The 57671-nt window shown below is 32.9% G+C and carries 57 protein-coding genes (2 of these 57 running past the window's edge); 28 read left to right on the top strand and 29 right to left on the bottom strand.

Annotated elements, in window-relative coordinates:
* Nucleotides 1–369, top strand: partial view of a glutaminyl-peptide cyclotransferase gene (locus EZM65_RS00615; RefSeq protein WP_136666580.1) — the end only. The gene continues 699 nt to the left of window position 1, outside the view; the window shows 369 of its 1068 coding nt (coding positions 700–1068); its start codon lies beyond the left edge, outside the window; its stop codon occupies nucleotides 367–369.
* Between the two features lie 74 nt (nucleotides 370–443).
* Nucleotides 444–1160, top strand: coding sequence for a carboxypeptidase-like regulatory domain-containing protein (locus EZM65_RS00620; RefSeq protein WP_136666581.1), 717 nt, complete (start codon nucleotides 444–446; stop codon nucleotides 1158–1160).
* Between the two features lie 44 nt (nucleotides 1161–1204).
* On the opposite strand, the gene EZM65_RS00625 is transcribed toward EZM65_RS00620, so the two are convergent.
* The 6 genes from EZM65_RS00625 to EZM65_RS00650 form a co-directional block, all read right to left on the bottom strand.
* Nucleotides 1205–1780 carry a hypothetical protein gene (locus EZM65_RS00625; RefSeq protein ID WP_136666582.1) on the bottom strand — a complete coding sequence of 192 codons (576 nt, stop codon included), beginning with the start codon at nucleotides 1778–1780 and terminating at the stop codon, nucleotides 1205–1207.
* Nucleotides 1781–1862: 82 nt separating this feature from the next.
* A complete protein-coding gene (locus tag EZM65_RS00630; RefSeq protein ID WP_136666583.1) occupies nucleotides 1863–2231 on the bottom strand; it encodes a methylglyoxal synthase in 369 nt (122 codons plus the stop codon).
* A 1-nt stretch (nucleotide 2232) separates the two neighbouring features.
* Nucleotides 2233–3084, bottom strand: coding sequence for an N-acetylglucosamine kinase (locus tag EZM65_RS00635; protein WP_136666584.1), 852 nt, complete (start codon nucleotides 3082–3084; stop codon nucleotides 2233–2235).
* 118 nt (nucleotides 3085–3202) lie between these two features.
* On the bottom strand, nucleotides 3203–4210 hold the full coding sequence (gene gap, locus EZM65_RS00640) for a type I glyceraldehyde-3-phosphate dehydrogenase (protein WP_136666585.1): 1008 nt from the start codon (nucleotides 4208–4210) through the stop codon (nucleotides 3203–3205).
* A gap of 105 nt (nucleotides 4211–4315) precedes the next feature.
* Complete coding sequence (gene pfkA, locus EZM65_RS00645) at nucleotides 4316–5302, bottom strand: 6-phosphofructokinase (protein ID WP_136666586.1); 987 nt, start codon at nucleotides 5300–5302, stop codon at nucleotides 4316–4318.
* Between the two features lie 126 nt (nucleotides 5303–5428).
* A complete protein-coding gene (locus EZM65_RS00650; RefSeq protein WP_248574799.1) occupies nucleotides 5429–9973 on the bottom strand; it encodes a translocation/assembly module TamB domain-containing protein in 4545 nt (1514 codons plus the stop codon).
* A 105-nt stretch (nucleotides 9974–10078) separates the two neighbouring features.
* Here EZM65_RS00650 and tsaD point away from each other — a divergent pair, with 105 nt between their 5' ends.
* From tsaD to EZM65_RS00695, 9 genes are all read left to right on the top strand, one after another.
* Entirely contained in the window at nucleotides 10079–11101 is a 1023-nt protein-coding gene (gene tsaD / locus EZM65_RS00655; RefSeq protein ID WP_136666587.1) for a tRNA (adenosine(37)-N6)-threonylcarbamoyltransferase complex transferase subunit TsaD, read from the top strand.
* Between the two features lies 1 nt (nucleotide 11102).
* On the top strand, nucleotides 11103–11807 hold the full coding sequence (locus tag EZM65_RS00660) for a 16S rRNA (uracil(1498)-N(3))-methyltransferase (protein WP_136666588.1): 705 nt from the start codon (nucleotides 11103–11105) through the stop codon (nucleotides 11805–11807).
* 3 nt (nucleotides 11808–11810) lie between these two features.
* Nucleotides 11811–12452, top strand: coding sequence for a DUF4159 domain-containing protein (locus EZM65_RS00665; protein ID WP_136666589.1), 642 nt, complete (start codon nucleotides 11811–11813; stop codon nucleotides 12450–12452).
* A 3-nt stretch (nucleotides 12453–12455) separates the two neighbouring features.
* Nucleotides 12456–12959 (top strand): TrmH family RNA methyltransferase, encoded by a 504-nt coding sequence (locus EZM65_RS00670; protein WP_136666590.1) that lies wholly within the window; start codon nucleotides 12456–12458, stop codon nucleotides 12957–12959.
* Nucleotides 12960–13191: 232 nt separating this feature from the next.
* Nucleotides 13192–14142 (top strand): zinc metalloprotease, encoded by a 951-nt coding sequence (locus EZM65_RS00675; RefSeq protein ID WP_136666591.1) that lies wholly within the window; start codon nucleotides 13192–13194, stop codon nucleotides 14140–14142.
* A 177-nt stretch (nucleotides 14143–14319) separates the two neighbouring features.
* A complete protein-coding gene (locus tag EZM65_RS00680) occupies nucleotides 14320–14862 on the top strand; it encodes a helix-turn-helix domain-containing protein (protein WP_136666592.1) in 543 nt (180 codons plus the stop codon).
* Between the two features lie 86 nt (nucleotides 14863–14948).
* Nucleotides 14949–15863 (top strand): hypothetical protein, encoded by a 915-nt coding sequence (locus EZM65_RS00685; protein ID WP_136666593.1) that lies wholly within the window; start codon nucleotides 14949–14951, stop codon nucleotides 15861–15863.
* Nucleotides 15864–15924: 61 nt separating this feature from the next.
* Nucleotides 15925–16380, top strand: a complete 456-nt coding sequence (locus EZM65_RS00690) for a nuclear transport factor 2 family protein (protein ID WP_136666594.1) — start codon at nucleotides 15925–15927, stop codon at nucleotides 16378–16380.
* Between the two features lie 202 nt (nucleotides 16381–16582).
* Nucleotides 16583–16843 carry a hypothetical protein gene (locus tag EZM65_RS00695; RefSeq protein ID WP_136666595.1) on the top strand — a complete coding sequence of 87 codons (261 nt, stop codon included), beginning with the start codon at nucleotides 16583–16585 and terminating at the stop codon, nucleotides 16841–16843.
* A 52-nt stretch (nucleotides 16844–16895) separates the two neighbouring features.
* On the opposite strand, the gene sucD is transcribed toward EZM65_RS00695, so the two are convergent.
* The 9 genes from sucD to EZM65_RS00740 all read right to left on the bottom strand — a co-directional run bounded on the left by sucD (nucleotide 16896) and on the right by EZM65_RS00740 (nucleotide 26342).
* Nucleotides 16896–17768, bottom strand: a complete 873-nt coding sequence (gene sucD / locus EZM65_RS00700; RefSeq protein ID WP_136666596.1) for a succinate--CoA ligase subunit alpha — start codon at nucleotides 17766–17768, stop codon at nucleotides 16896–16898.
* A 106-nt stretch (nucleotides 17769–17874) separates the two neighbouring features.
* Nucleotides 17875–18237 (bottom strand): nuclear transport factor 2 family protein, encoded by a 363-nt coding sequence (locus EZM65_RS00705; protein ID WP_136666597.1) that lies wholly within the window; start codon nucleotides 18235–18237, stop codon nucleotides 17875–17877.
* Nucleotides 18227–19168 carry a UDP-3-O-(3-hydroxymyristoyl)glucosamine N-acyltransferase gene (locus EZM65_RS00710; RefSeq protein ID WP_136666598.1) on the bottom strand — a complete coding sequence of 314 codons (942 nt, stop codon included), beginning with the start codon at nucleotides 19166–19168 and terminating at the stop codon, nucleotides 18227–18229. Before EZM65_RS00710 ends, EZM65_RS00705 begins: the two co-directional genes overlap by 11 nt.
* Nucleotides 19168–19734 carry an elongation factor P gene (gene efp, locus EZM65_RS00715; protein ID WP_136666599.1) on the bottom strand — a complete coding sequence of 189 codons (567 nt, stop codon included), beginning with the start codon at nucleotides 19732–19734 and terminating at the stop codon, nucleotides 19168–19170. The genes EZM65_RS00710 and efp overlap by 1 nt, the downstream gene beginning before the upstream one ends.
* A gap of 22 nt (nucleotides 19735–19756) precedes the next feature.
* The gene (gene lpxA / locus EZM65_RS00720; RefSeq protein ID WP_136666600.1) at nucleotides 19757–20542 is read right to left on the bottom strand and encodes an acyl-ACP--UDP-N-acetylglucosamine O-acyltransferase; all 786 of its coding nucleotides are present in this window, start codon (nucleotides 20540–20542) and stop codon (nucleotides 19757–19759) included.
* Nucleotides 20543–20549: 7 nt separating this feature from the next.
* Complete coding sequence (locus tag EZM65_RS00725; protein ID WP_136666601.1) at nucleotides 20550–21938, bottom strand: bifunctional UDP-3-O-[3-hydroxymyristoyl] N-acetylglucosamine deacetylase/3-hydroxyacyl-ACP dehydratase; 1389 nt, start codon at nucleotides 21936–21938, stop codon at nucleotides 20550–20552.
* A gap of 2 nt (nucleotides 21939–21940) precedes the next feature.
* On the bottom strand, nucleotides 21941–22960 hold the full coding sequence (gene lpxD, locus EZM65_RS00730; protein WP_136666602.1) for a UDP-3-O-(3-hydroxymyristoyl)glucosamine N-acyltransferase: 1020 nt from the start codon (nucleotides 22958–22960) through the stop codon (nucleotides 21941–21943).
* Nucleotides 22961–22993: 33 nt separating this feature from the next.
* The gene (locus EZM65_RS00735) at nucleotides 22994–24229 is read right to left on the bottom strand and encodes an HD domain-containing protein (protein ID WP_136666603.1); all 1236 of its coding nucleotides are present in this window, start codon (nucleotides 24227–24229) and stop codon (nucleotides 22994–22996) included.
* Between the two features lie 67 nt (nucleotides 24230–24296).
* On the bottom strand, nucleotides 24297–26342 hold the full coding sequence (locus EZM65_RS00740; RefSeq protein WP_136666604.1) for a M13 family metallopeptidase: 2046 nt from the start codon (nucleotides 26340–26342) through the stop codon (nucleotides 24297–24299).
* A 158-nt stretch (nucleotides 26343–26500) separates the two neighbouring features.
* Between EZM65_RS00740 and EZM65_RS00745 the strand changes: the two genes are divergently transcribed.
* The 5 genes from EZM65_RS00745 (at nucleotide 26501) to EZM65_RS00765 (ending at nucleotide 30810) form a co-directional block, all read left to right on the top strand.
* Nucleotides 26501–28045 carry a bifunctional response regulator/alkaline phosphatase family protein gene (locus tag EZM65_RS00745; protein WP_136666605.1) on the top strand — a complete coding sequence of 515 codons (1545 nt, stop codon included), beginning with the start codon at nucleotides 26501–26503 and terminating at the stop codon, nucleotides 28043–28045.
* Nucleotides 28046–28146: 101 nt separating this feature from the next.
* The gene (locus tag EZM65_RS00750) at nucleotides 28147–28647 is read left to right on the top strand and encodes a hypothetical protein (protein ID WP_136666606.1); all 501 of its coding nucleotides are present in this window, start codon (nucleotides 28147–28149) and stop codon (nucleotides 28645–28647) included.
* A complete protein-coding gene (gene tsaE, locus EZM65_RS00755) occupies nucleotides 28644–29051 on the top strand; it encodes a tRNA (adenosine(37)-N6)-threonylcarbamoyltransferase complex ATPase subunit type 1 TsaE (protein WP_136666607.1) in 408 nt (135 codons plus the stop codon). Before EZM65_RS00750 ends, tsaE begins: the two co-directional genes overlap by 4 nt.
* A gap of 136 nt (nucleotides 29052–29187) precedes the next feature.
* Entirely contained in the window at nucleotides 29188–30381 is a 1194-nt protein-coding gene (locus EZM65_RS00760) for an alanine dehydrogenase (protein WP_136667145.1), read from the top strand.
* Nucleotides 30382–30417: 36 nt separating this feature from the next.
* On the top strand, nucleotides 30418–30810 hold the full coding sequence (locus tag EZM65_RS00765; RefSeq protein ID WP_136666608.1) for a DUF4258 domain-containing protein: 393 nt from the start codon (nucleotides 30418–30420) through the stop codon (nucleotides 30808–30810).
* A 12-nt stretch (nucleotides 30811–30822) separates the two neighbouring features.
* On the opposite strand, the gene EZM65_RS00770 is transcribed toward EZM65_RS00765, so the two are convergent.
* The 3 genes from EZM65_RS00770 to EZM65_RS00780 form a co-directional block, all read right to left on the bottom strand.
* Nucleotides 30823–31335 (bottom strand): DinB family protein, encoded by a 513-nt coding sequence (locus tag EZM65_RS00770; RefSeq protein WP_136666609.1) that lies wholly within the window; start codon nucleotides 31333–31335, stop codon nucleotides 30823–30825.
* 68 nt (nucleotides 31336–31403) lie between these two features.
* Nucleotides 31404–31883, bottom strand: a complete 480-nt coding sequence (locus EZM65_RS00775; protein ID WP_136666610.1) for an Lrp/AsnC family transcriptional regulator — start codon at nucleotides 31881–31883, stop codon at nucleotides 31404–31406.
* Between the two features lie 81 nt (nucleotides 31884–31964).
* On the bottom strand, nucleotides 31965–33122 hold the full coding sequence (locus EZM65_RS00780; RefSeq protein ID WP_136666611.1) for a M14 metallopeptidase family protein: 1158 nt from the start codon (nucleotides 33120–33122) through the stop codon (nucleotides 31965–31967).
* 301 nt (nucleotides 33123–33423) lie between these two features.
* Between EZM65_RS00780 and EZM65_RS00785 the strand changes: the two genes are divergently transcribed.
* Nucleotides 33424–33885 carry a helix-turn-helix transcriptional regulator gene (locus tag EZM65_RS00785; protein WP_136666612.1) on the top strand — a complete coding sequence of 154 codons (462 nt, stop codon included), beginning with the start codon at nucleotides 33424–33426 and terminating at the stop codon, nucleotides 33883–33885.
* On the opposite strand, the gene EZM65_RS00790 is transcribed toward EZM65_RS00785, so the two are convergent.
* Nucleotides 33882–34349, bottom strand: a complete 468-nt coding sequence (locus EZM65_RS00790) for a GNAT family N-acetyltransferase (protein WP_136666613.1) — start codon at nucleotides 34347–34349, stop codon at nucleotides 33882–33884. The genes EZM65_RS00785 and EZM65_RS00790 overlap by 4 nt on opposite strands.
* A gap of 3 nt (nucleotides 34350–34352) precedes the next feature.
* Nucleotides 34353–34907, bottom strand: a complete 555-nt coding sequence (locus EZM65_RS00795) for a 1-acyl-sn-glycerol-3-phosphate acyltransferase (RefSeq protein ID WP_136666614.1) — start codon at nucleotides 34905–34907, stop codon at nucleotides 34353–34355.
* A gap of 53 nt (nucleotides 34908–34960) precedes the next feature.
* Here EZM65_RS00795 and EZM65_RS00800 point away from each other — a divergent pair, with 53 nt between their 5' ends.
* Genes EZM65_RS00800 through EZM65_RS00810 form a run of 3 tightly spaced genes read left to right on the top strand, consistent with a single transcriptional unit; the run spans nucleotide 34961 to nucleotide 36889 of the window.
* Nucleotides 34961–35623: a spermidine synthase gene (locus tag EZM65_RS00800; protein ID WP_136666615.1), complete on the top strand. Its 663-nt coding sequence runs from the start codon at nucleotides 34961–34963 to the stop codon at nucleotides 35621–35623.
* Nucleotides 35620–36330: a potassium channel family protein gene (locus EZM65_RS00805; protein WP_136666616.1), complete on the top strand. Its 711-nt coding sequence runs from the start codon at nucleotides 35620–35622 to the stop codon at nucleotides 36328–36330. The genes EZM65_RS00800 and EZM65_RS00805 overlap by 4 nt, the downstream gene beginning before the upstream one ends.
* A gap of 40 nt (nucleotides 36331–36370) precedes the next feature.
* Nucleotides 36371–36889: a hypothetical protein gene (locus EZM65_RS00810; RefSeq protein ID WP_136666617.1), complete on the top strand. Its 519-nt coding sequence runs from the start codon at nucleotides 36371–36373 to the stop codon at nucleotides 36887–36889.
* A 35-nt stretch (nucleotides 36890–36924) separates the two neighbouring features.
* On the opposite strand, the gene kdsB is transcribed toward EZM65_RS00810, so the two are convergent.
* The 3 genes from kdsB to EZM65_RS00825 all read right to left on the bottom strand — a co-directional run bounded on the left by kdsB (nucleotide 36925) and on the right by EZM65_RS00825 (nucleotide 39744).
* On the bottom strand, nucleotides 36925–37650 hold the full coding sequence (gene kdsB / locus EZM65_RS00815; protein ID WP_136666618.1) for a 3-deoxy-manno-octulosonate cytidylyltransferase: 726 nt from the start codon (nucleotides 37648–37650) through the stop codon (nucleotides 36925–36927).
* 106 nt (nucleotides 37651–37756) lie between these two features.
* Nucleotides 37757–38314 (bottom strand): DUF4126 domain-containing protein, encoded by a 558-nt coding sequence (locus EZM65_RS00820; protein WP_136666619.1) that lies wholly within the window; start codon nucleotides 38312–38314, stop codon nucleotides 37757–37759.
* Nucleotides 38315–38319: 5 nt separating this feature from the next.
* The gene (locus EZM65_RS00825) at nucleotides 38320–39744 is read right to left on the bottom strand and encodes an ATP-dependent RecD-like DNA helicase (RefSeq protein WP_136666620.1); all 1425 of its coding nucleotides are present in this window, start codon (nucleotides 39742–39744) and stop codon (nucleotides 38320–38322) included.
* 131 nt (nucleotides 39745–39875) lie between these two features.
* Here EZM65_RS00825 and EZM65_RS00830 point away from each other — a divergent pair, with 131 nt between their 5' ends.
* Both EZM65_RS00830 and rsmD read left to right on the top strand, forming a co-directional pair.
* Complete coding sequence (locus EZM65_RS00830) at nucleotides 39876–40700, top strand: DUF3822 family protein (RefSeq protein WP_136666621.1); 825 nt, start codon at nucleotides 39876–39878, stop codon at nucleotides 40698–40700.
* Nucleotides 40691–41299 carry a 16S rRNA (guanine(966)-N(2))-methyltransferase RsmD gene (rsmD, locus tag EZM65_RS00835; protein WP_136666622.1) on the top strand — a complete coding sequence of 203 codons (609 nt, stop codon included), beginning with the start codon at nucleotides 40691–40693 and terminating at the stop codon, nucleotides 41297–41299. The genes EZM65_RS00830 and rsmD overlap by 10 nt, the downstream gene beginning before the upstream one ends.
* Nucleotides 41300–41344: 45 nt before the next feature.
* On the opposite strand, the gene EZM65_RS00840 is transcribed toward rsmD, so the two are convergent.
* The 3 genes from EZM65_RS00840 to EZM65_RS00850 form a co-directional block, all read right to left on the bottom strand.
* Nucleotides 41345–41965 carry an L-threonylcarbamoyladenylate synthase gene (locus tag EZM65_RS00840; protein ID WP_136666623.1) on the bottom strand — a complete coding sequence of 207 codons (621 nt, stop codon included), beginning with the start codon at nucleotides 41963–41965 and terminating at the stop codon, nucleotides 41345–41347.
* An 82-nt stretch (nucleotides 41966–42047) separates the two neighbouring features.
* Nucleotides 42048–43166 (bottom strand): hypothetical protein, encoded by a 1119-nt coding sequence (locus EZM65_RS00845; RefSeq protein ID WP_136666624.1) that lies wholly within the window; start codon nucleotides 43164–43166, stop codon nucleotides 42048–42050.
* Nucleotides 43167–43298: 132 nt separating this feature from the next.
* On the bottom strand, nucleotides 43299–45635 hold the full coding sequence (locus EZM65_RS00850) for an ATP-dependent helicase (RefSeq protein ID WP_371682983.1): 2337 nt from the start codon (nucleotides 45633–45635) through the stop codon (nucleotides 43299–43301).
* A gap of 113 nt (nucleotides 45636–45748) precedes the next feature.
* Here EZM65_RS00850 and EZM65_RS00855 point away from each other — a divergent pair, with 113 nt between their 5' ends.
* Nucleotides 45749–47143 carry an APC family permease gene (locus EZM65_RS00855; RefSeq protein WP_136666625.1) on the top strand — a complete coding sequence of 465 codons (1395 nt, stop codon included), beginning with the start codon at nucleotides 45749–45751 and terminating at the stop codon, nucleotides 47141–47143.
* Between the two features lie 35 nt (nucleotides 47144–47178).
* Entirely contained in the window at nucleotides 47179–47700 is a 522-nt protein-coding gene (locus EZM65_RS00860) for a hypothetical protein (RefSeq protein WP_136666626.1), read from the top strand.
* A gap of 42 nt (nucleotides 47701–47742) precedes the next feature.
* Here EZM65_RS00860 and EZM65_RS00865 read toward each other — a convergent pair whose 3' ends face one another.
* Nucleotides 47743–49818 carry a M1 family metallopeptidase gene (locus tag EZM65_RS00865; protein WP_136666627.1) on the bottom strand — a complete coding sequence of 692 codons (2076 nt, stop codon included), beginning with the start codon at nucleotides 49816–49818 and terminating at the stop codon, nucleotides 47743–47745.
* 72 nt (nucleotides 49819–49890) lie between these two features.
* Here EZM65_RS00865 and EZM65_RS00870 point away from each other — a divergent pair, with 72 nt between their 5' ends.
* Genes EZM65_RS00870 through recG form a run of 4 tightly spaced genes read left to right on the top strand, consistent with a single transcriptional unit; the run spans nucleotide 49891 to nucleotide 53967 of the window.
* A complete protein-coding gene (locus tag EZM65_RS00870) occupies nucleotides 49891–50628 on the top strand; it encodes a diphthine--ammonia ligase (protein ID WP_136666628.1) in 738 nt (245 codons plus the stop codon).
* 8 nt (nucleotides 50629–50636) lie between these two features.
* Nucleotides 50637–51143: a hypothetical protein gene (locus EZM65_RS00875; protein WP_136666630.1), complete on the top strand. Its 507-nt coding sequence runs from the start codon at nucleotides 50637–50639 to the stop codon at nucleotides 51141–51143.
* A gap of 3 nt (nucleotides 51144–51146) precedes the next feature.
* Entirely contained in the window at nucleotides 51147–51848 is a 702-nt protein-coding gene (locus tag EZM65_RS00880; RefSeq protein ID WP_136666631.1) for an aspartyl/asparaginyl beta-hydroxylase domain-containing protein, read from the top strand.
* A gap of 10 nt (nucleotides 51849–51858) precedes the next feature.
* Nucleotides 51859–53967 (top strand): ATP-dependent DNA helicase RecG, encoded by a 2109-nt coding sequence (recG, locus tag EZM65_RS00885; protein WP_136666632.1) that lies wholly within the window; start codon nucleotides 51859–51861, stop codon nucleotides 53965–53967.
* Between the two features lie 105 nt (nucleotides 53968–54072).
* Here recG and EZM65_RS00890 read toward each other — a convergent pair whose 3' ends face one another.
* Entirely contained in the window at nucleotides 54073–56199 is a 2127-nt protein-coding gene (locus EZM65_RS00890; protein ID WP_136666633.1) for a prolyl oligopeptidase family serine peptidase, read from the bottom strand.
* A 49-nt stretch (nucleotides 56200–56248) separates the two neighbouring features.
* Nucleotides 56249–57671: the 3' portion of a TonB-dependent receptor domain-containing protein gene (locus EZM65_RS00895; protein ID WP_136666634.1), read on the bottom strand. 785 nt of this gene lie beyond the right edge of the window; the window shows 1423 of its 2208 coding nt (coding positions 786–2208); the start codon falls outside the window, past its right edge — the gene reads right to left on this strand; the stop codon is at nucleotides 56249–56251.

Consider the following 57671-nt stretch of genomic DNA (forward strand, 5'->3'; position numbering starts at 1 on the left):
AATGACGGAAAAAATATTTACATGACTGACAGTTCAGAAAAAATCAGCATTATAAATCCTGAGAATTTCTCGGAAGTTGATCACATAAACGTTTATACCAATAGTACTAAAGTACCGGCAGTAAATGAATTGGAATGGGTTGACGGAAAAATTTACGGTAATATTTATCAAAAAGACGCAATTGCGGTAATAAATCCAAAAACAGGTGCTGTTGAAGCGGTTATTAATTTAAGTGATTTAAAAACAAAAATAACCCAGCATCCAGATGTTGATGTCCTTAACGGAATTGCTTACAATCCTGCAACCAAAACATTTTTTGTGACTGGTAAAAACTGGGATAAAATGTTTGAGATAAAAATTAGTCAATAATTTTATCACCTTCCAACCTTTTATAAAAAAATGGTCTCTATGTATATAAAGACCATTTTTTATTTATATAAGTTATGAAAAAACTACAATTATCGATACCGGAATCTTGTCACGAAAACTGGAATAAAATGACTCCTGTAGAAAAAGGAAGATTTTGTGATGCCTGCCAAAAGAAAGTTCATGATTTTACAAAATCTACCGACAAAGAAATCATTAAAGCTTATGAAAGTGGCCAAAAACTTTGCGGACGATTTTTAAATACTCAACTGGATAGAGAATTAGTTATTCCTAAAGAGAAAAAATCAATTTGGTTAGCTACGGTATTTTTTGGTATAATTTCATTAACAAATAATAAAATGTTATCTCAGGAAAAACCAAAAACGGCACAAACAGATGTAAAGGAAGAAATACAGGGAGAAATAGTATATATTCCTCACAATAATGAACAAAAAGAAATTTCTGGTATTGTTAAAGATACATTTGGAAAAACACTTCCGGGTGTTTATATAATTATAAATGATTCAATTTTTAGAACCAAGACTGATTTAGGTGGAAAATTTTTAATAAAAGTAAAACAAGGAGATCAATTACTTTTTGATTATGGTGGATTTGAAACTCAAAACCTGAAAATTTTAAATTTTAAAAATTTAGAAATTATACTTAAAAAAGAGAATCTAAATTGTGAAACAAAAGAGTTTACTTTAGGAGGAGCTGTTGCAACTGGTGTTAAAATAAAAAAAAGAAATTTCCTTGGAAGAACTTTCCAAAAAATAGGAAACTGGTTTAGATAAAAAAGCGAAGTTAAAACTTCGCTTTTTTATCTAAATTGAACTGATTATTTTCTTACCGGTTCGTATTTTAAAGATTTTTCATTGTAGCTATACTTAGTTGATACTGCTTTATTGCTTAAAGTAAAATCACCGTTGTCTAATAACTTAAACTCAAAACCTTCATTGCGTTTTTTGTAAACGGTTTGAGAGGCTGTTTTTAAACGGTCTAAAAACTCAGTTTCCGTAACATCAACTGCTTTATGGGTGTTTCCTACCAACAATGTTTTTGTAGAAGGATTCCAGATTTGATTTTCGGTTACAGCAGCCACTTCTTTCTTAACATTTGTGTCTGTTTTTTGTGTTTCATTCCAGGTTACACAATAAAATGTATTTGTTTTGATTTTAACAGGCGTTATTTTAACATTAGCCGGAATAAAACCAGCTCTGTTTTTTGTCAACAACATGCTGTCTTTTACAACAACCAGATATAAATCTTTCTTTTTGTTAAAAACAACCGAAGCATCACCTGATTTTGCTAATGCCGCCGACACAGTTTTTACAGGTTTAACCTTTTTCTTTTTCTTTTGACCGTAAGAAAGACTGACAGTCAGAATCATTAATAGCAATGCAATTTTTTTCATAATTATGGTAGTTATTTGGGATGACAATATATTAAAAATATCATTTAAAAAACAAAAACCGCGCCATAAAGCGCGATTTAATTTATTCTGCAATTGCATTAAGCAAAAGCTGTGCAGTTGCTTCATTTGTTGCTAACGGTATATTGTGTACGTCGCATATTCTAATCAGCATGTTGATATCCGGTTCATGAGGATGACTGCTCATAGGATCTTTAAAAAATAAGACCATTTTGCACTTTCCTTCGGCAACTCGGGCTGCTATTTGAGCATCTCCGCCAAGTGGCCCGCTAAGCATTTTTTTTACTTTAATTCCAGCACCTTCTGCTTTGCTTCCGGTAGTTCCGGTTGCAATGATTTTGATATTTTCTTTATGTAAAATATCCATATTTTTATTTAAAAACTGAACCATATCAGCCTTTTTGCCATCATGGGCTATTATTGCAATTTCCATTTTATTTATTCAATATATGATATTCAATTAAGCCATCAATTGGACGGCGCAATACATTTCCCAGCTGAATATCGTGCTTATCCAAAACACTTTTTAATTCATCTTTCAAATAGAAAGCGATTGATCCTATGAAATGTACCGGAACTTCTTTATAATTGTCAAATTGCTTGATATAGTTTTCCACAAATGCCTCCATTTCCTCAAAAATATACTGACGGCAAAATTCGGTGTCTTTGTGTTTGATTAAGAACTTTGCAAATGTAGCCAGATAAGCATTTGGATTAGGTTCTTTGTATAAATTATGCTTAACAGGATCAGGCTGTACATTATACGTTGTTTCGAATTCTTGTGCCAATTCTTTTGGCATTTTATTGAAATAATAGCCCCTTAATAAATGTCTTCCAAAACGATTTCCTGAACAATCATCCATTGCGATATATCCTAGGGACTGTACTTTTTGATGCAACACCTGTCCGTCAAAATAACTGCAGTTTGACCCTGTTCCTAAAATACTGACGATTGCTTTTTCTCCTTTAGGCGTTGTGGCATACACTGCGGCGTAAGTATCTTCGTGAACGGTTACTTTTGCATTTTTAAAATATTCCTGAAACACTTCAGTTAAAAAGTTTTTCATTCTATCGGTGCCACAACCTGCTCCATAAAAAAACAAATGTGATACTTGTTCTTTATTGTGGGAAATATCAAATCGGTCTTCCAACCTGATTATAATTTCGTCTTTTGATAAAACTTCTGGGTTTAATCCTAATGATTGTGTGGTGAACAATACTTTTCCGGCATCGTCTATGGAAATCCAATCGGCTTTTGTAGAACCGCTATCTACTAGTAATTTCATTTAGATTTTTAGATTTTTAGATTTTTAGATTTTAGACGATAATCATAAAACCTAAAAAGGATTTTTAACATAAAAAAAATCCCGCTAATGTAAATTAACGGGATGCTAAATATAGCAATTATTTTAAACCTGATACGTGAACAGCTAAATCAATTAATTTACTTGAATAACCGTATTCGTTATCGTACCAGGATACTAATTTGAAGAATGTTGAGTTTAATCCGATACCTGCTTTAGCATCTACAATAGAAGTACGTGAATCGCCTAAAAAGTCCTGAGAAACCACATCATCTTCTGTAAATCCTAAAATTCCTTTCATTGAAGTTTCAGAAGCATTTTTAAGAACCGACATGATTTCGTCGTAAGTAGTTTCTTTAGCCAGTTTTACTGTCAGATCCACTACAGAAACGTCTGCTGTAGGCACACGCATTGACATACCTGTAAGTTTTCCGTTTAAATCCGGGATTACTTTCCCTACAGCTTTTGCCGCACCGGTTTGAGATGGAATAATATTGATTAATGCTGAACGGCCACCACGGAAATCTTTTCTTGAAGGCCCATCAACCGTTAATTGAGTAGCTGTTGTAGCATGGATAGTTGTCATTAATCCTTCTACAATTCCGAAATTATCATTAATAACTTTAGCTAAAGGTGCTAAACAGTTTGTTGTACATGATGCGTTAGATACAATTTTATCATTTGCTGTTGCTTTTTCATGGTTAACTCCCATAACAAACATAGGCGCATCTGCAGAAGGTGCTGAAATTACAACTTTCTTAGCTCCTCCGTCTAAATGTGCTTGTGCAGTTTCTAATGTTGTAAAAATACCTGTACATTCTGCTACAACATCAACATCTACTGATGCGTCGTCCCATTTGATTAATTTAGGATCTCTCTCGGCAGTAACACGAATGTATTTATCGTTTATATATAATTTTCCTTCTTTTACTTCTACTTTTCCATTAAAACGACCATGAACTGAATCATATTTTAATAAATATGCTAAATGCTCAACGTCTAATAAATCGTTGATAGCAACTACTTCTACATTATTTCTGTTAAATGTTTCTCTAAAAACAATACGGCCAATACGACCAAAACCATTAATTCCTAATCTTACTTTCATATTCATTTTTTCTTTAGGCTTTAAGCTTTAGGCTTTAAGCTGTTATTTTAATTTGGGATTTTATTCTAAACCTGGCTTACAGCTTATTGCTTAAAGCCTAATGCGTTACGTAGACATTATATCTGATACCCGTAGTAATTCTTCGTCTATTTTTGAGCTTCCTTTTATAGCTTGTTCTAAAGGAGTCAATGATACTTTATCCTGGTACAAACCTACCATGAAGTTAGATTTACCTTCCAATAATGACTCAACTGCTCTGACTCCTAAACGTGATGCCAACACTCTATCAAAACATGAAGGTGAACCGCCGCGCTGCATGTGTCCTAAAACAGAAACACGTACATCATATTCTGGCAAATTTTCTTCTACATATTCTTTGAGTTCGAATACGTTTTTGCCTATTTTATCTCCTTCAGAAACTACTACAATACTTGATGATTTACCCGAAGCTTTGCTTTTTTGCAATGATTCCAAAAGGCGTTCCAGACCTAAGTCTTCTTCAGGAATAAGGATTTCCTCTGCTCCTGCACCAATACCTGCGTTCAGGGCAATATGTCCGGCATCACGTCCCATTACCTCCACAAAAAACAAGCGGTTGTGTGAACTGGCGGTGTCACGGATTTTATCAATAGCTTCTACAACAGTATTCAAAGCGGTATCGTAACCTAAAGTATGGCTGGTGCCGAAGATGTCATTGTCAATAGTTCCCGGGATTCCCATTACCGGATATCCAAATTCATTATTGAATATTTCAGCTCCGGTAAATGTACCGTCACCGCCAATAACTACTAAGGCATCAATACCAGCACTTACAAGATTTTCATGGGCCTTTTTACGTCCTTCCGGAGTTCTGAAATCCATTGAACGTGCCGACTTTAAAATTGTTCCTCCTTTGTTTACTATATTGTTTACGGAGCGAGGTCCCATTTCTTTAAAATCACCTTCAATCATTCCCTGATAACCCCTGTAGATTCCTATACATTCCACATTATGATAAGCACATGTACGGACAACTGACCGAATGGCTGCATTCATTCCAGGGGAATCACCACCTGAGGTTAAAACCCCTATTTTTTTAATGTTTACTGACATTACAATATGTTTGATATCGTAAAGTTAGCAAAGAAAATTAGTAATAAATCAGTTAAATGTTAAAAAACCGAGGTTACGAAAATTTTCAAACGTTTTCGTTAATAAGTTTTTAAAAAATGAAGTAAATTAGTTTAAATCAGGGACTTTTTCTTCTTCCTCTTTTGGTTTTTCAGAAGATTTTTTCTGGCGTTGTTCCGTAAACTGGATGAACTCAGGAGATAAATCGGAGTCAGGAGTGTGATCATCTTTTTTATCTTGCTGATTTTGCTTTTTGGCTTTTTTTGAATTAAATACTTTATACATTAATTCTTTAAAAGTATTAAAATCAACTTCATAAGAAACCCCTATTCCTTGTGTATAACCTATACCACCTTCTCCTAAATAATTAATATCATTTTCACGGTTAAATACACGGGCTTTCAAAGTACCGTCTTCATTTAAACGAAGTTGCACTTCCACATCTCCAACCACTACTGATTCATTTAAACCTCCAACAGGCACCCCTAATTTTCCATTGACAGTAATTTTATCATTAATTTGAGTTGATAAAGTAAAGCCTACCCTCCCCCCCGTTACATTTTGAGGATTGGTTCTATCACTTTGCACATAATTTAATCCAATCTTAAATCGGTCATCATTTGCAAAAATATCTTCAAACAAACTATTAGCTCTTTCCAACAAGTTACCGGTAATGGCATTTTCAGCCACACCTTTATCTGATAAGAAACTTCCAGAAGAAAGCAAATAAATTGCCTGTGTTTGTCGAGTATCAGCGTCACTCAGTTTATAATCCAATTCTGAACGGAGTACAGAACTCACTGTTGGAAAATTAATAGAAATATCAGGTGTTGGATTTGTTAACTTATCTGTCAGTTTAATCACTACTTCTGTAGGTATTTTTTTATTAAAGTTTGGATTATCCAACAATACAGAAGGATTTGCTTCAGTTTTATAGATTGCTTCCATATTCAAGGTTGCATTAAGCGGGTCTCCATCCCATGAGATATACCCTCCTTTTTTTACATTGAATTTTTTATCAATTATACCTCCGTATTTGAAATTATAAACACCTTCGTAAACCTGAAAGTCTCCCCACATATTGAATTTTCCAAGCGTATTGATTTCCATTAACAAGGAACCGTTGCCTCGTCCTTTTAAACCATGTCCATTACTCTTATTAATGATAACTTCAATTTCAGCAACAGGAGTAATATTAAGTTCAAAGTTTAGTTCCAATCCGTTATAACTCCTCAATTCTTTAACGTTCTTATTTTGAGTCACTTTAGAATTTGTAAACTTTATATAGTCCTTTTCAGAAGTTGCTTCCTCATCACTAATTGGTATTTTTATTGAAGTTCCTTCGGCAGATGTTGCATTTACATTTATAACCAATCCATTTGTTGGGCCTTCAATTGTTGCGCTACCATTAATAAATGCTTTGCCATAATATAAAGCATCATCTCTGTCTTTAGTATCTAAAACGAGTATTTTGTCAGAATTAATATCAAAATTCAAATACCAGTCAGCCAGCTTGTTATGCTTAACAACACCGCTCATTTTCCCCGTTGTATTAAATTTTGAATCTATCAAACCGATATTTCTAAAAGAAAATTGATTTTCAGTAACATCAACCACCGAATTATTTGCAAAATTGTAATCTGTATTCAAATAAGGTATTTTAATTCCTGCCTTACTTAAATACAATCGGCCATTAATATCAGGGTCATCAATATCTCCTTCAATTTTTGCCGTACCGGAAGCTAATCCTCTGATATTTGTTATGACCTCTCCGCCCATTGGGGTAAAGAAAGACAAATCAAATTCATCGAGTCTCAAGTCTAAATCGAGTAACGTCTTTTTCCCTTCAATGGATACATTTCCATTTGCTGAAAATGACTCCAAATCTTTATTTTTAAGTACAGAATTGACTTTGAAATTTTTAAAAAGATCATCCCCTTTTACATTGACATCTAATTTACCGAGTACCAAATCATTTATACTCAAATCATCAATTGTCAATTCCGACGAGGGTTCATAAACTGAATTTCGTTGCTTAAAATCAACTAATCCATTTACTTTTCCTTTAAATCGCAGACTATCTACAGATGGTGTAATTTTATCAAGCTGAACATCTTTGAAGGATAATTGTAAGTCTTTATAGGTAGAATCACGAAGCATTCCGGCAAGTTCCATGACCTGATCATCGTGAGTCATAGAGATTTTTTCAATAGAAAAGTCGGTAAGCTTCTTATTAAAGACTATTTTGTTGTCTTTTGATTCATTTTCATTCAAGTACCATAAATAGTCTTTAAAATTAACCTCAGACTTTTTAATACCTACTACACTTTTATTATCCTTATCAATAGTATGATACAAGTTCAAGTTATAGAAATCTTTTCCTTTTTTTCCTCCTTTAAATTCTGTTCTAAAAAACAAAGTATCGTTTGCTGTAACATTAATCAAGCTCATATCAGAAACTTTATAGTACTTTGTTTTGATACTATCCATTACGATATAAGCGTTATATAAAGGATTTTTATTATCAATTTCTACATTAATATTATCAATTACATTGTCATATGCTTTGATATTAGGTGATTTAAAATTTAAACGAAACAATCCATCGTTTGAATCTATTTCCCCTTTCATAAAGGTATTTTCTCCTAATGAAATTTCAGGATAAAACACTTCCACCAACTTACTGTACACATTAAAGTCAAACTTCATAAATTGACCTTTACTTACTTTGTTTGGTGAATAGTTTGCATATAAGCTACCTAATGAATTTTCAATCAAATCAGGTAATTCTTTAAAGCTGAATTTTCCAACTATCTGCCCTTCAATAATATCAGGTGAATTTACTGTTATGGTACGCACACGATTTTCATCAAAGGATGATTTAACCATAAAATCATCAAAGAAATAGGTGTCTTTACTGTTCTCGTAAGATGTCTTATTTATATAAACATCACCATATAAATTATCAATACTGTTTCCTTTTAAATCCATTATAACATCACCTCTAAATACAGAAGTTTCATCAGCGGTATAAAGATTTAATCGTTTTAGATTTGCGTATTCAACTTTTGCGTGGAAGTTATATTTATTTTCTTTTTTGCTTAAATCCAAAAATCCATCAAAATCCATGATTAAATTTGGATCATTAGCATTGATATTGCCTTGAAAAACCAATTTATTCATGGTTCCGTCAACCTCAATATTTTTATAGTTGTATTTATTATAATAAACACTGCCAACTTTCCCTTTGATTTTTGTATTCAGGTATTTTTCTTTAAAACCACGTCCGTCTACATCAAAATCCAAATTAACAACTCCTAAATCATTACGATTTAAAAATTTACCTAAATTAAAATTATTCAGTTTCACATTACCTTTATAGATGGCATTATCTATATTGTTAATGTTTGACATTGCTAGTTTCGACTTAACATTTCCAAGGATTGTATTTATATCGACATCAGCTTTTACATTTCTTAAATCAACTTCCGCTTCACCTGAAGCGGTAAATCGACCCAATTTTTTAAAGTTGGTTGGAAGGTTTTTTTCAAGAATATTTGGTAAAATCTTAACTAAATTATCATAGGTTGAAGTAACTTTAGAAAACTTCCCTTTTATGTAATACGAATTCTTTTGCTTTGAGAATAAATTTTTAAATCTGAAATCACCTCTAATTTCAGAACCTCTTTCATCAATCAGAACGAGTTTTTTAGTATTGAAATCATTTAAAGCTCCTAATAACCTACCTTTTATATCAAATTGCTGATTTTTACCAAACTCTCCATAATATTTATTCATATCATTAGAAGAAATCAAACCTTTTCCAATACGAACGTCAAAAATTACTTTGTTATTAAAATCAGAAAAATCCTTACGGTTATAACGCAGTTCTATATCGCCTGATAAATTAGATTCTGGAGTTTTTAAATCTAAATTGGCTAAATGAATATTTTTCTTAGTATATGTAAAATCAGAAGCCAAATCATCAACTACCAGTCCCCTATTATCAATAAAAGACATTTCTTTTATTTTAGTGGTAACATCAGGACCTAAAATTTTTAAATCAGAGGCTTCAGCATTTAATCTTTTAGCACCAAAAACAAGAGGCTCTCTAGCATTATGATCAATGAAAGAAAATTCACTATTCATTATATGAGCTTCTTTTATAGTCATTAAAAATTTCTTTTTTGACTTTGACGGTTTCCCATCATCAAAAAGAGCAATGAACTTATCAAGATTAGTATCTTTTTCCCCTTTATAATTTATAACTTTGAACCTTAAACCATCGAGACGCACTTCTCCAAAATGCAAATCACCATCAATCATTTTTTTATAATCGAGAATATTGGTTTTTAAAACATTGATGTTAAATAGTGTGTCTTTTTTATAATCTCTAACTAAAACTTTTTTAAGTTTTACACCACCAAAAATGGTAAAACTAGCTTCCTGGACCGTTATATCGGTTCCAAATTCTTTATTCAGCTGTTCTGTGGCATATTGGCCTAAACGGGTTTGAACCGAAGGCATATTGAGAGCAATGCCAATTAAAAGCAACAACAAGACAAGGACAAGAATGAAATACATCTTGAATTTTAAAATCCTCACCCAAAGACTTTTTTTCTTGCCTTTTTTTTCTTCTAATTGCTCTTCCAAAGGGGTTCTTTTTATGACCTAAATTTTAGTAACTTTGTCATCGGTTGTAAAAATAGGCTTTTCATCTGTTTTATACAACTTATCACACAAATTCCATGCCTTAAAATGAATAAGAAAAACGTATATATTTTAGCCATTGAAAGTTCTTGTGATGATACTGCCTGTGCTATTTTAGAAAATGACAAAATGCTTTCTAATGTTGTAGCCCGACAAAGTATTCATGAGGAATATGGAGGTGTTGTTCCTGAATTAGCATCCAGAGCACACCAACAAAACATTGTACCTGTTGTTGATGTAGCACTAAAAAAAGCAGGCATTACTAAAGAACAGCTTTCTGCAATTGCATTTACACAAGGTCCAGGACTTATGGGGTCTTTATTAGTCGGTAGTTCATTTGCCAAAAGCATGTCTATGGCATTAAACATTCCGCTTGTTGCTGTAAATCATATGCATGCGCATATTTTGGCTCACTTTATAGATGAGGAAGGTTTTGACAAACCCGAATTTCCTTTTTTAGCTTTAACCATTTCCGGCGGACACACACAAATTGTCAAAGTAAAAAGTTTTTTTGACATGGAGATTATTGGCGAAACCACCGATGATGCAGTAGGCGAAGCTTTTGACAAATCGGCTAAAATATTAGGACTACCCTACCCAGGAGGTCCTTTAATTGACAAATATGCTCAATTGGGGAACCCTAGACGTTTTGAATTCACTAAACCAAAGGTTGAAGGATTGGATTTCAGTTTTAGCGGATTAAAAACACAAATATTGTATTTTATTCAGCGAAATGTAAAAGAGAATCCTAATTTTATTGAAGAGAATCTAAATGATATATGCGCTTCTATTCAGTTTATCATTATCAAAATTTTGATGGATAAAATCAAAGAAGCTTCAATTCAAACGGGAATTAAACAAGTTGCAATTGGTGGCGGTGTTTCTGCCAATTCCGGAATACGAAATGCGATAAAAGAAGCCGAAACAAAATTTGGCTGGAAAACTTTTATTCCTAAATTTGAATACACTACAGATAATGCAGGAATGATAGGCATTGTTGGATACTATAAATATTTGGAAAATCATTTTAGTGATGCTTCTGTAACTTCAAAAGCAAGAATAGAATTTTAATATGCAGTTATTTTACACTCTTGAAATAAATTCAGCAACATCTGAATTCTCATTTGATAAAGAAGAAAGCAAACATATAGTTAAAGTATTACGCAAAAAAGAAGGCGATATTTTGCATGTTACCAATGGATTAGGTTTTTTATTTATCACGGAAATAATTTTAGCTTCAGAAAAAAAATGTACAGTTAAAATTAATTCAACTGAAGAATATCATAAAACTGATTTCTATTTGCATCTGGCTGTCGCTCCTACAAAAATGAACGAGCGTTACGAGTGGTTTTTAGAGAAAGCTACAGAAATAGGTATTCATGAGATAACACCTATTATATGTGATCATTCCGAAAGAAAAATAATCAAGACTGAGCGTTTTGATAAAATCATTCAATCAGCAATGAAACAATCCAATCAGTTTTATTTACCAAAATTGAATAATCCTGTTTCATTTAAAGATTTTATTAATCAAGAACATTCGGGAGAATTATTAATAGCACACTGTGAAGAAACACAAAAAAGACTCTTAAAAGAAGTCTTAAAGCCAAAAGAAAAATACACAATACTTATAGGACCTGAAGGTGATTTTTCTGAAAAGGAAATCACATCAGCAATTCAAAATAAATTTATTCCTGTATCTTTAGGTAATACTAGATTACGAACTGAAACGGCAGCCATTGTAGCTTGCCACAGTGTAATTTTTGCAAATGAATAACTTATGAAACGAATTGCTCTATATTTAATACTACTGATTTGGAATTTTGGATTTTCTCAAGAAATTGCCTTGTTAAAATACAACGGTGGCGGTGACTGGTATGCCAACCCTACTTCCCTACCTAATTTAATTAAATTCTCAAATCAAAATATCAACACAAGAATAAAGCAAAAACCCGCAACAGTTTCACCAGGAAGTGCTGATATTTTTTCTTATCCTTTTATTCATATGACCGGACATGGAAATGTGATTTTCAATGATCAGGAAGCCGAAAATTTACGTAATTATCTGACTGCTGGAGGTTTTTTACATATTGATGACAATTACGGTATGGATAAATATATCCGTAATGAGATAAAAAAATTATTTCCAAACAGTTCTTTATTGGAAATACCGGTTTCACATCCTATTTTCCAGAAGCCTTACACTTTTGCGTCCGGCTTGCCAAAAATTCACGAGCATGACCGAAAGCGCCCGCAAGCCTTCGGTATATTCATTAATAATAAATTAGCACTGCTATACACTTACGAATGTGACTTGGGTGATGGCTGGGAGGACTATGAAGTGCATAACAACCCTAAAGAAGTCCGTGAAAAGGCATTAAAAATGGGTGCAAATATCTTAAATTACGTTTTCAATAATTAAACATTGGAACAACTTACTCATTATACTACTTCATTTGAATCAAAACAATTCCCGATTACGGTAATTTGTGACGAAGTTTATTTTCAGGACAACATCGGCAGTATTTTCAGAATATGTGATGCTTTTGGTGTGGAAAAAATCATTTTTACAGGCAATGATTTTGTTTTTTCTGAAAGAAAAATAAACAAAACTTCAAGAAGCACCCATAAAAGACTCCCTTATGAAATCATCAAAGATAAGAGCGATGTTTTAAAATTTCTTAAAAAATCAAATTCAGAAATTCTGATTTTAGAAATCACTTCAACAAGCAAACCTATCACCTCTTTAAATTTTGATATTTCCAAACCGGTAATACTTATAATTGGGAATGAAATAAACGGTGTCTCAAATGAACTTCTTTCAACTTACAATAATTGTTACCACATCAATATGTTTGGTAAAAACAGCAGTATGAATGTAGTCCAGTCACTAGCTATTGCTTTGCATGAAGTAACTAAATTATTATAAAACAACATTTTAACAATTATCAAAAATCAGCAATTATCCAAAAATTAGTGATTTAACAATTTTTTACTGATTCTTTTACATTAAAACCATTGATTTTGTAGGAATTGTTAAATTAAAGTAAAAAAAACTTTACTATTTTTTTAAAAATATTTTTTTCTTTAAAAATAAATTTATAGTATTGCGACATATTTCTCGAAAAAATTAATAATTTATTAACCAAACCAAACAAATCATGAAAAAATTATTGTTGTCAGCTTCAGCTGCACTAATGATGTTCTCTTGTCAAAAGGACGAAACTACTAACACACAAGTTGACGCTGCAGCTCACAGAGGTTGTGCTTCACACGAAGTTTTAGAAAGACAAATGCAGGAAGATCCAGCTTTAGCGTCAAGAATGGCTAGCATTGAAAATTTCACAAATGAAGCTATCAAATCTGGTCGTTTAGTAAACGGTGTAATTGAAATCCCAGTTGTATTCAACGTTCTATACAGAACAGCAGCTGAAAACATTTCTTTAGCACAATTACAATCTCAAATTGATGTGTTAAATGCTGACTATTCAGCAACTAATTCAGATTACAACACTGCAAACAATCCTTATTCTGCAGTACGTAGTGGCGATTACGGAATTAGATTCGTTTTGGATCAAGTTATCCGTAAATCAACTACTAAAACATCTTGGGGAACTAATGATGTTATGAAAAATGCTAAAAGAGGTGGTATTGCTGCAACTTCTCCTACTACTAAATTAAACTTCTGGGTTTGTACAATTGGTGGTGGAATTTTAGGTTACGCTCAGTTCCCTGGAGGTTCAGCTTCAACTGACGGTATTGTTTGTGATAGCAAATACACAGGTTTATCAGGAAGTGCTAATGCTCCTTTCAACTTAGGTAGAACAGCTACTCACGAAGTTGGACACTGGTTAAACTTACGTCACATTTGGGGTGATGCTACTTGTGGTAATGACTTTGTTGCTGATACACCATTACATGATTCAGCTAACTATGGTGTTCCAGCTGTAGGTCACAGATCAACTTGTTCAGGTACTCCACTTGAAATGTATATGAACTATATGGATTATACTGATGACAGAGGAATGTATATGTTCTCTGCAGGTCAAAAAGACCGTTCTGCTGCAATATTTGTATCAGGAGGTGCAAGAAATTCTTTTGCTCAGCCATAAGATTTATTTCTAAATTGATAGAAAGCCGTCTCATAACCGAGACGGCTTTTTTTATGTTTTATTTATATTCTTGAATTAGATACTAAGAGATACAAATCTAAAATTTCATATTTTTTTCTTAAATATGCTAAACATTGTTACTTTAGTATCAGACAGAGATTTCTAACAGAATAATTGATGAAAAACAAATTAAAAGCTTTGAGGGAACATAAAAATTTGACTCAAAATGAGCTCGCAGAAAAGAGCGGCCTCTCATTGCGGACAATTCAGCGAATTGAAGCAGGTGGTGTATTCAAAGGACATACCTTGAAAACTATTGCACAAATACTGGAAATAGATACACAAGATTTATTTTTTACAGAAAATGGAAGACTTAATATTGAAAGAGCCAAGCTTATTAATCTTTCTGTGTTGTCCGGATTAATCATTCCGTTTGGAGGAATAGCAATTCCTTTGTACTTAACTTTTCTGACTAAGGATGAAAAAAATAAACAATTAGGTAAAAATATTGTAAGCATCCAAATTATTTTAGCAGCTGTTCTTTCTGTTTTATTAATAGCAAGTCCATTTATTCAGAAGACACTTTCAATTAAATTTCCTTTATTCATAATATTCCTAATTGCTTTTATATGTTTAAAAATAGGCGTTACTATTATAAATGGAATAAGCTTAAACAAAACAGACGATATTTATAATAAGCTAAAAATCAATCTCATATAAACTTAAAATAAAATTGTCGTAAAATTGGCGGTATGTTTTCGCAGGAGAATTTCTTTTCAATTCTTAAACTTGAAAAAAAATTAAATATGAAAACATTCAAAAGAATCGTGTTTGCTTTTCTGGCTTTAACAGCCCTATCAGCAGTTTTTGGTTATTTCTATTTCGACCGTAAATTTACTCCTGAAAAAAATTATCTGTCTGTAAAAAATCAAAGTGGAAAAGTACCTATAGTTTGGCAGGGAAGCAGCAAAAATGCAATGCTTATACCTATCAAGTTTGAGGGAGATACAGCCGAATATTTTTTACAATTTGATACAGGTTCCCCTTATACAGTATTCTATAAAAATTCAGCAGCAAAAATTCAACAAATCACTTTACACAAGCAAACTGCTAAAACTGGTTTTCTTATTGGCCGGACAAAAATTTTTTCAACTCATTTTAGAATAATAGATTATGGAGAAAAATTTAATAAAAATGATTCTGTTAGAATAATAGGCACGTTAGGTTCTGATATTCTGGAAAACAGAAAAACACTAATAAACTTTAAAGAAAACTTTATAGAATTCAATCTTAGTAAGCAACCCGAAGATGTTCAGAATAAACTTTTTGATTTTGAATTCAAAAAAAGAAAAATTATTATTCCAGGAATTCTAAAAGAAAAAGAAGGAGAATTTTTATATGACTCAGGAACCAGTGCTTATGAATTGTTGTCTGATAAAGAGACTTGGAATAATTTAAAAACAGCTGGCTCAAAAATAGTTGCTGAGAGAGCTAACTCCTGGCAAAATACACTTACTACTTATAGTGCAAAATCTGATATTCCAATAACATTCAACAAAAAAAATCTTCAAATAAAAGCAATTACTTATGTTGATGGGTTTTCAAAGACACAATACTTATTAATGAAATTTTCAGGAATGACTGGAATGCTTGGAAATAAATTCTTTTTAGAAAATACAATATATCTTGATTGTTCGGTAGAAAAAATAGCTATAGATTAATTGCAAAGCACTGAAATACAAGAGTTTTTACTTATATTTATTATTAATAAAACGACCAATTATGAAGCTTTCATTTATTATTTATCTATTTGCATCATTTCAAATGCTTGCTCAAAACGAAGATTTAAAACTAAAAGAAGAAATAAAAAGATTAGATTATGCTCATGCACGGGCTATATTTGAAGGCAATGCTGTTGCTCTCGATAGTTTAATGAATGATGACGTTACTGTAAATCATCCCACCAACAGAATCGTAAAAGAGAAAAAAGAATTGTTGGCTTTAATTAGGAAAGGAGTAATAAAATACACAACTTTTGAAAGAACTCCTGAAAAATTTTTGTTTTACAAGGATATGGTTGTTATTATGGGAAGTGAAATTGTTACACCTGCAAAAGGAGCTCCAAACGCAGGGAAAAAACTGCAAAGAAGATACACAAACATTTGGATGAAAAACAATAACAATAACAAGTGGCAATTATACATAAGACACGCTAATAATATATGTCCTAATAAATGAGTTTTTGGTAAAAGATAGCTAATTAGTTAAAATTTCCATTTTCTAACCAGATTACTTCGGAAATTTACAATTCTCTTAATAACAAGGTTTATTTTTTAAAACTTTTCTTATATTTTTTGATAGATTTGTCTTTAAAATAATAAAATTTAGGCAAAATATTTGGCATAACACACTAAAAATTTTAAAAAATAAAACTAATAGCATGAAAGCTGAAAACTTCGCAGAACTAACTGATAAAAAAATTTTGAATAAAATTAAAAACCTGAAAACAAACAAACTAATCGATGCCGCAATTGTTGGACTTACAATAGGAATTGTAATTTATAGTGTCGTAAAACATGGTTTTGGTTTTTTTACTTTCTTTCCACTTTTACTAACATATATGATTGTTAGAAATTCAAAAAACAATAAAATCTTAGAAGCAGAATTACAAAAGGTAATTGAATCGAGAAACACAAAATAAAAAAAGCCAGCTATTTAATAGCTGGCTTTTCATTTTATAATTCGGTTTAGGATTATCCTAAAACTTCTTTTACTTTTTTACCGATTTCAGCCGGAGAGTCAACCACGTGGATTCCGTTTTCTCTCATAATGCGTTTTTTAGCTTCAGCAGTATCATCAGCACCACCAACGATAGCACCGGCATGACCCATTGTGCGTCCTTTTGGAGCAGTTTCACCAGCGATGAAACCTACAACCGGTTTACGGTTACCGTCAGCTTTAATCCATTTAGCAGCATCTGCTTCTAATTGACCACCAATTTCACCAATCATAATAATACAATGAGTTTCAGGGTCATTCATTAATAATTCAACCGCTTCTTTAGTAGTAGTCCCAATGATTGGGTCACCACCAATACCGATAGCAGTTGTAATACCGAAACCTTGACGAACTACCTGGTCAGCAGCTTCGTATGTTAAAGTTCCTGATTTAGAAACAATACCTATGTTACCTTTTTTGAAAACAAAACCTGGCATGATACCAACTTTAGCTTCTCCCGGAGTAATTACACCTGGGCAGTTAGGACCAACTAAACGGCAGTCTTTAGCTTTAATGTAATCGTATGCTTTAATCATATCAGCTACAGGAATACCTTCAGTAATACAAATGATTACTTTGATACCAGCATCAGCTGCTTCCATAATTGCGTCAGCTGCAAATGCAGGCGGAACGAAAATAATTGAAGTATCAGCACCAGCTTGAACAACAGCGTCTTTTACTGTATTGAAAACTGGACGATCTAAGTGAGTTGAACCACCTTTTCCCGGAGTAACACCACCTACAACATTTGTTCCGTATTCAATCATTTGTGAAGCGTGGAAAGTTCCTTCACTTCCTGTGAAACCTTGAACGATTATTTTTGAATCTTTATTTACTAAAACACTCATAATATGTGTATTGTTTGTTATGTATAAATTTTGTGACGCAAAAGTAAGTTTTTTAGACGTACTTTAAAATTATTTTCAAAAGAATATTCTGCTTAAAATTTGAAAATTAATATAATTGGCTCATTTGATAACCCTGATAAAGTTTATCATCTTTTATTTCCCAAATCACAATAAATGAAGCCAACAAAATTTCTTCTGCCGGGTTTTCTATTGTTTTACCAAAGTGTTTGTAACGGACAGTAACTTTATTGTCATCTTTAATGATGTGAGAAATTTCAGAACGCATAGATTTATAGGTACGTTCTAATTCCTTAGCCAACAGCAAAATATCTTTCTTTTTCATAACAAGAAAGCCTTTACTGCTGTACCATTCCAAAGTAATTTCAGGATGAATATACTGTTCTAATAAATCAGCATTGTATAAAGCGTCAGATTCATAAATTTCTTTGATAAATTTTCTAACCTTCATTTTGATTGAGTTTATTGAGAATTTCTGGGATTTTTTTAATGTGTGCCAACTGCTTTAATTTCTCACGGGATTCTTCTACAGGTGTACCAAAATACGTTTTCCCTCCATCAATAGATTTAGTCACTCCTGTTTGTCCCATTACAACAGCTTTAGACCCAATTTTGATACCGCTGGTTGTACCAACCTGACCCCATAAAGTAACTTCATCTTCAATTACCACACAACCGGCAATACCTGTCTGAGATGCAATTAGACATTTCTTTCCAATAACAGTATCATGACCAACATGTACCTGATTGTCAATTTTTGTCCCTGCTCCTATTGTAGTATCACCCGTTACTCCTTTGTCAATAGTACAAAGCGCACCAATACCAACATTATCTTCAATCACAACTCTGCCTCCGGATAATAACTGATCAAAACCATCAGGGCGTTTTTTATAGTAGAATGCATCTGCACCTAAAATAGTTCCTGAATGAATTATCACATTATCACCTATCACGGTATTATCATAAACAGAAACATTGGAATGAATCAAGCAATTTTTTCCAATGCTTACATTGTTTCCAATAAAACAATTAGGTTGAATGATGGTTTCCTCTCCTATCTTAGCAGATTCGGCAATAGCGGAATTTGATGATTTGAAAGGTCTGAAATGTTTGGTAAGTATATTGAAATCTCTGAATGGGTCATCAGAAATCAACAATGCTTTACCTTCAGGACAATCTACTTTTTTGTTGATTAAAACTATTGTAGCATCCGATTGTAAAGCTTTTTCGTAGTATTTGGGATGATCGACAAAAACGATATCACCAGGTTCTACCACGTGAATTTCATTCATGCCTAAAACAGGGAAATCTGCATCACCCACAAACTCTGAGTTTATGATTGATGCAATTTCCTTTAAAGTATGTTGTTGCGAAAACTTCATTATTCTTTTACGCGCTCCATGTATGCACCTGTAGCGGTGTCGATTTTAATTTTATCACCTTCATTGATAAACAAAGGTACGTTAATTTGAGCACCTGTTTCAACAGTTGCAGGTTTTGTAGCATTTGTAGCTGTGTTACCTTTTACTCCTGGCTCTGCGTATGTAACTTCTAAAACAATAGATGCCGGCATATCTACAGAAAGCGGTAAATCAGTTTCAGTATTGATTTGAACCATTACGTTAGTTCCTTCTTTTAATAAATCAGGAGCATCTAAAATATCTTTGTTCAAGGTAATTTGTTCAAATGTTTCATTATTCATGAAATGAAAATCATTTCCTTCTGCGTATAAATATTGGAAAGTATGTGTTTCCACACGTACAACATCAATTTTATGTCCGGCAGAAAAAGTGTTGTCTAAAACTTTTCCTGAAGTTAATGATTTCAGTTTTGTTCTAACAAAAGCCGGCCCTTTACCAGGTTTAACGTGTAAGAACTCAACGATTTTAAAAATATCGTGATTAAATTTAATACATAATCCGTTTCTAATGTCTGCAGTACTTGCCATTGTAATCTATTTCTAATTTATATTAAATACTTCCTGTGTAACCTTTCATAATACCTCTTGATGAATTTCTGATAAAATCCAGTATTTCATCTCTTTCAGGCGTTGCAGTCATTTCTGCTTCAATGATGGCTAATGCTTGAGAAGTATTATAATTTTTTTGGTATAAAATTCTGTAAATATCCTGAATCTCTCTGATTTTATCAGTTGTGAAACCTCTGCGTCTCAAACCAACCGAATTAATCCCAACATAAGATAAAGGTTCTTTTGCTGCTTTAGTATAAGGCGGTACATCTTTACGCACTAATGACCCGCCGGAAATCATAGCATGGTCACCAATTGAAATAAACTGATGCACAGCTGCCAATCCTCCAATAATAGCGTGATTACCAACAGTAACATGTCCGGCTAATGCCACTCCGTTTACTACAATAGCATTATTGCCTATATGGCAATCGTGGGCAATGTGGGCTGTAGCCATGATTAAACAATTGTTTCCAATAGTTGTCTGACCCGAAGCGATTGTTCCTCTGTTAATCGTAACACACTCACGGATAGTAGTATTATCACCAATTACGGCAAGTGATTCTTCACCTCCGAATTTCAAATCTTGCGGCACCGCAGAGATAACTGCTCCAGGAAAAATGTTGCAATTTTTACCTATACGCGCCCCTTCCATTATTGTTACATTAGAACCTATCCAAGTTCCTTCACCAATAACTACGTTATTATGAATTGTTGTAAACGGCTCTATTACTACATTTTTTGCAATCTTAGCGCCAGGATGTACATATGCTAAAGGTTGATTCATCTTTTACTTATTGATTTTTAACAATTTGAGCCATAAGCTCAGCTTCTGCTACTAATTTACCATTTGCAAAAGCATACCCCTGCATATGACAAATTCCTCTTCTGATAGGCGACAATAATTCCAGTTTGAAAATTAATGTATCACCTGGTAAAACTTTATGCTTAAACTTAACATTATCAATTTTCATGAAATACGTTAAGTAGTTTTCCGGATCCGGTACTGTACTTAAAATTAAGATTCCTCCTGTTTGAGCCATTGCTTCAACAATCAAAACTCCCGGCATAACCGGCGCTCCGGGGAAATGTCCTACGAAGAAATCTTCATTCATAGTAACATTTTTAAGACCTACCACCTGAGAATCAGTCATTTCAAGAATTCGGTCTACCAATAAGAACGGAGGTCTGTGCGGCAGCATTGCCATGATTTTGTGGATATCCATTAATGGCTCCTTATTCAAATCATAAGCGGGAACATTATTACGCTGTTCGTTTTTAATAATTTTTGCAATTTTCTTGGCAAACTGCGTATTTACAAAATGTCCCGGTTTGTTGGCAATTACCTTACCTTTGATTTTTGTTCCGATTAAAGCTAAATCACCAATCACATCAAGGAGTTTGTGACGGGCTGCTTCGTTAGGATGATGCAGAGTAAGATTATCCAAGACACCGTTAGGCGTTACAGAAATTGTATCTTTACCAAAAGCTACTTTTAATTTATCCATAGTTTCAGGAGACAATTCCTTGTCAACATAAACAATTGCATTGTTTAAATCTCCTCCTTTTATCAAACCATGTTCTAAAAGCATTTCCAATTCGTGTAAAAAACTGAATGTACGGCAATCAGCAATTTCATTTTTAAATTCAGAAATGCTTTTCATTGAAGCATTTTGCGTTCCCAAAACTTTAGTACCAAAATCCACCATTGCTGTAACACAATATTCTTCCGATGGTATTACAGTAATTTCACTGCCGGTTGCTTCATCTGTATAAGATATAACGTCTTTTACAACATATACGAAACGCTCTGCGTCTTGTTCCTGCACACCTACTTTCTCAATTGCTTCAATAAAATATTTTGAAGAACCGTCCATAATAGGAAGTTCTGAAGCATCTAATTCAATAATTACGTTATCTAAATCACTTCCCACAAGTGCCGCTAAAACGTGCTCTGGAGTTTGAATCATAACTCCAAGTTTTTCAAGATTTGTCCCTCTTTGTGTATTAACAACATATGTTGCATCAGCTTCAATGATTGGCTGACCTTCTAAATCTACACGAACGAAAGTAAAACCGTTATTTACCGGTGCCGGTTTAAAAGTCATTGTAACTTCTTTACCTGTGTGAAGTCCTACACCTTTTAAGGTGATTTCTGCTTTGATGGTTTTTTGCTTAACCATAATTAATTATTTTTCTTTTTTAGTTCTGTTATTTCTGAAACAATTTTTGGTAAGTTCTTAAAGTGCACATACGATTTATTAAAATCGCTGTACGCTAAAGCCGGACTTCCCTGCACTACTTCATCATCTTTCAAACTTCTACTGATACCGGATTGTGCCTGGATTCTGACTCTGTTACCAATTGTAATATGTCCGACAATTCCAACCTGACCGCCAATCATACAGTTTTCACCGATTTTAGTGGAACCCGCAACACCTGTTTGTGATGCGATTACTGTATTTTTCCCAATCTCAACATTGTGTGCAATTTGGATTTGGTTATCTAATTTCACTCCTCTTCGGATTATTGTCGAACCTAAAGTAGCTCTATCTATAGTGGTACAAGAGCCAATATCAACATTATCTTCGATAATCACATTACCTATTTGAGGCACTTTACTGTATTCCCCGTTTTCATCCGGTGCAAAACCAAACCCGTCAGCTCCGATAACTGCTCCAGAATGAATAGTACAATTGTTGCCAATTACTGATTCTGAATAAATCTTTGCCCCAGAAAAAATCATGGTATTATCACCAATAACAACATTATCACCAATAAATGAATTAGGATAAATCTTTACATTATCACCAATAACAACATTTTCACCTACGTAACTAAAAGCACCAAGATAAAAATTCTCGCCATGTTTAGCTGATTCAGACAAAACACAAGGAATTTCAATTCCTGTTTTGTTGTATTTTATTTGGTTATAAAATTCTAATAATTTAGAAAACGATTTGTAAGCATCCTCAACCTTTATCAAAGTTGTTGAAATATCATTTTCAGGTTCAAAGGTTTTGTTGACTATAGTAATAGTAGCCTTTGTCTCGTAGATATAATTAATGTACTTAGGGTTAGCTAAAAAAGTAAGCGACCCTTCCACACCTTCTTCAATTTTTGATAATTTAGAGACTTCAGCGTTAGGATTACCTACTACCTCACCTTCTAAAATACCTGCTATTTGCTCAGCCGTAAATTTCATATTCCTGCAAAAGTATAAATTTTTAGTGAAATTTTAACTTTTATTAAGTTGTTTTGGGTAACACAAATAATACTTGGTTACTTGTTTGGATAATGCTTTTAGTGATAATTGGTCCGATAAAACGGCAACATCCTCTAAATAACCGTCTTTTTGTAAAATTCGTATAGGTTCTGCAATTTTACTGTATGCCTGATTTTTTATTTTACCCTTAAAGACAAAATACTTTGCCTCATTAGCCGAAATATTTTTCTCTAAAGCAAAATCTTCGGCAAGTTTAGCAATCAATTCAGAAGAAAATTTTTCCTCCCCCATTTGAATTTTAAGTAAATCACGGTTTATAATTATTCTGCTTAATTCACTTAAAGTATAATCGCTGTGATATTGCCAGTTTTTTATTGCTCCTATTATATCTGTATCGTCTAATTTTGCAAACTCATTTAAAATTTCATCGGTAAAATCATCCAGAGAAATTTTGTTTTGAATAAAGAAATGCAATGGTTTACTGCATTCTATTTCAGTTCCTTTCTGATATAATTCTTTGGCTCTTTTTAGAATTCTTGTCAATATTTCCTCAGCAACCAAACTTGTTTTATGCAGATAAACCTGCCAATACATCAGCCTTCTGGCCATCAGGAATTTTTCAACAGAATAAATTCCTTTTTCTTCAATCACCAAAACATCATCAACAACATTCATCATCTGAATCAAACGGTCCGAATTGATTTTTCCCTCTTCTACACCACTGTAAAAACTATCTCGTTTTAAATAATCCATTCGATCCATATCCAACTGACTTGAAACCAATTGCAACATGAATTTCCTATGGTATTCCCCTTTAAAAATCTGAATAGCCAAGCTTAATTTTCCATCAAACTCCTTATTAAGTTTATTCATAAACAATAAAGAGATTTCTTCGTGGTGCACATCTTCAACTATACTATGTTCCATGGCATGAGAAAAAGGACCGTGTCCTATATCATGGAGTAAAATAGCCACATACAAAGCATTTTCTTCCTCTTCGGAAATTTGCACATTTTTAAAACGAAGCACACTTACTGCTTTTTGCATGATATGCAAACAACCTAAAGCATGATGAAATCGGGTGTGATTTGCTCCCGGATAAACTAAATACGATAATCCCATCTGTGAAATCCTGCGTAAACGCTGAAAATAAGGATGCTGTATTAAATCGTATATGAATGGATTAGGAATGGTTATAAAACCATAAATAGGATCATTGAAAATCTTGAGTTTGTTTGTACTACTCACAAAATTGAATTTAGGCTAACAAAGATAAAAAAACCTGACAGTTAACAAAACAATCAGGTTTTTAAAATTACCATATTACTATTCTATCTTTTTTAGGAATAAACATTTTTCCTGTTTCTTTTATGCTGAATGTTTTATAAAACTCGTCAATATTACTCAACGGGCCATTAATTCTGTAACGGGCCGGAGAATGAACATCAACAATTAATTGCTGTGCAAGAGATTCAGGTTTTACATTTACCATCCAGGCATAACCATAAGCTAAGAAAAACCTCTGATTAGGTGTTAAACCAGCTATTTTCTGATTATTTTTAAACTGAGACGTTTTTTTAAACGCTTCATACCCCATTATAACACCTCCTAAATCGGCTATGTTTTCGCCTTGAGTTGCGTCTCCATTAACATATTTACCCGGCAATGCTTCATATTTACTGTATTGTGCAACAATAGCCTTAGTTTTGGCTTTGAATTTTTTTAAATCATCAGCGGTCCACCAATTGTTTAAATTTCCTTTTTCATCATACTGACTGCCCTGATCGTCAAAACCATGAGTAATTTCATGTCCGAAAGTTGATCCTCCAATGATTCCATATAAAACTGCATCATCAGGCATGCGCCCTTCAAAACCCGGAACTATAATATTACATGCAGGAACGCAAATTTCGTTGTTGCTTGGATTATAATAAGCATTATACGTTTGAGGATACATTCCCCACTCTGTTCTGTCTACAGGTTTGCCATACTTTTTGATCATATCATCATAAGCCCATTTGATCACCGCCATTACATTGGACAAATAACCAGATTTATCAATAGTTACTGATGACATATCTTTCCATTTGTCAGGATAGCCTACTTTCATTACAATTTTGGAAAGCTTGTTTAATGCTTTTTTCTTCGTTTCAGCACTCATCCAATCAAGGTTTTTAATACGTTCAGCATAAACATCACGAATATTATTACCTATTTCCAATAATTTTCCTTTGGTTCCTTCCGGTAAGTATTCATCAACATATACCTGACCAATCAGTTCACCTAAAGAATTATCTGTTTGCTCTACTACCCTTTTCCATCTTGGCTTTTGTTCTTTTACTCCATTCATTACTGTTGAGAAAAAGTAAAAATTTTGTTTTTCAAAATCAGAACTCAAATAAGAAACATACGAATTGATTAAATCCCATTTCAGATAAGTTTTCCAATCCTCAATTGAATATGATTTAATTGTTTTATCTAAAGCTTTGAAAAATTCAGGCTGACCAACAATCACTGAATCGGCTTTACTTACTTTCATAACAGGTAAAATCTTTTCCCATGAAATTGAAGGCGTTAAAGCTTTAAACTTAACTAGAGACATTTTGTTATAATTGTGTAAAGGGTCTCTCAAATCTTCTAATTTTCTTGAATTTTGAGCCAATTCGGTCTCCAATTTCATAATTACCTGAGCATTCTTTTTTGCAATATCAGCCGAAATACCCATCAATTTTGACATCGCTTCTAAATGCTTGACATATTCTGTTCTGATCTTTACTGTTTCTTTATCAGAATTAAAATAATAATCCCTGTTCCCCATCCCTAAACCACCTTGGCTAAAAAACAAAGCATATTTAGTGCTTATTTTATCATCCTGACCAAGGTAAAAATTAAAAGCAGGACTGGCACCTATAGTGTGTAAATGGGCTATTTCATTTAATAAGCCTGGAATATCTTTGACTGCATCTATTTTAGCCAATTCAGCTTTCAAAGGTTTTACCCCTAGCTTGTCAATTTGGATTGTATCCATACCTGATGAATAGAAATCACCTATTTTTTGCTTGTTTGTTCCTTTTTCGGCATTTTCTTTTGCAGATTTTTCGCAGATTTGCTTGATTTGACTATTAATGGTATCCCCAATAGTTCTAAAAATTCCATTGCTTCGTTCAGAAGCTGGAATTGGATTCTTTTTGAACCACCCTCCGTTGGCGTAAGTAAAAAAATCATCTGAAATACTTGCCGTTGTATCTCTATTTGTAACAAGTACATCAAGTGCATTAGGAACAAAATCCTGTTCTTTTTTACAGCTTGAAGTTAAAAGTATTATTCCTGAAAATAATATTGTTAAAGTGTTGTTTTTCATTTGTGTGTTTGAATTTGCAACCAAATATATATTCTTATACTAAAAAAACTGCATATTTTTTATAATAATTTTATGAATCTGGTGTTTTTTAAATAGTAAATTGCCAATGATTTTAGCAGTGCCATTTTTAAAACATAAGTAACAAAATAACTGAAACCATGAAAATACTTTGGGTTGACGACGAAATTGATTTATTAAAACCACATATATTATTCTTAGAAAAGAAAAATTATCAAGTCACTACATGTAATAACGGTCGTGATGCGGTTGATATGTTCCAGGAAGACAATTTTGATATTGTTTTTTTAGACGAAAACATGCCTGGTATGTCAGGACTGGAAACACTTTCTGAAATAAAAGAAAAAAAATCCTCGGTTCCTGTAATTATGATTACAAAAAGTGAAGAGGAATATATCATGGAAGAAGCTATTGGTTCAAAAATAGCTGATTATTTGATAAAACCCGTGAATCCAAACCAAATCCTTCTTAGTTTAAAGAAAAACTTAGATCATTCACGTTTGATATCTGAAAAAACGACACTAGACTATCAAAAAGAATTTAGAAAAATTGCAATGGATATGGCAATGGTGAATTCTTATGAAGAATGGATCGATTTGTACAAAAAATTAATGTTTTGGGAAATGGAACTTGAAAACATAGACGATCAGAACATGTTTCAAATCCTAGAATCTCAAAAGACTGAAGCGAATTCACAGTTTGGGAAATTTATAGAAAAAAATTATGAAGATTGGTTCACTCCAAATGCTGATAAACCTATTCAGTCGCATGAAGTCTTCAAAAAACTGGTTGTTCCTGAATTGCGTAAAGAAGACAACGTACTTTTCGTAGTGATTGACAACCTGAGATACGACCAATGGAAAGCATTTGAATCAGTCGTTTCAAACCATTACAAATTAGAAGCTGAAACACCCTACTATGCCATATTGCCTACAGCAACGCAATATGCGCGTAATGCATTATTTTCAGGATTGTTACCAACCGAGATGGAAAAAATGTATCCGCAGTATTGGAAAAATGATGTGGATGAGGGTGGTAAAAATTTATTCGAAGCCGAATTTTTAACGGAACAATTAAAACGTTTACGCATAGATATTCCGCATGAATATTTTAAAGTTACCAATTTTGCAAATGGAAAGAAATTGGCAGAAAATTTTAAAGGCTTAAAAGACAAAAAACTGGTTGCTGTAGTGTATAACTTTGTGGATATGCTTTCCCACGCAAAAACCGATATGGATGTTGTAAAAGAACTTGCAGCAGACGACAAGGCTTACCGCTCCTTAACTTTAAGCTGGTTTAAAAACTCGCCTTTACTGGATATCATTCAACAGGCACAACGTCTAGGATTCAAATTGATTTTAACAACCGATCACGGAACAATAAATGTGAAAAATCCTTCTCAGGTAATTGGGGATAAAAATACCAGTTTGAATTTACGTTATAAAACAGGAAGAAGTTTGACATTTGAACAAAAAGATGTTTTTGCGATAAAAGAGCCTAAAAAAGTCGGTTTACCTGCCGTAAACATGACAAGTTCTTATATTTTTGCAAAAAACGATCATTTTCTGGCATATATAAACAATTACAATCATTATGCAAGTTATTACCGAAATACCTACCAGCATGGTGGAATTTCGCTGGAAGAAATGATTGTGCCGTTTTTAGTGCTTAGCCCTAAAAAGTAATAGTTTTCAGTAACAGTTTGCAATATGCAGTTGAATAATCAGGCAATTATTAGATTTTTAAGTCGATTACCTTTTTAATCTTTTTTTGTCCATTTTTTCAAATGTGTTCAGATAAATCAATTGAAGAAGCACCTTTCACAAAAACAACACATGCAAATTCAGATAATTTTAATGAAGAGGAACTAAGGAAATTTGAAAAAGAAAATGAAATTGAGAATAAAAAAAGAATAATAATTACCCGAAAAGAAGTTACTTATAACGCTTACGAATTAGTTTACAGTACGTTTGATGATTCTAATATTACTTTTGAGGAAATATATGAGAGTTTAGATGAAGTGGATTCTTATGGAATCCTTTCATTTTTTCTAATAATGATAAATTCTGTATTCATTTTAATTTATAGCTTTTTGAGCAAACTAAGGATTGTTAATATCCTCAATAAAATTAATATAGTTTTAATAACATCATCACTTATTTTCTTCTTTCTGAAAAATGGTCTATTAGAAGACATTAATCAAATCAAAATTGGTTATTATCTATTTTTTCTAAATTCAATTGGAATAATCTATTTTTGCAATAAAGAATTGAAGAAAACTCAATGAGACTAGAATATTATTTACAAGATATAGATAAAATTGCTCAGCAAATCATAAATTCAAATCCGGAAAAAGTAATCCTTTTTAATGGCGAAATGGGTGCCGGTAAAACTACTTTGATTAAAACTTTGTGTAAAGCTCTGGGAGTTCATGATGCTACCAGCAGTCCTACTTTTAGTTTAGTTAACGAATACGAAACAAATGACAATCAGTTAGTTTATCATTTTGATGTGTACCGGTTAAAATCGCAAACTGAAGCACTTGACATGGGTATTGATGAATATCTTTATTCCGGAAATTGGTGTTTTATTGAATGGGCTGAAAACATCCCTGATTTAATTCCTGAAAAACATTCTGTTATTGCCATTTCCGTTTCAGAAGACGGAAAAAGAGTTTTAGAATTAACCTAAACACATCAGCAGTTTCTATTTTATGGCTTAATTTTATTTACAGCTGTAATAAAGACATAAAATCATTCGTGTATTCGTGGCAAACTGCTTTTAAATAAAAGTTTTTTTGTAATTTGTGCCAAACAAACTAGAAATGATGGCCATTACCCCTTTTAGCAAAAAAGATTTACTTCCACAGGAAGAAAAACTGGAAGTTGCTAAACATAAAAGTGAACTTTTTATTGGTATTCCTAAAGAAACTTCTTTTCAGGAACGCAGAATCTGTCTTACTCCAGACGCGGTAAATTCAATAACCAGTCATGGACACCGTGTATTGATAGAAGCAGGAGCCGGAGTTAATGCAAGTTATTCGGACAAGGATTATAGTGATGCCGGTGCGGAAATTACCAATGACACGAAAAAAGTATTTGGCTGTCCCATGATTCTTAAAGTGGAACCGCCAACTAATGAGGAAATTGAAATGATGAATCCACAAACCATTTTAATTTCAGCTTTACAGATAAAAACCCGTAAAAAGGATTATTTTGAGTCACTTAAAAAGAAAAAAATTACAGCCTTAGCATTTGAATATATCAAAGACGATGACAATTCTTTTCCTGCTGTCAAATCGTTAAGTGAAATAGCAGGAACTGCATCTATCTTGGTTGCTTCAGAGCTTATGACTTGCGGTAAAGGAGGTAACGGACTGTTATTTGGAAACATTACCGGTGTCCGTCCAACAGAAGTGGTTATTCTTGGAGCCGGCACAGTAGCGGAATATGCCGTGAAGACAGCTTTGGGATTAGGGGCTTCTGTAAAGGTTTTTGATAATTCAATTACAAAACTCCGCCGTTTGCAGAATAATTTACAGCAACGGATTTTCACTTCAACTATACAAAACAAAACACTTCTTAAATCACTTAGACGCTGTGATGTAGCTATTGGCGCCATGCGGGGCAAATACCGAACACCCGTTGTGGTTACAGATGATATGGTGAGCCATATGAAAAAAGGATCAGTCATTGTAGATGTAAGTATTGATACTGGTGGATGTTTTGAAACTTCTGAAGTGACAACACATGAAAATCCAACCTATGTAAAACACGGTGTAGTACATTATTGTGTTCCAAATATCCCTTCGAGATATTCCAAAACCGCTTCATTATCAATCAGTAACATTATCACTCCTTACCTACTTCAGATAGCTGATGACGGCGGAATTGAAAGTGCTATTCGCTGCGATGCAGGTTTAAAAAACGGAGTCTATTTTTACCATGGAATTTTAACCAACAAAACTATAGGTGAATGGTTTGATTTAACATACCGTGACATTAATTTGATAGTGTTTTAATGGTTTGAGTTTCTTATTTTTGCAGAAAAAATTTAAATGAGCAATTTCACACATAGACTGGCCTATTACCTTTTTGGTGTCTTAGGAGGCAGTATAATTTTATTTTTCATATTAAACCAAAAAAAATCACGTTGCAGTTACTTTCCCAACGATCGTGTTTTAAATAATATAAGATCAAAATCTTTCCATTATTCCGATGAAGCTTCAAAAGTACTTGCTGAAAAATGGATTGATACTACGGATGTTAAAAACACTCTGACTTACGGTGATGTTGATTTTGACAGAAGCAATATTAAAAACGGAAAAGGTGCTAAAGTTTATGTTATCGAAGGACAGACAACAAAAAATCAACCTATAGAATTAATAGTAGAAAACTACGAAAGCAGAGCCGTTTTAAAAGAGATAAAAAAAAGAAAAAGCAAGCGTTAAGCTTGCTTTTTTTTATAAATACCTTTCTTTTATAACATTGAGGTGATGAATGCAGTGTCCGGCAATTATATATCCCAAGGCACGGACTGAAACCGGATGATTTGAAGCTGTTCCTTTGTGAACCAGCATTTCATCTGAAAAACTTTCAAACAATTTTATATTGGATTTACGTACCAAAATAAACTCCTGAAGCAAGTCTTCCATTGTACGGCGGTCAGCTTCACATACTTTTACATAATCATTTTCCTCAAAACCATGTAAAGGCGTTTGATCAAAACGGGCAATACGTAACGCTCTATAGGCAAAAATTCTTTCTGTATCAATAATATGCTGAATAACTTCCTGTATAGACCATTTTTCCGGCTGATAACGATATTTATACTTATTTTCCGGAACATCATCCTGAATAAAATCAACAAATTCATCAAGATTTTCTTCAAGAGCTTCTACAATATCCAAACATTTTACTTGGTTAATATAATTAAGGTAGTATTCCGCGAATTCACCGGGTTGTAAATTCTTCATTGGTTTATTTGATTTAAATTAGTAGTAAGTTAAAAGTACAAAAAAAGGCCTTAAAAGGCCTTTATATTTTATAATTCTCTGAATATTGTATGCATCAATCTTTTTTTATCATTGATACTCTCGTCAAGAGAAATCATGGTTTCTGTTCTGTACACACCTTCAATGTCATCTATCATGTAAATAACATCTTTAGCATGTTTAGTGTCTTTAGCCCGTATTTTACAAAAAATATTAAACTTTCCTGTGGTAACATGAGCAACGGTCACATAAGGTATTTCATTAATTCTTTCCAGAACAAATTTAGTTTGTGAAGTATTATTTAAGAAAACTCCAACGTAAGCGATAAACGAATACCCAAGTTTTTCATAATCTAAAGTCAAAGAAGAACCTTGAATAATACCGGCATCTTCAAGTTTTTTAACACGAACGTGAACAGTACCCGCAGAAATTAAAAGTTTTTTAGCTATGTCAGTAAAAGGAATTCTTGTGTTATCAATCAGCATATCAAGAATTTGGTGATCTACTTCATCTAATCGAAACTTACTCATATTTATATTTGTGTTTATTTATTATTATTTTTCTTAAATCTTAACGAAGAAAATTCAAAATTATTAGACTAAAGTCTAAAATTATAAATTTTTTCTTATTCCATTAACAAATTCTATGTTAATGTTTATAGAAAAATCAGCTTTTTTGTTAATTTCCGGTATATTATTTAATTTGTCGGAATAAATACCACCTTTACCGTCAAATTCAACATGACCAAAATTAGTTATAGAGTCACCGGTTTCAACAATATAAGCTTCAAAATTTACTTTGCCGTCTACAAGGATTTCTCTATAATGAGCCGCAAAGTTAGAAATAATATCTAAAGAATTGGTTTTTATTTTGATATTTTTATAAAGAAAGTCGAAAAATAGCGATTTATTTTGAGGAATATTCAAATAGCTTTCTAAGTCTCTCTCTACTACAACGTTTGAACAAATGCTTTTCAAAGCAGTCAAATAAGATATAAAAATATATTTCCTGGTTTCTTCTCTTTGATAGTCGTCTTGATAATGTCCTGCTTCAAATAAAATTGTAGGCACACCCAGTGACTGGAATCTGTCACCTATACAATTTAAATTAAAAGAATCATCAAATCTGCCTATCTGATTTGGAATATGCTTCTGTAATTCGTCATTCATAGCCACAATTACATCAACAGCTTTCAGTCTGCAGTCATTATACTCCCTCTCCTCATCATAAGCAGGTGATAAAAATGAAACTGTAGCTGGATTTCTGGTTTCTCCCGCCGCGAAAATTGTCCGCTGATCATGCAGATTAAAACAATAATCAGGTTTAAAATCTTCAAAGGCTTTACGAAGCAATTGCGCCTCAGGCTGTGATAAATCAACCGAATCACGGTTTAAATCCACTTCATTTGCATTTACTCTTGTATATGCTTCGGCACCATCAGGATTTAATATAGGTATAATCAATAAAGTGAATGACTCTTTAATAATCTTAGCATCTTCTTCATTTGAGCTTAAAAAATTAAATAAATCAAACAAAGCTTTTGTAGTTGTAGATTCATTTCCATGCATCTGAGACCACATGAAAATCTTTTTTTCTCCATTACCAAATCTAACCGAATAAATAGGTTTTTCCTTTACTGACTGACCAATAATACCAACCTTAAAATCATCAGATAATTTTTTAAGCAACGGTTCGATATGGTTATTTGTTATGTATCTCCCGGCAATAGAACCTTCTTTGTACTTTTTGAAAACTGCTTCAAAATCCATTCAACAATTCTTTTTACAAATGTAAACAAGTTATTTTTTACAAATGTAAACATTTGAAATTATTTTTACTTTTACCTTTGTAAACAAAGTACTTGGAATGTAATTCACATTTGTAACTATTTAAAATCTACAAAGTACAACATCATGCAAATGTAATTTAAATCACTTATTATTAATATGTTAAATTGTTTTTGATAAATAATAACTTCAAGACAACCGAATATTTTTAATTCATGAATTTGTACATCCGCCTTTTTTATTTACATTTGTAAATCACTGCTAAACCACAAAACATTTTACAATGGTAAACACGGAAGACTTCATTAAAAGACTGGAAATCGTGTTGGATTATTACAATCTGACCGCCTCTTCCTTTGCAGATAAAGTAGGTGTACAGCGTTCAAGTCTGTCCCACCTGCTCTCTGGCAGAAACAAACCCAGCTTGGATTTAATACTTAAAATTGTAAGTGAATTCCCGGAAGTTGATTTGTATTGGATATTAAATGGTGAAGGAGAATTTCCAAAAGCTAAAAATTTTTCAACCCTGCCTACTCCATCAATTCAAGACTCAAATAATACCGAAATTAATACTGAGACAAATTTGTTCTCAATATCTGATGATGAGAAAAAAAGCGTAGATGAGATTAAAGACGAAAAAGTTTCAAATACGCAAATTTTGAATGAGTCGTTTTCCAACCACGAAAATATTGAACGAATTGTAATATTTTTTAAAGACGGGACTTTTAAGAGTTACAAGAATTAAACAGTACTCCACCTGATTTTTACTGCAGTTATTTTATCATTTTCAATTCTGAAATCATTTAATACCTGAAAACCGTTTTTGAGATAAAATCCTAATGGTGATTTATATGGTTCTCCATTCGTTTTAATATCATTTTCATGATCAATAACCCAGCCATTCAAAACAGGCTTTGTTTTTTTTAATTCATCCAGAAGTAATTTTCCATACCCTTTACCTTGTTTCGTACTATCAATAATTACAGCAAACCAGTTTTCATTTTCTCTTTCGAAAGTCATGGCCCAGCCAACTACTTTATCAATATTGTTGATTAACAAAAAATGCTCAATATTACTCAGCGAATTCAAATAATTATCGAAATCCTGAATGCTGGAATATTGCAGTTTATCTGGATATTCATTATTCCAAAGTGAAAGAATTTCTTTTTTCCGGTTTAAGCTTATCGTTTTAGAAGAGATAATTTTCACCGTTTACTTTTTTGAAAAACTATATTCAGGCACTTTACCTATTATGCCATCAAAATAATTTTCTAAAATTTTAAAATCAGCATCTTTATCTCCGCTGGGCTGCAATGTTGGAAATATGATTACCTGCTTGTTTTTCCAGTCAAAACCTATTGGTGTTATTGGAACATTTGCTTTAAGTGCAATATAATAAAATCCTGTCTTCCATTCTATTACTTTTTTACGGGTTCCTTCAGGAGAAATTGCCAAACGAAATGTTTCTTTTTCCGAGAATATTTTAGCAATCGCATCTACTTTTTTCTCATTTTTAAACCGATTAAGAGGTGTACCACCTACCCATTTAAAATATAAACCAAAAGGAAATACGAATAATTCTTTTTTTCCAACAAAATTAATTTCCAATCCCAACGAACCACGGGTAAGCAATCCAATATAGAAATCGTGCCAACTGGTGTGCGGTACAACCGGGATAACACATTTTTTGATTGACTGGTCAAATTCACCAACTATCTTCCATCCTATTAATTTAAAAAATATAAACTGGTAGATTCTTTTTTTCATAAGTAAGGTTTCGTCAAAAATAGCATTATATTTACTATTATTATCTCTAATTTATGAAATTCAAACGACTTTTGAGTTATTTCTATCCAATAAAAGAATATCAAATCTCTTCTTCTATAAATGAGAACATTGAAGTTACATGGAATAACGGACAATTAGTGCTGGATTCAAAAAACATGAATTTTTCCTATGGAAGCTTAGAACGTGTTATGCAGATAGGTTTGCAAAACATTGGAAAGCAAAAAATAAATACTTTAAAAAACACTTTGGTTCTTGGCGTTGCGGGTGGCAGTGTGATAAAAGTTCTTCAGAAGGAATTCGATTATAAAGGGACAATAACCGGAATTGAATTGGATTCTGAAATCATAAAAGTAGCAAACGATTATTTTAAATTAAAAGATTTCCCTAATCTGAACTTGATTGAAAATGATGCTAATGAATTTGTAGAGCAAACTAATGAGATTTATGATTTCATTGTAGTCGATATATTTCAGGATAAAATTATGCCTGATTTTTTGTTTTCGGAAGATTTTATTGGAAACCTGAATAGAATTCTTTCTGAAAAGGGAATTATTCTATTCAATACTATTGTAACTTTAAGCCATGAATTTGAACGGAATCTTAAGTTTGAAAAAGCATTACGAATTTATTTTTCTGAAATTAAAAAAATAACACAGGTAGAAGGAAACAATGAACTTTTCCTAATTAGCAAATGAATTTATTTATTAGAAAATTATTACTTGGGAAAAACTACAAAAGAGACAGGTCTATACACAGCCCTATCAGAAAACGTATTTTAAATATTAAAGCCATTTGGAATAATGACCATCAGGATGATAATGGTATAGAAAAAATTGTACGCTTGCTGTTATCATCTTCTCAGTTATTATTTCCGGGAATCTACATTAAACAACTAGCCTATAAAGTTGGTGCAGAATATGAAGACATAGCGATGGATTTGTATGTCCTTACTAAAGTATTTTTCCCTTTAGCGATTTTATATTTTGGACTGCAAATCAATACTCCTCTTATAGGGCTTATGGTGTATTTATTACTGGAGACATTTTTTTATATCCCGACGCTGATTTTTGCATCCGATTTATTTTCAAAACCCCGTTCCTATCGTCGCTCTATGCTTTTATTGTTTTTTAATTATTTAGAAATGATAATTGCTTTTGCTGTACTATATACCATAGGCAATCAAATGAACAAGCCTTTTACACATTGGTTTGAACCTATTTATTTTAGTGTAATCACGTCCAATTCTGTTGGTTATGGAGATTATCACCCGATAACATTATTTGGAAAAGTCTTGGTAAGTATTCAATCGATGTTTTTCTTATCGTTTGTGATTTTGTTTTTGAATTTCTTTTCCACAAAAATGAAAATGAAAGGCTATTTTGATCATGAAAATGAAGAGTAATTTTTTGAACCTAATTAGTCATATAAAACCAAATAAATCAATGAAGAATATTCTTATCCTATTATTGTTTTTTTCTTTAAACATTTTTAGTCAGCATACTAAAGAAAAAGTGATAAAGTCAATTATTGATGATAATGAAATTGATAGTTTAAATAAAACAGCTAAAATTAGAATTGGTTTTATAACAGTAAATGAATTAAACACGAATGAAATAGAGGAGATTAATATGATTTTAAATTTGAAAAAATTTAAGTCAACCTTTGAGTTTGATTTGAATTTAAAAATAAAGCCTGATGGAACTTTTACTATTATATCTGGAAGCAATGGTATAAAAAGAAGAAGATGTCTTCCCGAAGAATTAAAAGGATTTTCAGAATTTGAAAATGAGTATTATACAAATCAAAAACTGATTGATTTTTTGAATCAATTCTTTGAAAGAAAAAACCTAAAACTATTATTTTTCAAAGACAAAAAAATAATGGAACAAATTACTGATATGAGTTATTATTCCTCGCTAACCTATTATATGAGATTCTATTTTGTTCAATCAAAAAAATAAAAGCATAAATTAATATTGCTTACACATTTTAAATTTTACAACATTAGCCTCGCTTTTTCCAAATCTTCTTTCGTATCAATACCAATACTTCCATGAGTGGTTTCAATCATTTTGATGCGCTTACCATATTCCAGATAACGAAGCTGTTCCAGTTTTTCTGAAGCTTCTAATGACAACATAGGTAAACGATAAAAATCCATTAAGGCTTCTTTTCTAAAAGCATAAATCCCAATATGTTTCATATACCTAACCCCAACGTTTTCCTCTCTTGGGTACGGAATTACAGAACGTGAAAAATACAAGGCAAAACCTTGCTGGTCCACAATAACTTTAACATTATTAGGATTTTCGATTTCAGTTTTATCTTTTATTTCAAACATCAAAGAAGCCAAATCAACTTTTTTATCAGTATCATTTTTAAACACTTCGATGACTTTTTTAAGAGGCTCTTCGTTGATGAATGGTTCATCTCCCTGCACATTGATTACCACATCAACATCCATGTTTTCGACTGCTTCAGCAATACGGTCGCTCCCGCTCTCATGCTCTTTGATACTCATGATTGCTTTGCCTCCATTGGAAATAATTTCGTTATAAATTAAATCGGAGTCGGTTACTACAAACACATCATCAAACAATTGAGTAGTAATAGCTGCTTCATAGGTGCGAAGTATTACTGTTTTTCCTCCTAAATCCTGCATTAATTTAGCAGGAAAACGAGTAGAAGCATAACGGGCTGGTATAACGGCGATTATTTTCATTCTATTTAATTTCTTTAACCACAAAGTTCGCAAAGTTTAGCTAAAGTCCGTTATTAAAATCTTGCGAACCTTGCGAAAATTTCCTTGCTACTTTGCGGTTCAACTATCATTTTCTAAACTTTCTATACAACCAAAAAACAACAACAAATATAAACACCACAACTACCAAAGCTATTATTGGCAAAAAAATAGCCAAAGAACTTAAAGTAAGTGCTGTACCTGTTTCTGCGGTTGATACTACAGGATTACCTATTCCGGCTGTTTTAACTGAAGACGCTAATCGGGTGGCGCTGGTCATTCCCTGCATTACCGTTGCGGTTCCCCCACCAGCAATAATGGCCAATCCCCAGGTTAACATTGGGTCCAAATGTATTAAGGTAGATGCCATAGCTGCGGTTCCGGCAATTGCTGCCAGCGGCGTGGCTATTATATCCAAAACATTATCTATGAAAGGAATATAATACGCTGAAATTTCTGCAATCATTGCGATCCCTAACGTAATCAGCGCAGGCATTCCTCCTACCCATAACCAACTTTCATTTAATGGGATTATATTAAAATGTGACGCCAGACTTAAAGCAAATAAAGGCAAAAAGACTCTGAATCCAGCAGAAGCTGCCAGTCCAAGACCTAAAAATATACTTAGAATTGTTTCGGTTGCCATATGTTTTAATTTTCAAAAAACTCATCTTTAAACCCAATCAAATACAACTTGTCTTTTGCACGTGTCATTGCGGTATATAACCAACGGACATATTCTCTGTCAATATCATTTGGTAAATAAGGCTGTTCAATAAAAACGGTGTTCCATTGGCCACCCTGTGATTTGTGGCAAGTTATTGCATACGAAAACTTAACCTGTAATGCATTGAAATATTCGTTGTTTTTCACTTTTAAAAATTTACGATACGCAGCAGTTTCATTTTCGTAATCTTTCATTACTTCTTGATATAGTTTATTGGATTCATCATACGTCAATGATGGCGATTCGCTCATGATTGTATCCAACAATAAAATAGTATCAAAAGGTTTTTGATTGGGATAATCCACCATTCTTACTTTTACAACTGCAAACTTAAATCCGTAAAGTTCTTTAATAGAACGTATTTCCAAAACTTCAATGATGTCTCCATTGGCAATAAAACCCGCTTCATCAGTCTCTTTTAACCAAAAATAATTATTTTTCACCACCATTAATAAATCTCCGGCTGAAAGTTCACTTTCTTTACCAAGTATTTTAGATCGTATTTGCTGGTTGTACTGATTGGCTCTTTTATTAGAACGAACAATAAACGTTGTATCTTCTATACTATAATTACTATAGGCTTGGTTAATGGCATCTTGAATGTCATATCCGTCAGTTAACCTTATAATGTCTTTAAATCCTTTAAGTTTAAATTTGAATTCGGTAATGAAGCTGTCTTTTAACAATTCGCGTAATTCCGTAGCATTGTATAAAATACCCGAATTTTCTTCCTGACGCATTACTTCATCCAATTCAATAGAATATATTTCTTTATCGTAATTCAGACTTAACGAATCGGTATTCAATGCAGGAGAAATATCGAGATTCACAGGAGGCAGCTGTGCGGTATCCCCCAAGAGAATCATCTTGCAGTTTTGTCCGGAATACACATACGAAATCAAATCATCAAGCAATGAACCGTTTTCATATAGTTTAGAATCTGAATCCACATCAGAAATCATGGAAGATTCATCAACGATAAAAATGGTATTGGTATGCTTATTCGTCTGCATGGTGAAGGAAACACCTCCTCCTGAAGCTTTTTTAGGAAAATAAATCTTCTTGTGAATTGTAAATGCAGGTTTGTTGGAATAATTGGCAATAACTTTTGCGGCACGTCCGGTTGGAGCTAACAAAACGTATTTCTTTTTTACTTCAGCCAAATTATTTACAATAGTTGAAATGACTGTAGTCTTTCCTGTTCCGGCATATCCTTTAAGAACAAAAATTTCGTTTTTATCCGTACTTTCAATGAATTCTGCAATTTTAGCAAAGAATACATCTTGTTTTACAGTGGGTTGAAAAGGAAACTTTTTACGTAAAATGCTGTAAAACAAATTGGAACTCATTGTGTATTCTTAAGAAAATTATTTTTCAAATATAATTCATTTTTAAACGATTTCTCTAAGATAAAAGACATCATTTGGTAACTTTAAATTGACCAAAAAATTGTAGTTTTGCTTAAAACCGAAATAAATCGATGCAGACATCATCATCTAACATTCTTGATAAAAAATATTCTAAATTAATTTTACAGATTTCGCCTCAGGAAGTTTCTTTTTGTATAGTAAATACATTGAATAAGAATATCGAAACTTTTGGTAATTATGAATTGAAAAATGCGCATTCTTTTGCCGAAGCAGAAAATAAAGCCATCAATTTCATAAAAAATACACAAATCCTTCAAAACGGATTTGACGATGTTTTGGTACTGCACAATAATCATTTAAATACTTTTGTACCACAGGTTTTATTTGATGAGAACTCATTAGGAAGTTATCTACAGTATAATGTGAAAGTCTTTGAAAATGATTTTATCACTTATGATGAAATTTCCAACTATGAAATGAATAATGTATATATTCCTGATGTAACCGTTAATAACGCTTTAATTGATTTATTCGGGAGTTTTAACTACAAACATTCTTCAACTATTCTAGTTAAGAAAATACTGGATTTGTGTAAAAATATTGATGAACCGCAAGTCTATGTTCATTTTCAAGAGCATAATTTTCAATTGATTGCGATTAAAAATCAAAAACTTCTTTTGTATAACACTTTTGAATATGAAACCAAAGAAGATTTTATTTACTATTTGCTTTTCACGGCTGAACAGCTTCAATTGAATCCCGAAACATTTCAGTTGAAACTCTTCGGGAAGGTTTCTAAAGAAAGTGAGTTATATCAAATAGCTTATAAATATGTTAGAAATGTTTCTTTGTTTTTTGAACATAATGATTTAGAAAAAAACATTTCGCAGAAAGATTATTTACAACACTTTATACTTATTCACGCATGCGAATAATTTCAGGAAAATACAAAGGAAGACGTATCATTGCTCCCAAAAATTTACCGGTACGGCCAACGACCGATATGGCTAAAGAAGCACTTTTCAATATTCTGAATAACTACTTTAATTTCAGTGATTTAAAAATTTTAGATTTATTTTCGGGAACTGGAAATATAAGCTATGAGTTTGCTTCCCGTGGTGCTGATGCTATCATTAGTGTTGATGCTGATTTTGGCTGTGTGAATTTTGTTAAAAAAACAGCTAAAGAATTTGACATGGACATTACTCCTATTAAGAGTGATGTTTTTAAATTTTTAGAAAAAAATAAAACGGAATATGATATCATTTTTGCTGATCCGCCTTATGGTTTGGAGCAAAAAGATTTTGAAAGGATAGTAGATTTAGTCTTTGAAAATAATCTGCTTTCAGCTGATGGTATGATGATACTGGAACATTCCAAATTTACCAATCTGGAACAAAAAGAAAATTTTTCTTTCAGCAAAAACTATGGTGGATCTGTTTTTTCTTTCTTTGAATTTGGACAGGAGGAAGATGATGAATATGATGAGGAAGAAATAGACAGTTACGAATCTGAAAGTGAGGAAGAAGAATAAAAAAAAACAGGCTGTAAAAACAGCCTGTTTTTTTTATTTATTTAATCATAAAATATCGAGACTTCCTTTGCCTTCCCGGATAACGACGGGTTCTCCTTCTGACAAATCAATAATGGTTGAAGCTTCATTATCACCATAACCACCATCGATAACTATGTCTACTAAATTTTGCCATTTTTCGAAAATTAATTCGGGATCTGTTGAATATTCCAGAATTTCATCATCATCATGAATTGAGGTAGAAACAATTGGGTTTCCCAGTTTGCGGACAATTTCCAATGCAATTTCATTGTCCGGAACACGAATACCTACTGTTGTTTTCTTTTTAAATTCTTTCGGCAGATTATTATTCCCGGGCAAAATGAACGTATAAGGCCCCGGAAGAGCTCTCTTCAATATCTTAAAAGTGGAAGTATCTATTTGCTTGATATAATCTGAAATATTACTTAAATCACTGCAGACAAAAGAAAAATTGGCTTTCTCTAGCTTTACACCTTTTATTTTAGCAATACGTTCCAAAGCTTTAGTATTTGTAATATCACATCCCAAACCATAAACCGTATCTGTAGGATAAATAATCAAAGCACCATCTTTCAGCGCTTTAATCACTTTTGCAATTTCTTTTTCGTTAGGATTTTCTGGATATATTTTAATGAATTGAGCCATATTTTTAGCTTTAAGCAATAAGCAATAAGCAATAAGCCTAAAGCTTCTTTTGAGATATAAAGTTAAGTCTTTTTCTTACTTTTTACAATTCTTTTTTTAATTTCATTTGGATAGTATCCTTATATAAAACCATATTCCATTCCATTGAATTCCCTTTAAATTTATTGATTTGAACAGGAATCGTATCCGGTTTCTCTGGGTTTTTATCGAACGCAATTACTTTTATAACATCTTTATCAGCATCATAATCATACTTCATAAAGATAGACGTATTATCGTCATATTTATAAGGGTTTGGCGTATACAACAATTTACCTCTTTCTTCAAAATAGATATTTTTCCATGCTGTTGTGTCTTTTTCCCATGCATCCTCAGCAATCAATTTTCCATTACGTGTCATAGTTTCTACATTCCATTTTCCAAAATATTTAGAAGAAGCATATACTTTACTTTTATATTGTGTCAGAAACAAAACCGGAATCAGAACGCAGGAAACCTTGGCTATATTTCTAAAACTTTTACTCCCTACGGAAGGCAAATTGTTTTCAAATCTTTTGAATAGTTCCAATATTTCGTCTTTTCTTTGATACAATAAGTAGGTCAATCCTAAAACCATTGTAGTAGCTGTAAATGCAACAACTAAACCTATACCATAAAAAATATTTATTAATAAAATATTAAACATTACTGGTAACAACATCGCAACTCCTAATAAAATTGTCCTTCTAAATAATAAAAAATAGCTTCCTACAATTTGGAAAAATGCTATAACAATTGAAATTCCATATGAATGACTATAATAAATCCACGTTAATTGCTGACCATTTAAAAGGCCAGCTGGTGTATCACCGGCACTAAATGAAGGCGCAAAATTGATTCCCATTATTTTCTCAAAACCATAATTTGAAATTTGCAATGCAATCCAAAAACGTAATAATGAAGTTAACCAAAGGTGGCATTTTTCAGAATTAAAACTTCCTTTTTTTTCCTTCAAATGCCAATAAATAGAAAATCCAATTGAAAATAAAATAGCTAATGCCATACTACTTAAACCGAAAGGCAAAACATACTTGGATAATTTAAAAGGTAATAAAGGCATTACTATAAATAAGACCAGATTCACTGTTCCTACTATAGATAAAAAAGATAATGAAAATTTAGTAAACCAGTTACTTTGTTTTAGAGTTTTTGGGTTGATCATTTTTTTAGTTTTTGAGATAGGTTGTAAATATATAATTAACTTGATATATTTTACAATTATTATCCTACAAAAAACAATCAACAACTCATTTGTTTTTTAGTTCATAGAGCCAAATACTTCATGTTAGAAAAATTAACCAATTACATCCAACTTTGCAAAACGAAGTAATAATTTCTTGATTCCCCCGACTTCAAACTTGATTTCCGCTTTTTTATCGGCACCAACGCCTTCAAGATTTAAAACCTGTCCTTTACCAAAACGTTCATGCATAACAATATTTCCAACAGTCAGTTTACTGTCAAACAGATTAGTATTTCCTCCGCCGGCATTACCGGAAACCGGTTTTAACTTACGGATGTTTAGATTCGGTTTTGGGTCATTATCACTAATATATTTAGGAGGCGTACCCGATACCGGTTTTGTGAGACGCAATTTTGACTTATCCACATCTCCAAAAATATCCACATCAATACTTGGTTTGTAACGATAATTCGTCTCAACCGGAGTCAAATATTCCAAATACTGATCATTAATTTCTTCAACAAATCGTGAAGGCTCACTATCCACCAATTTTCCCCAACGATAACGCGATTGGGCATACGTTAAATAAGCTTGATGCTCAGCACGTGTTAGTGCAACATAGAACAAACGACGTTCTTCCTCTAATTCACTTCGGGTATTCATACTCATCGCGCTTGGAAACAAATCTTCTTCCATTCCTACGATAAAAACGGTTGGAAATTCCAACCCTTTCGCTAAGTGAATAGTCATTAAAGCCACTCTGTCATCATCACCGGTATCATTATCCAAATCGGTTGCCAGAGCCACATCTTCCAAAAATTCAGATAAAGAACCACGGGCACCATCAACTTCTTTCTGTCCTTCGATAAAATCTTTGATACCGTTTAGTAATTCCTCAATATTTTCAATACGGGCAATACCTTCAGGAGTTCCGTCTTTCTTAAGTTCCTGAATTAATCCAGTTTTTTTGGTTACATGATCGGTTAAATAAAACGCATCCTGATTTTCATTGATAATTTGAAAACTCTTAATCATCATCACAAAATCCTGTAATTTTTGCTTGGTTCCTGAGTTTAATTTTAAATCAATTTTATCAATATGTTCCATCACTTCAAAAATGGAACGTTTATAGTGATTCGCCGCTACTGTCAGTTTTTCTACAGTGGTATCCCCTATTCCTCTTGCCGGATAATTAATGACACGAACTAATGCTTCTTCATCTTTAGGATTTATAACCAAACGCAGATAGCACAAAACATCTTTGATTTCCTTGCGTTGATAAAATGACAAACCTCCGTAAATCCTGTATGGAATATCGCGTTTACGCAAAGCATCTTCCATTGCACGCGATTGTGCATTGGTACGGTATAAAATAGCAAACTGACCATTGTGCATTTGCTTTTGCATCTTTTCCTCAAAAATGGTAGAAGCTACAAAACGGCCTTCTTCACCATCAGTCAAACTGCGGTGGACTTTAATTTTTGGACCTTCCTCATTGGCTGTCCAAACAATTTTATCCAGCTTGGTTTTATTATTGTCGATGACATTGTTGGCTGCTTCTACTATATTTTTTGACGAACGGTAATTTTGCTCCAAACGATACATCTTAACCCCTTCGTAATCTTTTTGGAAATTTAAAATATTATTAATGTTCGCGCCACGGAATGCATAAATACTTTGGGCATCATCTCCCACCACACAAATGTTTTGAAACCTGTCTGAAAGCGCCCGTACAATTAAATACTGTGAATGATTGGTATCCTGATACTCATCCACCAAAATATATCTGAAACGGTCCTGATATTTCATCAATACGTCTGGGAAGCGTGTTAGCAATTCATTGGTTTTTAATAATAAATCATCAAAATCCATAGCACCGCTTTTAAAACAACGCTCCACATAATTTTGGTAAATCTCTCCCAAACGAGGCTTTTTACTCATGGCATCTGCCTCCTGCAATTCGGGATTATTGAAATACGCTTTAACCGTAATCAAACTGTTTTTATATTGTGAAATACGGCTTAAAACCTGTTTTGGTTTATAAATATCTTTATCCAATTGCATCTCCTTGATAATCTGACCTATCAATCGGACGGAATCCTGAGAATCATAAATGGTAAAATTGGAAGGATAGCCTAATTTTTCTGACTCGATACGTAAAATTTTGGCAAAAACCGAGTGAAAGGTTCCCATCCAAAGATTTTTAGCTTCGTTATTACCCACAATATCCGCGATACGTTTTTTCATTTCACGTGCGGCTTTATTGGTAAACGTTAATGACAAAATATTAAACGCATCAACCCCCTGACTCATCAGGTTGGCAATACGGACTGTCAATACTCTGGTTTTACCGGAACCCGCACCTGCAATCACAATCATTGGCCCATCTTTCTGTAAAACAGGAGCTTGCTGAGCGTCATTTAACTTACTAATTATCTCTTGAATCATAACCAAAATCGAAAGTCCAAAAGTACGTTTCAAACTTATTAAATACAACCTTTAAATAATTTTTTATCTTTTGTTTTGAATCAAAAAATGTATATTCACAACAAATTAGATAAATGAAAAATAATAATCAACTAAACAGGACTTTAGGCCTTACCAGTGTGGTCGTTATTGTCATAGGAAATGTTCTGGGTTCAGGTGTTTATAAAAAAATTGCTCCAATGGCGGCTGAACTCAATTCCTCACTTTGGATTTTAGCAGCCTGGCTGGTTGCAGGTATCATCACACTTTTTGGCGCACTCTGCAATGCCGAAGTTGCGGGATTACTCTCAGATACCGGAGGCGAATACAACTATTACAAAAAGATTTACAACCGCTTTTTTTCATTTTCGTATGGATGGACAGCGTTCACTGTAGTACAAACGGCAGCTATATCATCTTTAGCATATGTGTTTTCACAATCTTTGAACACTATTCTTCAACTTCCGGAACTACTTGCCGATTATAAAACGTTTTCAATCGGCGGTATTTTTTATCCGTTTGAAAATTTCACAGTAAAAGTAACTGCAATCGTACTTATCGGGATATTATCCTGGATAAATTTCTTCGGTGTAAAATTTGGCACAGCGATAAGTAAATTCATTTTGATTTTAGTTATTATTGGGATTGCTGTGATTGTGCTTTTTGGGATTACCGCTCCTAATGCAAATATTTCAAATGCATTTCAGTTAAATTCTAACAGCAATACGGCAACTGTAAGTACTTTTTTCACTGCAATGCTCGCGGCTTTTTGGGCATATCAAGGCTGGGCTTCCATAGGTTTTTTAGGAGGTGAAATTAAAGATGCCGGAAAAAATATTCCAAAAGGGATAGCTATCGGTGTTGGTGCTGTAATTACCATTTATCTAATTGTCAATATGGTTTATTTATCATTACTGCCTATTGAAAAATTATCGAAAATTGCATCTGAACCCAACGGAATTGCAGCAATAGCAGCTATAGAAAGTTTTTGGGGAACCGGTGGCAAGCTATTCATATCCGTTTTGATATTGATAACCACACTTGGCTGTACACACATGACTATTCTGGCAAGCTGCAGAACCTATTATGCAATGGCTAAAGAAGGACTTTTCTTTAAACCTGTTTCCAAAATTAATTCCAGTCAGGTTCCTGCAAATTCCTTATTATATCAGGCGGTTTGGGCATGCCTCCTAATTCTTTCGGGCTCATTTGACCAATTGACCGACATGATTATTTTTGCGATTTTCATTTATTACGGAGCAACAGCAATGGGAGTTTTTATTTTACGAAAAAAAATGGCAGATGCTGTACGTCCTTATAAAGTATGGGGCTACCCCATTGTTCCGGCAATATTTATATTATTCTGCTTCGGATTGTTTATGAATACTGTTATCACAAGACCCCGCGAAGCTGGATTAGGTATGTTACTGATTCTGACCGGAATTCCTATGTATTGGTATTTTAAGAGAAAAAACAATCTTTCTGAATAATTTATTCTTCTATTTTTGTAAAAAAATAAAACTATATGCTTACTGATAAAATAATTGAAATCGCTGCTTATACACTACCATCATTAATCACAGGCGGTGTAGCTTATTACCTTTTTGAATCTTATTTTAAAAACGAAGAAAAAAGAAGGAGTTTTTTATTGATGAAAAACACTCAAAAAGATGCTTTGCCATTAAAACTACAGGCTTATGAGCGCATGTCTATTTTTTTAGAGAGAATCAATCCTGCAAAACTATTGGTTAGAGTAGCCCCTTTTTCTGCTGACAAAAATCATTATGAAGCCTTTATTATTGAGCATATTGAACAAGAATATGAGCACAATCTTGCACAACAGATCTATATCACTGATGATTGCTGGAATGTGATTTTAACAGCAAAAAACACTATTATCCAAAACGTTAGAAAAACTGCAAAACGTGACGATATTACAACGGCAGACTCACTTCGTGAAACTATTTTAATACAGTTAGTAGAACAGGAATCACCTACAACCATTGCTTTGGCTTATTTGAAAAAAGAAGTTGGACAGATGATATAAATTAACACCTGACAGGTTTTGTAAACCTGTCAGGTGTTAAATCTACTTAATTTCCCCTTTTAAAAAGTTCTGTTCTCTCTCCTTCAATTTAGGTAATAATTCCGTAAATACTTTTTTGAATTTTTCTTTTTTAAGCATTCCACGGATTGTATTTTTAGCAAAAGCCACAAACTGCCATTTGTGATGTGTTGTAGCGTTGACTAATGATGTCAATACTCTTTCATCTGTTGGATTAAGCTGTAAAAGCATTTCTAACGCATTTTTCCTAACAGTTGCATCATATTGAGTTGAGGTATAATTTATCAATTCATTATAAAATTTTGGTTTTTCTTCTGGCTTAAAATCTTTATCCAAACAGGCATATAACAACCAAATCGTTCTGAAGCTTTTATCATTATTGCCAATTATACTTTCTGTCGCTGTTAAATATTTAGCTCTTTCTTCTGGAAATTGATCACATAATTGCTGAAAAACAATTTCTTTGGTTACATAAGAATTATCATTTAACAGACTCTCATATTCGGTTTTAAATTCAACTGGAATTTTTCTGGTTGATTCGGCAATGGCCTGACGGATTTTTAAATCGTTTGACTTTATTGCCAATTGCAATAATTCTCTTTTCTGTTCAAAAGGAACATCAATTAATTGATAAATAATTTCTTGAGATAAAATATAATATTTATTTGATTTTAAAATAGTTGAAAACAAACCCTTTTTACTTTCAAAAGATTGATTCTGCAATTTTTGCAATTCAAAATACTGACTCATAACTTTATTTTTACTCATCATGGCTATAGCTTTTTGAGTATCAGAAGTTTTAGCTTCCAACCATTCATTTTTAAAATTTTCAGTGTTGAATTTTGGCGATACTTTCTTTATTTCAGCCAAAAAACAATCGGTATCCACTGTTTTAAACTGATATTTTTTAAGGTATGTTTTTACAGCTTTACGGAATTTTTCAGCACCAATACTTTCTCTTAAATAATGCAGTGCCCAGGCTCCTTTTTTATAAAAAGTCAGCGAACTTGCTTTTTCATTCAAAATTGGAATAGTGTCGTACTTTGATGCTTTTTGGATTTCTTCGGCATTTTTTAACAATTCATATTGAAAATGAGTATCGCCAAACAAATGTTTTTCTGCCAACAAAGCATAATACGTTGCAAAACCTTCCTGCAACCAATGGTGTTTGCCTTCTTTAGCAGTAATCAAATCACCAAACCAGTGATGTGCCAACTCATGAGCGTTCACATTAATATAGCTTTGATCATTAAAACCTATTTCATCCGCTACATAATCCTGTGCAAATAATGTTGCTGTGGTGTTTTCCATGCCGGCATATAAAAAGTCATGAACAGGAACCTGTTTATAGATTTCCCACGGATATTTAAAACCGGTTTCTTTTTCCAAAAAATCAAAAATCTGTTTTGAATATTTATAAGTCCATTCAAATTTAGAAGCATCTTCAGGTTTATAATAAAGTTCTAAAGGAATTTTCGATTTTGAATAAAGCGTTTTAAAATCAAACCGGCCAATTGCCAGCATGACTAGATAAGATGACATGGGCTTTTGCATTTCATACTTCCATACTTTGGCACTGCCCTTTTCATTCATCGAAGTATTTATCAGCTTTCCATTGGAAATAACCTGATAGAAAGGATTAAAAGAAACAGACAGGTTGAATATTACTTTTTCGTTCACATCGTCAAAACTCGGCAACCAATGTGATGTATATTTCCCCTGTCCTTGTGTCCAAATTTGCTCTGATCCGGAATTTGCTTCCCACCCTACAAAATAAAGCGCTTGTCTGGGTTTTGCTTCGTATAAAAATGTGATTTGATTTTTTCCTACTTTATATCCTTCAAACAGGTTTAAGGTTTTTCCGTTATTTTTAAAATTTACAACTTTACCATTTATGGAAACATCAGTTATAGTCATGCTCTTAGCATCAATTTTAATTGTATCAATCTTCGATTTTACTTCAAAATCATACTGAACATTACCGTTTATCAGTTTTTCAGAAGGATATAAATTAACATGAGCATTCATATTAGTAAAATCAACTTTTTCAAGTTGCTGACCAAAAGCAATAACAGAAAATAATAGAAAAAAATAACGCATAGTTTTATTTTGTGTACATCAAAAATAGTTGGATTTTCCGACTTTTTGTAAGTTTACACTAAATTTTAAGATTTGAAACCAAAAGCCATTTTTAACTGGAGCAGCGGAAAAGATTCAGCACTTGCATTGTACAAAATTCTGCAATCAAACGACTACGAAATCGTTTCGTTACTGACCAGTGTAAACAAACAATACAACCGGATATCAATGCATGGTGTCCGTGCCGAATTACTGGAACAGCAAGCCAAAAGCATTGGTTTATCATTACATAAAATGGAAATCCCCGAAATGCCTACCATGGAAATTTATGAGGAAGTGATGCGGAATACCTTGACAGATTTTAAAAACAATGGAGTTACACATTCCATTTTTGGAGATATTTTTTTAGAAGATTTACGAAAATACAGAGAAGAAAAACTTGAAAACATAGGTTTTACCGGTGTTTTTCCACTTTGGAAAAGAGATACAAAAGAACTTATACACGAATTTTTGGATTTAGGTTTTAAAACCATTGTCACTTGTGTTAATGAACGAAATTTAGACAAATCGTTTGTAGGACGTGTGATTGATGAACAGTTTATAAAAGATTTACCGGACAAAGTTGATGTTTGTGGTGAAAACGGAGAATTTCATACTTTTACTTTTGACGGACCAATTTTCTCTAAACCAATTGATTTTGAAATTGGTGAAATTGTGCACCGTAAATATGAAAGACCAAAAACCGATGATTCTAATGAAGTCTGCAACTCGGTTACTGATGATACAGCTTTTGATTATGGATTTTGGTATTGTGATTTAATTCCAAATTAAAAATTCTTATGGGTACAGCTAAAGAAACTAAAGAAATAGCCGAAATTTTAAATTTTTTAAATAAAATAGGCATTACAACAGTGGAAAAGGAATTACCAAAAGATACTTTTTTACCTGGATTGGCACTAAGTAGTAAAGGTATAGAAATAGATTTTGGCCAATTATTGTATCCTGGAGATATTTTACATGAAGCCGGACATTTAGCTGTTACTCCAAGCTTCCAAAGAAATTTAATCGGGACAAATGAAATGCCTGAGGAATGGCCAACCCAAGGGGATGAAATAGCAGCAATGTTATGGTCATTTGCCGCATCGGAGCATTTGAATCTTCCTATAGATTTAGTTTTTCATCCCAATGGATACAAAAATCAGTCGGAATGGTTAATTGAAAACTATTCCAGTGGCAATTACATCGGATTGCCTCTTCTGGAATGGATGGGTTTGACTACTAGTGAAACAAATGAAATAAAAAAAGATATTGCTTTTCCTAAAATGATAAAATGGTTAAGAGATTAAAAAATGACAGAGCTTGTTAGATACATACAATTCCCGTTATTTTTTGATATAGAGCTTCTCAAAAACGATGCAAGCAAAATTTTATCAGATAATTGGGTAAAACATTATAATACTAATGATTATTCGGGTGACTGGGATTCTATTGCTTTAATGTCACAAGGAGGAAAATCTGCTACTATTTATGCTTTACCATCAAACAATGACGAAGTAGTATTTACGGAAATTCTAGATAGCTGTCCCTATTTTAAAGAAGTAATCAATCAGTTTGAGTTCCAAAAAACATCTGTCCGACTTCTCCGTTTATCTGTTGGTGCAGAAATCAAACCACATAAAGATTATTGCTTAGGTTACGAAGACGGCAGTTTTAGAATACATATCCCGATTATCACAAATTCAGAAGTTGAATTTATACTGGATAATACCAGACTTATAATGAAAGAAGGTGAATGCTGGTATATAAATGCTAATTTTACGCACTCAGTTGCTAACCGAGGTACAAAAGACCGGATTCATTTAGTAATTGACGGTATACGCAATGAATGGACGGATGAACTTTTCTTTAAAAATGCAAAAAAAGAAGCATTTGAAAAAAAGCGTGTTCAAAATAGTAATGAAGAAAAAGAAAAAATAATTCAGGAATTAAAAAAATTAAACACCCCTGTGGCTGAAAGACTGATATCTGATTTGTTAAATGATATGGATTAATTTGTTTTAAATGCAAAACAATCTTCTGGAAACCCCAATAGAATATTTAAAAGGTGTAGGCCCGCAACGTGGTGAGCTGTTACGCAAGGAATTGAACATACATAAGTATGCCGATTTAGTTAACTTATACCCCAACCGCTACATTGACAGAACCCGTTATTACAAAATCAACGAATTGATTCCCGGCAATAGCGAAGTTCAAATTGTTGGTAAAATCATTCACGTAAAAACGGTTGAATTCGGCAAAGGAAAAAAACGTTTGTCGGCTACTTTTGTTGATGATACAGGCGAAGTAGAATTAGTTTGGTTTCAAGGTATTAAATGGATTCGGGAGAGTTTAAAAATAAATGTTCCCTATGTGATATTTGGAAAAACCAACAATTTCAATGGTCAGTTTTCGATGCCTCATCCTGAGATGGAACTACTCGAAGAACATAAAGCAAGTCTGCGAAGTGCCATGCAATCTGTTTATCCATCTACAGAAAAACTTTCCAACAAAGGAATTTCCAATAAAGTCATCAATAAAATGATGCAGCAGCTCTTTATTGAAACCCATGCATTGTTTACAGAAACATTACCAGCATATCTTTTGGAAGAATTACAATTAATTCCAAAAAATGCGGCCTTATTCAATGTGCATTTTCCTAAAAGCCAGGAACTTTTATCTAAGGCACAATTTCGATTAAAGTTTGAAGAATTGTTCTTCATTCAATTACAGCTAATCTCCAAGAATCTAGTCCGTAAACATAAAATAAAGGGTCATGCCTTTGAAAATGTCGGTTATTATTTTAATGAATTTTATACGAAACATTTGCCTTTTGATCTTACCAATGCTCAAAAAAAGGTATTGAAAGAAATCCGAAATGATTTGGGTAATCCCGCACAAATGAACCGTTTGCTTCAAGGAGATGTAGGTTCAGGCAAAACGATTGTGGCATTAATGAGTATGCTTTTGGCCATTGATAACGGTTTTCAGGCTTGCATCATGGCTCCAACGGAAATTCTGGCTATACAACATTTTAATGGTATTTCAGAATTGGCCAGACCTTTAGGACTAAACATAAAACTACTCACCGGCTCAACTAAAACTTCAGATAGAAAAATTATTCACGAAGAATTGGAAAACGGAAATTTACATATTCTTGTGGGTACACATGCCATTTTAGAAGACAAAGTAAAATTCCAAAATTTAGGGCTTGCTATTATTGATGAGCAACATCGATTTGGAGTGGAACAAAGAAGTAAATTATGGAAAAAGGCCGAAATCCCACCCCATGTTTTGGTAATGACCGCAACTCCTATTCCACGCACATTGGCAATGAGTTTATATGGTGATTTGGATATTTCGGTAATTGATGAATTGCCTCCCGGGCGAAAACCAATTCAAACGGTACACCGTTATGACAGCAACCGGTTAAAGGTTTGGAAATTCATTCGGGATGAAATCGAAAAAGGAAGACAGATTTATATTGTATATCCATTGATTCAGGAATCTGAAACTTTGGATTATAAAGATTTGATGGATGGTTACGAAAGCATTTCCAGAGATTTTCCATTACCAAAATATTCGGTTTCTATTGTCCACGGCAAAATGAAACCTGCTGAAAAAGATGCCGAGATGACGCGGTTTTCTGAAGGAAAGACCAATATCATGGTTGCCACAACTGTTATTGAAGTGGGTGTAAATGTTCCCAATGCCTCAGTGATGATTATTGAAAGTGCCGAGCGTTTCGGTCTTTCTCAATTGCATCAGCTGCGTGGCCGTGTGGGCCGTGGAGCGGAACAGAGTTATTGTATTTTAATGACCGGACATAAATTGAGTAACGAAAGTAAAATCCGATTGGAAACCATGTGCAAAACAAATGACGGTTTTGAAATTGCCGAAGTCGACTTAAAACTTCGTGGTCCGGGAGATATAATGGGGACACAGCAAAGCGGCGTTTTAAATCTTCAAATTGCCGATTTAGTCAAGGATAAGGATATTTTACAGTTAGCACGTCATTATGCTGTAAAATTATTAAAAGAGGATCCTTCAATGCAAAAAACTGAACATCAAAAATTACGCGAAGTCTTTATTGAATTAGGAAAAAAGAAAAATATCTGGAATTATATAAGTTAACCCCGAAAGTCTTCTATTTTAAAAGCATTTTGATCAACTATTCTGATCATTCCCAAATAAAAAAGCTGCCTTCCTGAGACAGCTTTTTAAGTCAATTTTTATTAATTACTTTTTAATATCAAGTTTGCCAACTCCCATATTCCAAAGTGTAAAAGCCTGTATATCCACACTTTCCTGAATAGTTGCAGCTATAGATTTTCCAGCCCCATGTCCGGCGTTAATGTCAATTCTGATCAGTGTAGGATTTGCACCGGTTTGCTTGTCCTGCAATTCTGCAGCGAACTTAAAACTGTGTGCCGGTACTACTCTATCATCATGATCTCCTGTTGTAACTAATGTTGCCGGGTACTGTTCTCCCTTTTTAACATTGTGAACCGGAGAATAGTTTTTAATGTATTCAAACATTTCTTTAGTGTCTTCTGATGTACCGTAATCATAAGCCCAACCTGCACCAGCTGTAAATGTGTGGTATCGCAGCATATCCATAACTCCTACTGCAGGTAAAGCCACACGCATTAAATCAGGTCTTTGTGTCATAGTTGCTCCTACCAACAATCCTCCGTTTGAACCACCTCGGATTGCTAAAAACTGTTTTGACGTATATTTATTTGCAATTAAATATTCCGCAGCAGCGATAAAATCATCAAACACATTTTGCTTTTGCATTTTTGTTCCTGCATCATGCCATTTTTTTCCATATTCTCCGCCACCTCTTAAATTAGGAACAGCGTAAACACCTCCATTTTCTAACCATAATGCATTGGAAATACTAAAACTAGGCGTTAAGCTTGCATTAAATCCACCATAACCATAAAGCATTGTTGGATTTTTACCATCTAACTTGATTCCTTTTTTATAGGTAATAATCATAGGAACTTTTGTACCGTCTTTAGAAGTAAAGAACACTTGTTTTGATTCGAAATTCTCTGGATTAAAATCAATTTTGGGCTTTTGATACACTTTAGATTCTCCCGTTTTCGGGTCAAACGCAAAAGTACTTCCCGGTGTATAATAATTGGAAAATACGAAGTATAATTCTTTATCTTCTTTTTTACCGCCAAAACCTCCGGCTGTACCTACACCCGGCAATTGAATAGTTCTAATCAGATTACCGTCAAAATCAAACTGTTTTACTTCTGAAATTGCATCTTTCATGTAATTGGCAAAGATGTATCCGGATCCTGTAGCTGGATTCAATACATTTTCAGTTTCAGGAATAATTGTTTTCCAATTCTCAATTTGTGGATTTTTTGCATCAACCAATACAATTTTTTTATTAGGTGCTTTAAAATTGGTTACAAAATATAATTGATCACCTCTGTTGTCTAAAAAGTCGGTATCAGTATCAAAATTATTTAAAACGGTAACAATAGGACTATTCTCAACTGTCAAATCCTTAATATACAGTTCTCCGCCGGAAGTTGAATTTGCTGCAGAAATAATTAAATACTTATTGTCTTCCGTTACTTGTCCGCCTACATATCTTCTTTTCTGATCCTGTCCAAACACAACTTTATCATCTTTTTGAGTAGTTCCTAACTTGTGATAATATAGTTTATGCTGGTCAGTTTTGGCAGAAAGTTCGCTACCTTTTGGTTTATCATAACTGGAATAATAAAATCCTTCATTTTTATACCAGGAAACACCGCTGAATTTTACATCTACCAATTTGTTTTCCAATACTTCCTTAGTAATTGCATTGATTATGATCACTTCTCTCCAGTCAGATCCTCCAATTGAAATTTGATAAGCTGCTTTACTCCCATCTTCTGAAAAATTAATTCCAGCTAAAGAAGTCGTTCCGTCTTTTGAAAATGTATTTGGGTCAAGGAATACTTCTTCTTTCCCTGATTTATCTTTTCTGAATACCACCCACTGGTTTTGCAACCCGTTGTTTTTATAATAATAAGTAAACTGACCTTCAACAAACGGAGCACTTATTTTTTCATAATTCCACATTTTTTCAAGCCTTCCTTTTAAGGCATTTCTATACGGAATTTGCTCTAAATAGCCATAAGTAACCTTATTTTGCTCTTTAACCCATGATTCCGTTTCAGGAGAGCGGTCGTCTTCCAACCAGCGGTAAGGATCTTTAACCTCAGTTCCAAAATAATTATCTGTATGTTCTATTTTTTTTGTTGAAGGATATATAATCCCTTTCATTGGCTTTTTAGATTGTGCCGAAATTGTCATTGTAAATGCTAAAGCTAGAGTAAGTACTGTTTTTTTCATTTTTTAGGTGATTTCAAACAAAAATACATTTTCATTTGTTAGAATTTCGTTAAAAATTAAAATTCAAACAAAAAACCAGATTCCTTCCAATATTTGGTATTCCATCAGCTTTCAATCTTGACAAGTGTGATATGTAGGTTTTATTTAAAATATTATTGGCATTAAATGAAAAGTCAAATTTTAATTTCAACAGATTAAAACTTCCTCCTGCTGCAAGATTTAACAATGAATAAGAGGGTGTTTCGGTTTCAAATTCTGAAATATTTTTTTGATTGAAATTTGTTTCGTATACCGCTGAAAGATAAACGTCCTTAACAAATTCCTTTATATCAAAATTAGCACGAAATGTGTTAGTGAATTTGTTCGCAGGAATCAGAGGTAAATAATCACCATTATCTTTTTTACCGGTCACACTTTCAAAAGTGGATGTAATATGCAGCCAATCCATAGGATGCGGATGTATATGCAATCCAATTTCACCGCCAAATAGTTCAGCATTTGCCTGAATATATTCGTATACATTGTTATCATCAATTACAGCCCCGGCAGGAGAAATAAAAATGTAATTATTGATATGGTTGTAAAAACTATTTGCAAAAATTTCAAAATGAGTTGTACCATATTCTAAGTTGATATCAGCCTGAACATTTTGCTCATTCTTTAAATTGGAATTTCCAATTTCGTAGCGATTACTACCTTCATGCACACCGTTTGAAGTCAACTCAGCTAAATTAGGAGCTCTAAAACCACTGGCGACATTTAAACGAAGTGTAAAATTGTCTTTGATTGATGTTTTATAACCTATTGATGCATTAAAACTTTGGTAATTTTTGTCGATAGCCTTAAAATAACCTTCTTCACCCTCTACTCCATGATTTTCGGTTGCTATTTTTCGGGTATCATAACGTAAACCAGCCTGAATTGCATTTTTATTCCAGGAATACATAGTCGTTGCCAAAACTCCTAAATCGTTTGTTTCAGCATTTGGAATCAACAATTCTTCTCCAGAGTTTTCATTGGTTTGATGCATACCTTGAACTCCAAAAATTGTTTCGAAACGGTTAAATTTTGGCAAAAAGTATTTAAAATCATAATTAAACGTTTGTAAATTCATGTCAAGTAAAGCTACCGGCGAATCTTCAAACTCTTTACGCTTATTTGAAATATAACCAAAATCTGCTTCGATTTTTGAATTTGTCAGGTAAAAAGTATTATGCAAACTGGCAATTTGCCCTAAAACTCCTTGTCTGGGATAATCAGGAGTTTTTGTTGTAGTTTGTTTATTAATTTCTTCAGGTAATCCTAAAACCAAATCATTGATGTTGTATCTAAAAACTGAAGAAAATTTAGAGTTTTTATAACCTAAAGCAATTTTCGCATCGGTTTCATTAAATCTGGAATTTGTCACTCTTTCACCGTCGGCAGTTTTATAATCGGAATGTGTATTGTAACCACCCCGCACAGAAAAATTC

Origin of the sequence: Flavobacterium sp. H122 (assembly GCF_004959765.1) — a bacterium.
GTDB lineage: Bacteria > Bacteroidota > Bacteroidia > Flavobacteriales > Flavobacteriaceae > Flavobacterium.

What these genes read in the sequence shown, in the direction of transcription:
- EZM65_RS00620 (WP_136666581.1), top strand. Translation starts at nt 444, where the DNA reads ATGAAAAAACTACAATTATCGATACCGGAATCTTGTCACGAAAACTGG.
- EZM65_RS00625 (WP_136666582.1), bottom strand. Translation starts at nt 1,780, where the DNA reads ATGAAAAAAATTGCATTGCTATTAATGATTCTGACTGTCAGTCTTTCT.
- EZM65_RS00630 (WP_136666583.1), bottom strand. Translation starts at nt 2,231, where the DNA reads ATGGAAATTGCAATAATAGCCCATGATGGCAAAAAGGCTGATATGGTT.
- EZM65_RS00635 (WP_136666584.1), bottom strand. Translation starts at nt 3,084, where the DNA reads ATGAAATTACTAGTAGATAGCGGTTCTACAAAAGCCGATTGGATTTCC.
- gap (WP_136666585.1), bottom strand. Translation starts at nt 4,210, where the DNA reads ATGAAAGTAAGATTAGGAATTAATGGTTTTGGTCGTATTGGCCGTATT.
- pfkA (WP_136666586.1), bottom strand. Translation starts at nt 5,302, where the DNA reads ATGTCAGTAAACATTAAAAAAATAGGGGTTTTAACCTCAGGTGGTGAT.
- tsaD (WP_136666587.1), top strand. Translation starts at nt 10,079, where the DNA reads ATGAATAAGAAAAACGTATATATTTTAGCCATTGAAAGTTCTTGTGAT.
- EZM65_RS00660 (WP_136666588.1), top strand. Translation starts at nt 11,103, where the DNA reads ATGCAGTTATTTTACACTCTTGAAATAAATTCAGCAACATCTGAATTC.
- EZM65_RS00665 (WP_136666589.1), top strand. Translation starts at nt 11,811, where the DNA reads ATGAAACGAATTGCTCTATATTTAATACTACTGATTTGGAATTTTGGA.
- EZM65_RS00675 (WP_136666591.1), top strand. Translation starts at nt 13,192, where the DNA reads ATGAAAAAATTATTGTTGTCAGCTTCAGCTGCACTAATGATGTTCTCT.
- EZM65_RS00680 (WP_136666592.1), top strand. Translation starts at nt 14,320, where the DNA reads ATGAAAAACAAATTAAAAGCTTTGAGGGAACATAAAAATTTGACTCAA.
- EZM65_RS00685 (WP_136666593.1), top strand. Translation starts at nt 14,949, where the DNA reads ATGAAAACATTCAAAAGAATCGTGTTTGCTTTTCTGGCTTTAACAGCC.
- EZM65_RS00690 (WP_136666594.1), top strand. Translation starts at nt 15,925, where the DNA reads ATGAAGCTTTCATTTATTATTTATCTATTTGCATCATTTCAAATGCTT.
- EZM65_RS00695 (WP_136666595.1), top strand. Translation starts at nt 16,583, where the DNA reads ATGAAAGCTGAAAACTTCGCAGAACTAACTGATAAAAAAATTTTGAAT.
- sucD (WP_136666596.1), bottom strand. Translation starts at nt 17,768, where the DNA reads ATGAGTGTTTTAGTAAATAAAGATTCAAAAATAATCGTTCAAGGTTTC.
- EZM65_RS00705 (WP_136666597.1), bottom strand. Translation starts at nt 18,237, where the DNA reads ATGAAGGTTAGAAAATTTATCAAAGAAATTTATGAATCTGACGCTTTA.
- EZM65_RS00710 (WP_136666598.1), bottom strand. Translation starts at nt 19,168, where the DNA reads ATGAAGTTTTCGCAACAACATACTTTAAAGGAAATTGCATCAATCATA.
- efp (WP_136666599.1), bottom strand. Translation starts at nt 19,734, where the DNA reads ATGGCAAGTACTGCAGACATTAGAAACGGATTATGTATTAAATTTAAT.
- lpxA (WP_136666600.1), bottom strand. Translation starts at nt 20,542, where the DNA reads ATGAATCAACCTTTAGCATATGTACATCCTGGCGCTAAGATTGCAAAA.
- EZM65_RS00725 (WP_136666601.1), bottom strand. Translation starts at nt 21,938, where the DNA reads ATGGTTAAGCAAAAAACCATCAAAGCAGAAATCACCTTAAAAGGTGTA.
- lpxD (WP_136666602.1), bottom strand. Translation starts at nt 22,960, where the DNA reads ATGAAATTTACGGCTGAGCAAATAGCAGGTATTTTAGAAGGTGAGGTA.
- EZM65_RS00740 (WP_136666604.1), bottom strand. Translation starts at nt 26,342, where the DNA reads ATGAAAAACAACACTTTAACAATATTATTTTCAGGAATAATACTTTTA.
- EZM65_RS00745 (WP_136666605.1), top strand. Translation starts at nt 26,501, where the DNA reads ATGAAAATACTTTGGGTTGACGACGAAATTGATTTATTAAAACCACAT.
- EZM65_RS00750 (WP_136666606.1), top strand. Translation starts at nt 28,147, where the DNA reads ATGTGTTCAGATAAATCAATTGAAGAAGCACCTTTCACAAAAACAACA.
- tsaE (WP_136666607.1), top strand. Translation starts at nt 28,644, where the DNA reads ATGAGACTAGAATATTATTTACAAGATATAGATAAAATTGCTCAGCAA.
- EZM65_RS00760 (WP_136667145.1), top strand. Translation starts at nt 29,188, where the DNA reads ATGGCCATTACCCCTTTTAGCAAAAAAGATTTACTTCCACAGGAAGAA.
- EZM65_RS00765 (WP_136666608.1), top strand. Translation starts at nt 30,418, where the DNA reads ATGAGCAATTTCACACATAGACTGGCCTATTACCTTTTTGGTGTCTTA.
- EZM65_RS00770 (WP_136666609.1), bottom strand. Translation starts at nt 31,335, where the DNA reads ATGAAGAATTTACAACCCGGTGAATTCGCGGAATACTACCTTAATTAT.
- EZM65_RS00775 (WP_136666610.1), bottom strand. Translation starts at nt 31,883, where the DNA reads ATGAGTAAGTTTCGATTAGATGAAGTAGATCACCAAATTCTTGATATG.
- EZM65_RS00780 (WP_136666611.1), bottom strand. Translation starts at nt 33,122, where the DNA reads ATGGATTTTGAAGCAGTTTTCAAAAAGTACAAAGAAGGTTCTATTGCC.
- EZM65_RS00785 (WP_136666612.1), top strand. Translation starts at nt 33,424, where the DNA reads ATGGTAAACACGGAAGACTTCATTAAAAGACTGGAAATCGTGTTGGAT.
- EZM65_RS00795 (WP_136666614.1), bottom strand. Translation starts at nt 34,907, where the DNA reads ATGAAAAAAAGAATCTACCAGTTTATATTTTTTAAATTAATAGGATGG.
- EZM65_RS00800 (WP_136666615.1), top strand. Translation starts at nt 34,961, where the DNA reads ATGAAATTCAAACGACTTTTGAGTTATTTCTATCCAATAAAAGAATAT.
- EZM65_RS00805 (WP_136666616.1), top strand. Translation starts at nt 35,620, where the DNA reads ATGAATTTATTTATTAGAAAATTATTACTTGGGAAAAACTACAAAAGA.
- EZM65_RS00810 (WP_136666617.1), top strand. Translation starts at nt 36,371, where the DNA reads ATGAAGAATATTCTTATCCTATTATTGTTTTTTTCTTTAAACATTTTT.
- kdsB (WP_136666618.1), bottom strand. Translation starts at nt 37,650, where the DNA reads ATGAAAATAATCGCCGTTATACCAGCCCGTTATGCTTCTACTCGTTTT.
- EZM65_RS00820 (WP_136666619.1), bottom strand. Translation starts at nt 38,314, where the DNA reads ATGGCAACCGAAACAATTCTAAGTATATTTTTAGGTCTTGGACTGGCA.
- EZM65_RS00825 (WP_136666620.1), bottom strand. Translation starts at nt 39,744, where the DNA reads ATGAGTTCCAATTTGTTTTACAGCATTTTACGTAAAAAGTTTCCTTTT.
- EZM65_RS00830 (WP_136666621.1), top strand. Translation starts at nt 39,876, where the DNA reads ATGCAGACATCATCATCTAACATTCTTGATAAAAAATATTCTAAATTA.
- rsmD (WP_136666622.1), top strand. Translation starts at nt 40,691, where the DNA reads ATGCGAATAATTTCAGGAAAATACAAAGGAAGACGTATCATTGCTCCC.
- EZM65_RS00840 (WP_136666623.1), bottom strand. Translation starts at nt 41,965, where the DNA reads ATGGCTCAATTCATTAAAATATATCCAGAAAATCCTAACGAAAAAGAA.
- EZM65_RS00845 (WP_136666624.1), bottom strand. Translation starts at nt 43,166, where the DNA reads ATGATCAACCCAAAAACTCTAAAACAAAGTAACTGGTTTACTAAATTT.
- EZM65_RS00850 (WP_371682983.1), bottom strand. Translation starts at nt 45,635, where the DNA reads ATGATTCAAGAGATAATTAGTAAGTTAAATGACGCTCAGCAAGCTCCT.
- EZM65_RS00855 (WP_136666625.1), top strand. Translation starts at nt 45,749, where the DNA reads ATGAAAAATAATAATCAACTAAACAGGACTTTAGGCCTTACCAGTGTG.
- EZM65_RS00860 (WP_136666626.1), top strand. Translation starts at nt 47,179, where the DNA reads ATGCTTACTGATAAAATAATTGAAATCGCTGCTTATACACTACCATCA.
- EZM65_RS00865 (WP_136666627.1), bottom strand. Translation starts at nt 49,818, where the DNA reads ATGCGTTATTTTTTTCTATTATTTTCTGTTATTGCTTTTGGTCAGCAA.
- EZM65_RS00875 (WP_136666630.1), top strand. Translation starts at nt 50,637, where the DNA reads ATGGGTACAGCTAAAGAAACTAAAGAAATAGCCGAAATTTTAAATTTT.
- EZM65_RS00880 (WP_136666631.1), top strand. Translation starts at nt 51,147, where the DNA reads ATGACAGAGCTTGTTAGATACATACAATTCCCGTTATTTTTTGATATA.
- recG (WP_136666632.1), top strand. Translation starts at nt 51,859, where the DNA reads ATGCAAAACAATCTTCTGGAAACCCCAATAGAATATTTAAAAGGTGTA.
- EZM65_RS00890 (WP_136666633.1), bottom strand. Translation starts at nt 56,199, where the DNA reads ATGAAAAAAACAGTACTTACTCTAGCTTTAGCATTTACAATGACAATT.